Genomic DNA, 55,559 nt, shown 5'->3' with positions numbered 1-55,559 from the left:
CGCCCCCTTCGAACTGGCCCTGCACGGCGGCGGCCAGTTCGGCCACGGCCGCGCGCTGTGGACCGGGGCGTCCGGCGGCGTGGACGCGCTGCGCCTGCTGGCGGACCGGGCGGAGGCGGCGGGGCGCAAGGCGGGGGTACGGATGGAGGAGCACCGCCGCTACCAGGCCCACCTCACGCTGGCGCGCGGCCGGGAGGCGGTGGACGTGCGACCGTACGTGGAGCTGCTCCGTGAGTTCGCGGGCCGGAGCTGGCGGGTGACCGACCTGGCGCTCGTGCGGAGCAACCTGCCGAGGTCGGGGGTGCGTGGGGAGCAGCCGCGGTACGAGGCGGTCGGGCGATGGGAGTGCGCGGCGTCCGGTTAGGCTCGATGCGTGGACCCGAAAACCCGGAACCGGATCATGGCCGGTGCGCTTGTGCTCATGTTGGTCGTCGTCGCCGTGGCGGCGGCGGTCAGGTAGCGGCCGTCCCGTGCGCCCGTGCGTCCGTGCGCCCGAGGGGCGGGGCCGGAAGGCCTCCCGCACCCCGGGCAGCGCACGGCTCGCATGGCTCGTATGACTCATACGGCTCGCGCGGCTCGTACGGCTCTTACCAGGCGAATGCCTCCGGCGACGGCCCCGGACCCGGGAAGATCTCGTCCAGGCCGGTGAGCAGCTCGTCGCCGAGCTCCAGTTCCACGGCCCGCAGCGCCGACTGGAGCTGCTCGGCCGTACGCGGGCCGACGATCGGACCCGTGACGCCGGGGCGGGTGAGGAGCCAGGCCAGGGCGGCCTCGCCGGGTTCCAGGCCGTGCTTGTCGAGCAGGTCCTCGTAGGACTGGATCCGCGCGCGGGCGGCCGGGTCGGCGAGGGTGTCGGCGGCGCGGCCGGAGGCACGGCGTCCGCCCTGCACCTCCTTCTTGATCACACCGCCGAGCAGCCCGCCGTGCAGCGGGGACCAGGGGATGACCCCGAGGCCGTACTCCTGCGCGGCCGGGATGACCTCCATCTCGGCGCGGCGCTCGGCGAGGTTGTACAGGCACTGCTCGCTGACGAGGCCGATGGTGTTGCCGCGGCGGGCGGCGGTCTCGTTGGCCTGGGCGATCTTGTAGCCGGGGAAGTTGGAGGAACCGGCGTAGAGGATCTTGCCCTGCTGGACGAGGGCGTCGATCGCCTGCCAGATCTCCTCGAAGGGGGTGTTCCGGTCGATGTGGTGGAACTGGTAGAGATCGATGTGGTCGGTCTGGAGCCGCTTGAGGCTGGCGTCCACCGCGCGCCGGATGTTCAGCGCGGAGAGCTTGTCGTGGTTCGGCCAGGCCTCGCCGTCGGCGCCCATGTTGCCGTAGACCTTGGTGGCGAGGACGACCTTGTCGCGGCGGTCACCGCCCTTGGCGAACCAGTTCCCGATGATGCTCTCGGTGCGGCCCTTGTTCTCCCCCCACCCGTACACATTGGCGGTGTCGAAGAAGTTGATGCCCGCGTCCAGTGCCGCGTCCATGATCGCGTGGCTGTCGGCTTCGTCCGTCTGCGGTCCGAAGTTCATCGTCCCGAGAACCAGCCGGCTGACCTTGAGTCCCGTGCGTCCGAGCTGCGTGTACTTCATGACCCCTAGCCAACGGCTTGGAGTGGGCTCAAGGCAAGGAGGGGCCGGTCAGTCGCGGGGGAAGTGGGCCGTCTTGAGGATGAGACCGAGGGCGGTGGTGCTCATGTCGACATCGGTCCCGTAGTTCACGCGCAACTCGCAGGCGTAGGAGTCTTCCTTGGGCTCTGTGTACACGTGACACCTTGCCTGGTAGGGATCGGCGATGAGGTAGACGGGGACACCGGCCAGCGCGTAGGCGGCTTTCTTGGGGCCGTAGTCGTTGTGGGCCGTCCCTTTGGAGATGACCTCGGCGACGAAGTCGACGTCCTCGTACTGCCAGCGGCCCCTGTCGTCCTTCGCCGCACCCTCGCGAAACTTGGCCACATCGGGGCAGAAGCCGTTCTGGAACCCGGGAAAGTCGATGCGGACGTCGGTGAAAACCCGCGTGCGGCGCCTGCCGAAGTGGTCTTCGAGCGCCCAGAGGATCTCGCGGATGGTTTCCCAGTGGATGTCCCGCTGCGGCGTCATGAAGACACTGCCCCCAACGATCTCTACCTTGTAACCCTCGGGGACGGGCATCCGCTCAAGGCGCTCGAACCAGTGGTCCAGGCACACGGCGTTCTCGTCGGCCATCTTGATCTCGATCCTGTCTTCCAGGATGGTCATTGTGGCGCTCCTCCCCGGCCGCCTCACGGACGAGGGCGACCGCGCGGTACAACGATACGCACAGTGACGACGAAACGCCGTAATCCAGTCAAACCGTTCCAGTCACGGACGTCTGCCCGATTCCCCACGCCTCCCGCATCGCCCCCGCGAAGGCGCCCGCGATCCGGTGCTCGCCGCTCGCGTTGGGGTGCGTGCCGTCGTACGTGTCGGTGTGGATGTCGTACGACTCGGGCGGCGAGGTCAGCAGGATGGGGGAGCGGGGCTCGTCCAGGTCGGCGACCGCCTTGGCGAGGAGGACGTTGAAGAGGCCGACCTGGTCGGCGAAGGGGGCGTCGGACTCGGCGCGGACGTTGGGGATCACCGGCAGCAGGACCATGCGGATGCCCGGGTCGGCGGCGCGGGCGGCGGCGATGAAGGCGCGGACGTTCTCGGCGGTCTGTTCGGCGTTGGTGTAGAAGCCGAGGTCGATGAGGCCGAGGGAGACGAGCAGGACGTCCGGCCGGCAGTCGCGTATCGCCTCGCCGATCAGCGGGGCCATGTGCAGCCAGCCCTCGCCCCAGCCCGCGAGATGGGCGCGGGGGAAGTCGGGGTCGGCGTAGGCGAGGGACGTCGGGGCGCCGGAGTGCTTGTCGTACAGCGTCTCGCGCGGGCCGACGAGCGTGACGGCGGGGTCGTACGTACCGCGCAGGCGCTGCCACAGCCGGTAACGCCATGTGTGTTCGCCCGCGCTCCCGATGGTCATGGAGTCGCCCACGGGCATGAACCTGAGCATCCGATCATCATGGACGATCGGCGCGGCGGCCGGGGTGTGAGGCCCGCCACGTGGGGGTGCGGGCGCGGTGGCCGGCAGGGTGAACCCCGGGCGGGAATGGCAGGCTTGGGCCATGCGCCGACCGTTCGCCGTCCTTGCCGCCGTCCTGCTCGCCGGCGCCTGCACGCTGCCAGCCGCTGCCGCGGAGGGCGGCGGGAGTGCCGGAAGCTCCGTGAGTTCCGTGACCTCCGGGGACAAGGGGTTCACGATCACGGACCCGCGGATCAAGGAGTCCAGCGGCCTCGCCGCCTCCCGTCTGCACCCCGGTATCTACTGGACGCACAACGACAGCGGCGACGGCCCGTACATCTACGCGGTGGACGGCAGGACGGGGAAGACGGTGGCCCGGGTGACCCTGCGGGGCGTCGGCACCCCGCGCGACGTCGAGGGGATCTCGATCGGGCCGCACAACGAGATCTACGTCGGCGACATCGGCGACAACTACGACGGCCGCTGGCCCTACGTGTGGATCTACCGCCTCCCCGAGCCGAAGGTCCTCCAGGACCAGACGATCACGGCCACCCAGTACGTGGTGAAGTACTCGGACGGCCCCCGCAACGCGGAGTCGCTGCTGGTCCACCCCAAGACCGGCCGGGTCTACATCATCGACAAGAAGGAGGACGGCGGCCACCTCTACGAGGGCCCCGCCACCCTCTCCGCCACCGGCTCCAACGTCTTCCGCCCGATCGCCCCCATCGACCTCTGGGCCACCGACGCCACCTTCTCCCCCGACGGCACCCACCTCGCCGTCCGCGGCTACCTCGGCGGCATCTACTACTCCTGGAACGACGGCCACCCCAAACGCGCCGCCACCCTCGACGTCCCCCTCCAGGGCCAGGGCGAGGGCATCACCTACTCCGCCGACGGCACGAAACTCCTCTACAGCAGCGAGGGCGCCGACAGCGCGGTCGTCCCCAGGGACGCCCCGGACAGCCCGAAGACCTCTCCGACCCCCGGAAACGGCTCCCCGAGCAACCCGGTGACCGGCGGGTCGAGCGTGAAACTGGGCGCGGTGGCTCTGCTCGTCGTGGTGGCGGGGCTGTTCGGGGTGGGGCGGTTGCGGCGGCGGGGGAGGTGACGCGGGCGGGGCGAGCGGGCAGGGGAGTTCGGGCCTCGCGCGGTTCGGCGAGCAGGTGACGAGGGAGAGGGACAGGTACGTGGGCCGTTCGAGGTAGAAGCCGAGCGACACGTCACCGCCGGACCGGAGCCGGGCGGTCGCGGAGGTGACGACGCTGGCGCGATGGTGCCGGTCGCGCTGCACCTCGTCCGCGAACCGGGTCGCGAATTCATCCAGCCTGTGCTGGAGCCACACCGCGGCCTCCTGCGGTGCCTGCCAGGTGCCCCGCACCAGCGAGTCCGGCTTGAGCAGCCAGTACGCCGTCTCCAGCGGAGGCAGGTCGGAGGCCGGGAACTCGGCGGTCACCTCGCGGTAGCGCGCGATCAACTCGGGCCGGCTGCCGGGCGGGGGCGGCTCGGGGTGGGGCGGACGCCGTAATGCCTCCTGGTCGAACCGGGCCTTGGGGCCGGTCCACAGGTAGCCGTGGTGGTGCACGGTTGGTCCTCTGTCCGTGAGGTGTCGGCCGGTCCTGGCGGACTGGTGTGCCGCCAGGACCGGGGGCGTGTCCGGGAGGCTCAGAGGGCGAGCCCGAACCGCGCCGGGTCGATCCCGGCCACGGCCAGCTCCTCCGTGGTGAACCGCAGCGGCGCCATGTCGGGCCGCTTGCTGTCTCCGACGGCCCAGGCGTCCGCACCGATGCGGGCGAGGGTGACGCACCCTTCGGTGCAGGGGCCGCCGCAGGCCTGGACGAAGGCGGCGGAGGTGATGTCGAGCGTGTAGAGGTCGCTTTCGTTCGGCATGAGTGTGCCTTCCTGCTCTGCCTGTTGAGGCTGGTGGTCTGTCTGGGCAGGACCGTAGGCGGGCGCCAGGAAGCAAGGCGGCGAATATTCTCAACCATTCTCGTTTGGTGACTCTGAATGCATGGACATTCACTCAGAGGCACCGACATGCTTGCCCTACCGAGATCGTCAAGCCTCAAGGGGTGGGTCGTAGATGGCACGCAGGTTGCGGTTCAACGGGACGGGGAGTGGTTACAACGGATGCCCTTCGGTGCATGAGGACCTGGACAGCGGAGAAGTGATCGTCCATGGGGCGCCCATCGCCGACCCGGAGGACATCGCGCAGCTCCAGCATCTCTCGGAAGGCGAGGTCGCTGTTGTGGTGCCGCGTGAACTTCTGGTCGATTGGGCGCCGAAGGGGAAGACGCGCCAGGCGGAGACCATCGGGCTCGATGAGTTCGCCGGTCTCTTTGACAGGTTCGAGCACACTGCCTGGCGGCTGGAGACGCGCCGGCGGTATGCGAGTGATGAGGCTGGCGACCGCTGGGCGCAGTTCATCGAGACCGGGAACATTGACGGCGGGGAGGAAGGCAGCCCGGAGGCCAGGCGGTGGGGCGACACGATCCGCGCCCAGGCCGCGTTGGGTAAGCGGATCGAACGCGTGCGCATCGTGGACCGGCCCGCCACCACCGGTCAGCGGTACCTCTTCGAGAGCGCCAAGTGGAACATCGGTCTCGGTGAGGACATCCGTAACATGTGGCGCGCCGACGCGGAGCGACTCCGGCTTCCCGCCGAGGACTTCTGGCTGTTCGACAGCCGCCTCATCGCGCTCCTGCGGTTCGATGACGACGATCGGCTCACGCATGTGGATCTGATCACCGAACCCGCAGAGGTGGTGCGTTGCTCCAGGGTGCGGGATGCTGCATGGCATCACTCCGTATCGCGGGAGCGGTTCGCGGCGGAGATGCACAGCGACGCGTAAGGGCAAGAGCGGATAACCGGTGAGCACGGACTTTCAGAGGGCACGCGAGGAATTGGGCCGCAGGCTCAGGGAATTGCGTGTCGAGAGCCCTGATGGCCGGCTCACCGGCACCGAACTCGCGCAGCGGCTTGGCTGGACGCAGTCGAAGGTCAGCAAGCTGGAGAACGGCCGTCAGACTCCCACGGACGATGACCTCCATGCGTGGGCCGAGGCCACAGGGCAGCCCGACGTCTTCGGTGAACTGCGCGCCCGTCTCAAGGGCTTCGAGAGCCAGATCCGTTCATGGCGACGCCAACTCGCAGCAGGCCACCGTCCCGTCCAGGACTCCTGGAACACGGTCATCGCCAACTCCACAACTGTGCACGAGTGGGAGAACAGCCTCGTTCCCGGACTGCTCCAGACCGCCGACTACGCCCGAAGCGTCTTTTCGGGGCACTCGCGACTCCAGAACTCCCCACGTGACACGGAGGACGCGGTACGCGCTCGCCTGAAGCGGCAGGAATGGCTGTACCGGCCGGGCAAGCGGTTGAATCTGCTGGTATGGGAAGGCGCGCTGTGGGCCCGGGTATGCCCGCCGGACGTTTTGGCGGCGCAACTCGACCGGCTGACAGGCGTGGTGGGGTTGGACACCGTGCGCTTCGGGATCGTGCCGCTGGACGCCGAACTGCACCTGAATCCGGCAAACGCGTTCTGCATCCTGGACGACCGCATGGTCGCGGTGGAGGACTGGCATGCCGAGCTGTGGCTCGACGATGCCGAAACGATCGCCCTGTACCGACGGGTGTGGGCGACTTTCGCCGAAGCCGCTGTGTACGGTCCCCGTGCCCAGCAGGTGATCGCCCGTGTCCGCCGGAGCATCAGCGGCTGAGTGCTGACTGTTCCATCTTCGGCGAGCCGGAAGCGTCAGCGCTTGAGCACGTACGGCCGCACCACGTCGTCGGCTGCTTCCCAAACGGGCGCGTGTTGGCGTCGGGGGCTGTGCCGGCACTCCTCGTCGCGCAGCATCGGCAGCCGGTGGCCGGCCGCGCGGTTGCGTTTGGCCCAGCGGCGCCAGCGGGCGTCGTACGGGGTCGGCAGGCGCCAGACGTACGGGTCCGGTGTGCGGACCTCCCGCGCGATATCCAGGCCCGCGACCTCGTCGGCGCGGCGGCGGGGCCTGGTGAATGGCCGCGCGAGCGCGTCATAAAGCCGTCGGAACACAGGCGTTCTCCGCGAGCGTGAACGTGGCCCAGACGCACTTCGTGTACGGGTCCCGCCGGTATCCCCACGCCTCGGCCAACGCCTCCACGAGCGCCAGTCCGCGTCCGCCCTCCTCGTCCGGCGCGGAGTCGTGAAGCTGGGGGAGGCGGTCGCGATCCGGGTCCGAGACCTCCAGCAGCAGGTTCCGTTCCCGGAGGGTGAGCGAGACCTCGACCAGGGCGTAGGCGACCTGGCAGTGGCGTACCGCGTTGGTGACGAGTTCGCTTGCCGACAGGGTGACCACCTCGGTCAGTTCGCCCGTGATTCCCCACTCTGCGAGGGCCTTGGCGATGAGCTGGCGGGCGGTTGACACGTGTCGCCTGTGCTTGGGGATGCGGAAGGTTGTGGTTGCGGGCATGGGGTGCCGTACCTCCTGACGTGCTTCGTCAAGGTGCTCTCTGCCTTGATGCCGCTGTGAAGGTACGGCCGTCTCTGACGGTCGCGCAATCGACTTGAGTGAATGTATTCACTCGTCCACTCGGTCGAGTGATTCGCTCCCAAAGTGAGTGATCCGTGTGGCATCGTGGCCGAAGAAGAGGGGAGGATCCATGCCCACAGGTGGACGGCCGACGGTGCGCAGCAGGCGCTTGGGGGCGGCGCTGAGGCGGTACCGGCAGGCCGCCAAGCTGGACCAGCCACAGGCCGCCGAGGTAATCGCAGCAAGTCAAGCCAGAGTCAGCCGCCTTGAGAGCGGCCAAGTCTCCGCTCGTGTCATCGAAGTGCGACTGCTGCTGGACGCGTACGGCGTCAAGGACCCGGAAGTGTGCGCGAAGCTTGAGGACTTGGCGAAATTCTCCAAGAAGCGCGGTTGGTGGCATGAGTACGCCGCGCACCTGCGGCCGGGCTACCTCGATCACATCACGCTGGAGGATGACGCGAGTCATATCCGGCAGTGGCATCCGGTCCTGATTCCGGGGCTTCTCCAGACTCGGCCATATGCCCAGGCGGTCATCACCGGCGGACCCAACGCTCTCAGTCCCGAGTACGTGGCGCAGTTGCTGGAGGTGAGGAAGCGTCGGCAAGAGAGGATCGCCGAAGGCGGGGCCAAGTACTCCGCTGTCATCTGGGAAGCGGTCATCGAGCATCCTCTGGCGAGTATCGAAACTCACCGAGGTCAGCTGTCGTCGCTCCTTGAGGCTGGGCAGCGAGAGAACGTCACCGTGCAGGTTCTGCCGTTCCACACGGGTTCGTTGGTGGCTGCTGCGAACCCCTTCTCAGCCTTCAGCTTCGACTCCGAGTCGGTGGTCGAGGCTGTGACCATGGAAGATGTGATGTCTACGTCGATCGTTGAATCTCCGAACGATCTTGAGGTGTATGCCAGTTCGTTCGACCTGCTGAGCTCATCAGCATTGACTTCGGAGGCGAGCGCGAAGCTCATTCGGAGCAAGCTGGAAGCCATTGAGGAAGGCGCGCCATGAACGATGTCGTGGGACCGTTCCGGAGGTCTTCTTACTCGGCGCAGCTAGGCGACTGCGTCGAGGTCGCCGACACGGCCCCCGGCGGCCGAGTCGTCCGCGACAGCAAGCGGTCCGACGGCCCCCTCCTCACCGTCTCCCGCGAGACCTGGCAGGCCTTCCTCCGTCAGTTCTCGTAGGTCACACGACACAGCGAAGGAAGCTGATGGCCGCATACACCCCCCTCTTCCCCGGCAGCAACACCGTGATGGAGGAGGCGTGGCGCGAGGTCCATGCCGACGGTGAGGCCAAGGGTGAGGCCAAGGCCGTCCTCCGGGTTCTTGGTGCGCGGGGCATCGAGGTGTCCGACTCCGTCCGGGAGCGGGTCATGGCCTGTGCCGACCTGGAGGTGCTGGAGAGCTGGCTCGACCGCTCCGTGACCGTGACCAGCGCCGAAGAGCTGTTCGCGGCCGGGGGAGGAGCGTGATGGCCAGATTCGTTCCGAGCGTCCCCGGCGCCGGCAGCCGCGACGCTGCCCGGATACGGCTCACGGAGTGCGAGAACCTGCTTTTCGGCGACTGGGGCGATTCACCCCCGTAGAACGAGGGGCGCCCGGCGGTACCTGCTCCGCCGGGCGCCCCTCACCGTCGTACGGCGGAAGTCAGAGCTTCTCGATGACGTAGTCGATGCACTTCGTCAGCGCCTCGACGTCCGCCGGGTCGATCGCCGGGAACATGGCGACGCGCAGCTGGTTGCGGCCGAGCTTGCGGTAGGGCTCGGTGTCGACGATGCCGTTGGCGCGCAGGGCCTTGGAGATGGCGGTGGCGTCGATGTCGTCGGAGAAGTCGATGGTGCCGATGACCGAGGAGCGCTTCGCCGGGTCGGTGACGAAGGGGCTGGCGAACTTGACGTCCTCGGCCCAGCCGTACAGCGCCCGCGCCGAGGCGGAGGTGCGGCCGACCGCGAAGTCCAGGCCACCCTGGCCGTTGAGCCATTCGAGCTGCTGGTTGAGCAGGAAGAGCGTGGCGAGAGCCGGGGTGTTGTACGTCTGGTTCTTGCGCGAGTTGTCGATCGCCGTGGGCAGCGAGAAGAACTCCGGGATGTGGCGGCCGGACGCGTGGATCCGCTCGGCGCGCTCGATCGCGGCGGGGGAGAAGACGCCGATCCACAGGCCGCCGTCGGAGGCGAAGGACTTCTGCGGGGCGAAGTAGTAGACGTCGGTCTCGGCGATGTCGACCGGCAGACCGCCCGCGCCGGAGGTCGCGTCCACCAGGACGAGGGAACCCTCGTCGGCGCCGGCCACCCGCTTGATGGGCATGGCGACACCGGTGGACGTCTCGTTGTGGGTGAAGGCGTACACGTCGACGCCCGCCTCGGCCCGCGCCTCCGGGTGGGTGCCCGGGTCGGTGGCGATCACCGTCGGCTCGGCCAGCCAGGGCGCGAGCTTGGCGGCCTTGGCGAACTTTGAGGAGAACTCGCCGAAGTTGAGGTGCTGGGACTTGTTCTCGATCAGCCCGTGGGTGGCGATGTCCCAGAAGGCGGTGGAGCCGCCGTTGCCGAGGACGACCTCGTAGCCCTCGGGGAGGGAGAACAGCTCGGAGATCCCCTCGCGGACCTTACCGACCAGGTTCTTGACGGGCGCCTGGCGGTGGGAGGTACCGAGCAGGGAGCTTCCGGTGGCGGCCAGGGCGTCGAGCGCCTCGGTCCGCACCTTGGAGGGGCCCGCGCCGAAACGTCCGTCGGCGGGCTTGATGTCAGCGGGAATCTGGATGTCGGCCACGATCCGGAGCGTATCGGGTGGGCGAAACGGGACGGAACCATGTCCGTCGGATGAGACAAGATTGCCGTCACACGGACTTGTCGTGTCGTACGACGATCATGGGTGGGGTTGTACGACGATCAGGGCGAGGTTGTGGATAACTCGCGGTGACGGTCGGGGATCGGATGCATCCTGGGCCCATGACGGATCAGACGGATCTCTCACGTCTCGAAGCGGAGCTGCGCGCGGGCCTCCGCGGCGAGGTCCGCTTCGACGCCACCGCCCGCGCGCTCATGACCATGGACGCCTCCAACTACCGGCGGGTCCCGGCGGGCGTGGTCGCCCCCCGGGACGCCGAGGACGTGGCGGCGGCGCTGGAGGTGTGCCGGGCGCACGGAGTGCCGGTGGTGCCGCGCGGCGGGGGTACGTCGATCGCCGGGCAGGCCACGGGCACAGGGGTCGTACTGGATTTCACGCGCCACATGGACGCCGTGCTGGAGCTGGATCCGGGCACGCGCACGGCGGTCGTGCAGCCCGGCCTGGTCCTCGACAGCCTCCAGCGCGCCGCCGCCCCGCACGGCCTGCGCTTCGGCCCCGACCCGGCCACACACAGCCGCTGCACCCTCGGCGGCATGATCGGCAACAACTCCTGCGGCTCCCACTCGGTGGCCTGGGGGACGACCGCCGACAACATCGCGGAGCTGGACGTGCTCACCGCGCGCGGCCGGCGGCTGCGGCTCGGCCCGGGGTGGGCCGGCGCGCCCGAGGGCCTGCGGGAGCTGGCGGAGGGCGAGCTGGCCCGGCTGCGCACCGGTTTCCCCGACCTGCCCCGCCGCATCTCCGGGTACGCGCTGGACGCGCTGCTGCCCGAGAAGGGCGCCGACGTGGCCCGCTCCTTCTGCGGCTCCGAGGGCACCCTCGGCGTCCTCACCGAGGCGGTGGTGCGCCTGGTGGAGGCCCCGCCCGCCCGCGCACTGGCCGTGCTGGGGTACGGCGACGAGAGCGCGGCCGCCGAGGCCGCCGTCGGCCTCCTGCCGCACGGACCGCTGACGGTGGAGGGCATGGCCGCCGACCTGGTGCCCCCGGGGGCGGGCCTGCCCAAGGGCGCCGCGTGGCTGTTCGTGGAGACGGGCGGGCGGACGCGGGCGGAGGCACGCGCCCGCGCGGAGACGATCGTGCGGGCCGCCGACGTCGTGGACGCCCTCGTGGTGACCGAGGCCGCCGCCCAGCGTGCCCTGTGGCGCATCCGCGAGGACGCGAGCGGTACGGCGACGCGGATGCCGGACGGCTCCGAGGCCTGGCCCGGTTGGGAGGACTGCGCGGTGCCGCCCGCCCGGCTCGGCGCCTATCTGCGCGACTTCCGCGCCCTGCTGACCGCCCACGGCCTGCGCGGCACTCCGTACGGCCATTTCGGCGACGGCTGTATCCACGTCCGCATCGACTTCGACCTGCTCACCGAGGCCGGCGTCGGCCGCTTCCGGCACTTCTCGGAGGAACTGGCCGACCTGGTGGTGGCACACGGCGGCTCGCTGTCCGGGGAACACGGCGACGGCCAGGCCCGCGCGGAGCTGCTGCCGCGGATGTACGGCGCCGAGACGGTACGGCTGTTCGAGCGCGCCAAGGCCGTCTGGGACCCTGACGACCTGCTCAACCCCGGCATGCTGGTCCGCCCCGCACCGCTCGACGGCAACCTCCGCTTCGCCGTGCTGCCGACCGGTCCCGTGGACGTGGCCTTCGGCTACCCGGCCGACGGCGGCGACTTCCGCGCGGCCGTCCGCCGCTGCGTCGGCGTGGCCAAGTGCCGTACGACCACGGCGGCCGGCCCCGCCGTGATGTGCCCGTCCTTCCGGGCGACCGGGGAGGAGGAGCACTCCACCCGGGGCCGGGCCCGGCTGCTGCACGAGATGCTGGCGGGGGAACTGATCACCGACGGCTGGCGCTCCACCGAGGTCCGCGACGCCCTCGACCTCTGCCTCGCCTGCAAGGGCTGCCGCACGGACTGCCCGGTCGGCGTCGACATGGCCACCTACAAGGCCGAGTTCCTGTACCACCACTACGCGGGCCGACGGCGCCCCGCCGCCCATCACAGCATGGGCGGCCTGCCCGAGTGGCTGCGCTGGACCGCCCGCACGCGTACGGCTCCGCTGCTGAACGCGCTCGCCGCGATCCCGCCCCTGGCGGCCGCCGCGAAACGCCTCGGCGGAATCGCGCCCGAGCGGCGGCTCCCCCGGCTCCCCTCACGGACCTTCACCGGCTGGTGGCGGCGCCGGCGGCCCACTGGGACCCGGCCGCCCGGAGATCTGGTGGTCCTCTGGCCGGACACCTTCACCGAGTACCTGTCCCCCTCGGTCGGCCGCGCGGCGGTCCGCGTCCTGGAGGCCGCCGGCCTGCGGGTGACCCTCCCCCCGACACTCCTGCCACGCCGCCGCGCGACCACGGACGGCGCGACGACGGACGGCGCGACGACGGACGGCGCGACGACGGACGGTGCGACCACGGAAGGCGGGCCCGCCCCCACCCGGTCCACCTCGCCCCCCGCCCGCTTCCCCGCCCCCTTCCCCAACCCCTTCCCCGGCCTCCTCCCCACCCGCCACGCCCGCGTCTGCTGCGGGCTGACCTACATCTCCACCGGCCGGCTCGACCGTGCCCGTGCGGTGCTGCGGCGCACGTTGGACGTGCTGGAGCCGGTGCTGCGCGCGGGCCTCCCGGTCGTCGTGCTGGAGCCGAGCTGCGCGGCGGCCCTGCGCACCGACCTGCCGGAACTCCTGCCCGACGACCCCCGCGCGGCCCGGCTCGCCTCCGCCGTCCTCACCTTCGCCGAGGTCCTGGAGCGGCACGCCCCGCAGTGGAGCCCGCCCGCCGTGGACCGTCCCGTCGCCGGCCAGACCCACTGTCATCAGCACGCGGTCCTCGGCGACGCCCCGGACCGGGGGCTGCGCGAGGCGGCCGGTCTCACCGGGGAACTCTCCGGCGGCTGCTGCGGCCTGGCGGGCAACTTCGGCTTCGAGAAGGGCCACTTCGAGGTCTCCCGGGCCTGCGCGGAGGACCAGCTCCTGCCCTCGGTACGGGAGGCGGCCCCGGACACCGTGATCCTCGCCGACGGCTTCTCCTGCCGTACCCAACTGGAGCAACTGGCCGGGATACGCGGACGGCACCTGGCGGAGGTGCTGGCCGAGGCGCTGGAGCGGGACACGGGGAAGAGGAGGGGAGATGACGGGCCCGGCGCCTGACGACTGTTTCCCTAGGCTGAGGTGATCAGCGCACCGTGAAGGAGTCACGCGTATGAGCCTCACCGTCCGTCCGGTCACGCGGGCCGAGCATCTCGCCTTCGTGGCGGCCCGCCCCTCGGCCAGCCATCTCCAGTTGCCGTCCTGGGGGGACGTGAAGCCGGACTGGCGGGCGGAGAGCCTGGGGTGGTTCGAGGCGGACGGGCGGCTCGTCGGCGTGGGGCTGGTGCTGCTCAGACCGCTGCCCAAGGTGAAGCGGTACCTGGCGTATCTGCCGGAGGGCCCGGTCATCGACTGGGACGCGCCCGACCTGGAGCGCTGGCTGGACCCGATGCTGGCCCACCTCAAGCGCCTGGGCGCCTTCTCGGTGAAGATGGGCCCGCCCGTGGTCGTGCGGCGGTGGAGCTCCGAGGCGGTCAAGGCCGCCATCGCCGACCCGGACGCGCACCGGCTGCGGGACGCGCCGCCGACCTCCGAGGAGCCGGGGGCGCTCGCCCTCGCCGACCGGCTGCGCGGCATGGGCTGGCGGCAGACCGAGCCCGGCGGCGAGGACGGTTTCGCCGCCGGACAGCCCCGGTACGTCTGCCAGGTGCCGTACGCCGGACGGTCGCTGGAGGACATCCACCGCGGGCTCAACCAGCAGTGGCGGCGCAACATCAAGAAGGCCGAGAAGGCGGGGGTGAAGGTCGTACGGGGAGGTCAGGAGGATCTGCCGGCCTTCTACGAGCTGTACGCGGAGACGGCGGAGCGGGACCGTTTCATCCCGCGCCCGTTGTCGTACTTCCAGCGGATGTGGACGGCGCTCACCGCCGAGGACCCCGACCGGATGCGGCTGTACCTCGCGCAGCACGACGGCGAGGTGCTCGCGGCGGCCACGATGCTGATCGTCGGCGGCCATGTCTGGTACTCGTACGGCGCCTCCACCAGCCGCAGGCGCGAGGTGCAGCCCAACAACGCGATGCAGTGGCGCATGATGTGCGACGCCCACGAGCTGGGCGCCCATGTCTACGACTTCCGGGGCATCACCGACACCCTGGAGGAGTCCAACCACCTCCTCGGTCTGCTCCGCTTCAAGGTGGGCGCGGGCGGCGGGGCGGTGGAGTACGTGGGCGAGTGGGACTTCCCGCTGAACCGCCTGCTGCACAAGGCGCTCGACGTGTATATGGCGCGCCGCTGAGGGGGCGGTGTGAGGGGGCGGCGCGGCCGGGCGACCGGAATGCGAGAGGGGCGTATCTCAGCATCCAGGACAGCCGCATCAGAGGTTCACACTCCTGACGTGGTCTATTACCCTGGACCGGGTAGTACAGGGAGCTGTACATGATCTGATCCGAGCACCGGGACCGCCGTGAGCACCGTCAACACCCCCAGCGCCACCTCCGGGCCGTCCGTGACGACGCCCGGGTCCCCGGGCACTCCGGGCCGTTCCGGCTCGCTGGGCCCGGTGGGGCTGGTGCTGGCCGGCGGGGTGTCGGTGCAGTTCGGCGGCGCGCTCGCGGTGACGCTGATGCCGAGGGCCGGCGCGCTCGGCGTGGTGACGCTCCGGCTCGTCGCGGCGGCCGTGATCCTGCTGCTGTTCTGCCGCCCCCGGCTGCGCGGCCACTCGCGCGCCGACTGGGGCACGGTGATCGCCTTCGGCGTCGCCCTCGGCGGCATGAACAGCCTGTTCTACGAGGCCGTGGCCCGCATCCCGCTCGGCCCCGCCGTCACCCTCGAAGTGCTCGGCCCGCTCGCCCTCTCCGTCGTCTCCTCCCGCCGCCTGGTCAACGTCGTGTGGGCGGCGCTCGCCCTGGGGGGCGTGTTCCTGCTCGGCGGCGGGGGCTTCGGCGGGGTGGACCCGGCGGGGGTGGGCTTCGCGCTCGGCGCGGGCGTGATGTGGGCGGCGTACATCGTGTTCAGCGCGCGTACCGGCCGCCGCTTCCCGCAGGCGGACGGGCTGGCGCTGGCCATGTCGGTCGCGGCGCTGCTCGTCCTCCCGCTGGGCATCGCCTCGTCCGGCGGCCGCCTCCTCGACCCCACCACCGCCGGCCTCGGCGCGGGGGTGGCCCTGCTCTCCTCTGTCCTGCCCTACACCCTCGAACTCCTGGCCCTGCGCAACCTCCCCGCCGCCACCTTCGCCATCCTGATGAGCCTGGACCCGGCCCTCGCCGCGACCGCCGGCTTCCTCATCCTCGGCCAGGCCCTCTCCGCCCCGGAGATCGCCGCGATCGCCCTGGTCATCGCGGCGAGCATCGGCGCGGTGCGCACACAGGTGGGCCGGGCGAAGGCACCGGTCCCGGAGGCGTGAGGCGGCGCGGCCCCCTCGGTGCCGGGCCGGTGCCGGTGTGTACGTTGGGGGAGAGGGGCCCGCGCCGTCCGCACAGGCGGCGGTAACAGGCAGGGGAACAGGAACGCATGGCACGTGTCGCCGTCATCACCGCGCCCAACATCGGCTACCGCAACACCGGGATGCTGACCGTCGACCTGGCCTTCGAGGCGATGCGGCGCCGGCTGGGGGACGGCGTCGAGGCGAGCTGGTACACCCTGCACCTGCCGGCGACCGTCCCGCTGCGGCCGCTGCGGGACGGGGTGCGCGGCGCGGAACTCCCCTTCCGGTTCCGGTCGTTGATCGACGAGGCCGACAGCCTGCGCGAGCACGACGCCGTCGTCTTCTGGGGCGACTTCCTGCACACCCGGCACTATCTCGCCCAGGACGCCGCCAACCGGCTCCTCGACTTCGGGCTCGCCGCGGACCGAGGCGCCGCCCGCGCGCTGCTGAACCGCACCCTGCTGCTGGCAGGCCAGCCCGACGAACTCCTCGGCCGCACCCTCAGCTACGGCGGCACGATCCTGCACAACACGCAGTCGGACTACGAGGACAAGGAGTACGGCCCCCTGTTCACGCGTCTGATGACCCGGAGCCACCGGGTCTGGGTGCGTGACCCGCTGTCCGCGGCCAAGCTGGCGCACCTGCGCAAGGACCGGACGACCGACCACTTCGGCTCGGACGCCGCGCTGCTGAACCGCCCCGGCGACCTCGACCGTCTCCCGGTCACGCCCTGGTCCCGGGACCTCCCGGACGGCGGCGCGATCGGGGTGTTCCTCGGTGCCCGCACGAAGATCCCCGAGTGGCTGCCCGGCTTCTGCCGGGGGCTCGCGGAGCGGCTGGGCGCGCCCCTGGAGTGGCTGCCGTGGTTCGAGGGGGACGTCCCGCGGCGGGCCGGCCACCTCGCCGCCCGCCCCGGCGCCCCCACCGTCGGCGACCTGCTCGGCGTGCTGCCCCGCTACCGCCTCGTCATCACCGACACCTACCACCTGTGCGTCAACGCCTGGGGCGCCGGCACCCCGGTGGTCTGCGTCGGCGCGCCCGAACCCGTGCCGACGACCGACCGCGACTACCTGACGCTCAGCGACGTGAAGAAGCACGTGCTGCACATGGCGTACGACGCGGGCGACTTCTACCTGCCCACCGTCCCCGACACCGCCGAGGGCCATGAGCGGCGGGCCGACCGGATCGTCCGGCTCGTCGAGGGCGGGGGCGCGGCCGCGGTGGCCGCGCGGATCCGTGACCACGCCGAGTACTCGGCGAACTCCTTCACCGAGACGCTCACCTCGCTGCTGGCATAAATAATGCAAGCACGCTTGATTGTTTCCGGGCCCGCTGCCATGCTCCCCTCATGGCCGACCCGACGCCCGTCATCGACGACCTGCGTGCCGAGAGCGAAGAACTGGACCGGCTCGTCGCCCGGTTGACGCCCGAGCAGTGGGCGCTCGCCACTCCGGCGCCCGGCTGGACCGTCGCCCACCAGATCGCCCACCTCGCCTGGACCGACCGCGCGGCGCTGGCCGCCGTCACCGACGCGGACGCGTTCCGCGTGCTGGTCGAGAAGGCCCTCGCGAGCCATGACTCGTTCGTGGACGAGGGCGCGGAGGAGAGCGCGGGGCTGCCGCCCGCGGAACTCCTCGCGGCCTGGCGTACCGGGCGCGACGCCCTCGACCGGGCCCTGCGCTCGGCCGCCCCCGGCGCCCGCTTCCCCTGGTTCGGGCCGCCCATGGCCGTCGCCTCCATGGCCACCGCCCGCCTCATGGAGACCTGGGCCCACAGCCTGGACGTCGCCGACGCGCTCGGCGTCACCCGCGCCCCCACCGACCGCCTGCGCCACATCGCCCGGCTCGGCGTCCGCACACGGGACTTCGCCTACGGCGTCCACGGGCTCACCCCGCCCGCCGAGGAGTTCCGCGTCCGGCTCATCGCGCCGAGCGGTGACATGTGGGAATTCGGCCCCGAAGACGCACCCCAAAGCGTCACCGGGCCGGCCCTCGACTTCTGCCGCCTCGTCACCCAGCGCGCGCACCGCGACGACCTCGCCCTGACCGCCGTCGGCCCGGACGCGGACCGCTGGCTGGACATCGCCCAGGCCTTCGCGGGACCGCCGGGCAGCGGCCGGGCGCCGGGGAACACGGGAGGCCCGGCGGCGGGATCCGGCCGGTGACCCCCCTGCGCATAGGCAACTTCTCCGGCTTCTACGGCGACCGCTTCGACGCCCTGCGCGAGATGCTCACCGGCGGCGAGCTCGACGTCCTCACCGGCGACTACCTCGCCGAACTCACCATGCTGATCCTCGCCCGCGACCGGCTGAAGGACCCCGGCGCCGGGTACGCCCGCACCTTCCTGCGCCAGTTGGAGGACTGCCTCGGCCTCGTGCGGGAGCGCGGGGTGCGGATCGTCACCAACGCGGGCGGCCTCAACCCCGCCGGACTGGCCGCGCGCATCGGCGAGTTGACCGACCGGCTCGGCGTCCCCCTGCGGATCGCCCACGTCGAGGGCGACGACCTGACCGCGGCCCACCCCGGCACCCTCGCCGCCCACGCCTACCTCGGCGGGTTCGGCATCGCCGAGTGCCTGCGGGCCGGCGCGGACATCGTCGTCACCGGACGGGTGACCGACGCGGCCCTCGTCACCGGACCCGCCGCCGCCCGCTTCGGCTGGGGGCCCAGGGACTTCGACAAGCTCGCCGGGGCCGTCGTCGCCGGGCATGTCCTGGAGTGCGGGACGCAGGCCACCGGCGGCAACTACGCGTTCTTCCAGGAGGGGGACGTACGGCGGCCCGGATTCCCGCTCGCCGAGATCCACGCCGACGGCAGCAGCGTCATCACCAAGCACCCCGGCACCGGCGGCTTCGTGGACGTCGGCACGGTCACCGCGCAACTGCTGTACGAGACCGGGGGCGCCCGGTACGCCGGGCCCGACGTCACCGCCCGCCTGGACAGCGTCCGGCTGAGCCAGGAGGGGCCGGACCGGGTGCGGATCGAAGGGGTGCGCGGGGAGGCGCCCCCGCCGACCCTCAAGGTCGGGCTCAACCGGCTCGGCGGCTTCCGCAACGAGGTCGTCTTCGTGCTCACGGGACTCGACATCGAGGCCAAGGCCGCGCTGGTGCGGGAGCAGTTGACCGGGCATCTCGCCATGTCGCCGCCCCAGGAGGTGCGGTGGGAACTCGTCCGCACCGACCGGCCCGACGCCGGCACCGAGGAGACCGCCGGCGCCCTGCTGCGTCTGGTCGTACGGGATCCGGACCAGCGGGTCGTGGGGCGGGCGCTGAGCGGGGCGGCCGTCGAGCTGGCGCTGGCCAGTTACCCCGGGTTCCATGTGTCGGCCCCGCCCGGCAAGGGCGACCCCTACGGGATCTTCGAGGACGCGTACGTGCCCCAGGAGGAGGTGGCGCACACGGCCGTGCTCCCCGACGGGCGCCCCGTACGGGTCCCCCCGCCCCCGGACACCCGGCCCCTGGCGGAGGCGCCGGCCGGGGAACTCCCCGCGCCCCCGCCGCCCGGTGCCACCCGCCGCGCCCCCCTCGGCCTCGTAGCCGGCGCCCGCAGCGGGGACAAGGGCGGGAACGCCAACGTGGGGGTGTGGGCCCGTACCGACGAGGCGTGGCGGTGGCTCGCGCACGAGCTGACGGCCGAGCGGTTCCGGGAGCTGATCCCCGAAAGCCGCGACCTGCCCGTCACCCGCCACGTCCTGCCCCATCTGCGCGCCCTGAACTTCGTCGTCGTCGGCATCCTCGGCGCCGGCGTCGCCTCCCGCCACCGCTTCGACCCGCAGGCCAAGGCCCTCGGTGAATGGCTGCGCTCCCGCCACCTGGACATCCCGGAGGCCCTCCTGTGACCGTCCTCGACACGGCCCTGGACACCCACCACCCCGACTACGCGGCCCACCGCGAGGCCATGCTCGCCAAGCTCGACGGGCTTGCGGCGGAGCACGCCAAGGCGCTCGCGGGCGGCGGCGAGAAGTACGTCCGACGGCACCGCGACCGCGGCAAGCTGCTCGCCCGCGAGCGCATCGAGCTGCTGCTGGACGAGGACACTCCGTTCCTGGAGCTGTCCCCGCTCGCCGCCTGGGGCAGCGAGTACACCGTCGGCGCCGCCCTCGTCACCGGCATCGGCGTGGTCGAGGGCGTGGAGTGCCTGATCACCGCCAACGACCCGACCGTGCGCGGCGGTGCCAGCAACCCCTGGACCCTGAAGAAGGCCCTGCGGGCCAACGACATCGCCCTCGCCAACCGGCTGCCCTGCATCAGCCTGGTGGAGTCCGGGGGTGCCGACCTGCCCTCGCAGAAGGAGATCTTCATCCCCGGCGGCGCCCTGTTCCGGGACCTCACCCGGCTGTCCGCCGCCGGGATCCCGACCGTGGCCGTCGTCTTCGGCAACTCCACGGCAGGCGGCGCCTACATCCCCGGCATGTCCGACCACGTGATCATGGTCAAGGAGCGGGCGAAGGTGTTCCTCGGCGGGCCGCCGCTGGTGAAGATGGCCACGGGCGAGGAGAGCGACGACGAGTCCCTGGGCGGCGCCGAGATGCACGCCCGGGTCTCCGGGCTCGCCGACTACTTCGCCATGGACGAGCGGGACGCCCTGCGGCAGGCGCGGCGGGTGGTCGCGCGGCTCAACCACCGCAAGGCGGGCGCCGATCCGGGCCCGGCCGAGCCGCCCGCCCACGACCCGGAGGAACTGCTGGGCATCGTCCCCGGCGACCTCAGGACCCCCTTCGACCCGCGCGAGGTCATCGCCCGGATCGTGGACGCCTCCGACTTCGACGAGTTCAAGCCGCTGTACGGCACCAGCCTGGTGACCGGCTGGGCGGCCCTGCACGGCTATCCCGTCGGCATCCTCGCCAACGCCCAGGGGGTGCTGTTCAGCGAGGAGTCGCAGAAGGCCGCCCAGTTCATCCAGCTCGCCAACCAGCGCGACATCCCGCTGCTCTTCCTGCACAACACCACCGGCTACATGGTCGGCAGGGAGTACGAGCAGGGCGGGATCATCAAGCACGGCGCGATGATGATCAACGCCGTCAGCAACAGCCGTGTCCCGCACCTGTCCGTGCTGATGGGCGCGTCGTACGGCGCCGGGCACTACGGCATGTGCGGTCGCGCCTACGACCCCCGCTTCCTGTTCGCCTGGCCCAGCGCCAAGTCCGCCGTCATGGGCCCGCAGCAGCTCGCGGGCGTGCTGTCGATCGTCGCGCGGCAGTCGGCGGCGGCGAAGGGACAGCCGTACGACGAGGACGCGGACGCCGCCCTGCGCGCCATGGTCGAGCAGCAGATCGAGTCCGAGTCGCTGCCCCTGTTCCTGTCCGGGCGGCTGTACGACGACGGCGTCATCGACCCGCGCGACACCCGTACCGTCCTCGGCCTGTGCCTCTCCGCGATCCACACCGCCCCCTACGAGGGCGCGCGCGGCGGCTTCGGCGTCTTCCGGATGTGAGGTCCATGATCCAGACTCTGCTGGTCGCCAACCGGGGCGAGATCGCCTGCCGGATCTTCCGCACCTGCCGCGACCTGGGCATCCGCACGGTCGCCGTGCACTCGGACCCCGACGAGCACGCGCTCCACACCCGCCTCGCGGACGCGGCGGTACGACTGCCGGGCGCGGCGCCCGCCGACACCTATCTGCGCGGCGACCTGATCGTGAAGGCGGCCCTGGCCGCCGGCGCGGACGCCGTGCACCCCGGCTACGGCTTCCTCTCCGAGAACCCCGGCTTCGCCCGCGAGGTCCGCGACGCCGGCCTGACCTGGATCGGGCCCGCCCCCGAGGCCATCGAGGCCATGGCCTCCAAGACGCGCGCCAAGCGGCTGATGGGCCTGGAGCCCCTGACGGAGGTCACCGAGGGCGATCTGCCGGTGCTGGTGAAGGCGGCGGCGGGCGGCGGGGGGCGCGGGATGCGGATCGTGCGCCGCCTGGACGACCTCCAGGCCGCCCTGGAGGGCGCGCGCGCCGAGGCCGCGAGCGCCTTCGGGGACGGCGAGGTCTTCGTGGAGCCGTACCTCGAACACGGCCGCCACGTCGAGGTGCAGATCCTCGCCGACACCCACGGCACCGTGTGGCCGCTCGGCACCCGCGACTGTTCCCTCCAGCGCCGCCACCAGAAGGTCGTCGAGGAGGCCCCGGCGCCCGCCCTGCCCGAACGGCTCGCGGAGGAGCTGCGCACGCTGGCGGTACGCGCCGCCCGTGCCGTCTCCTACGTCGGCGCGGGGACCGTCGAGTTCCTGGTCGCCGAGGGCCGCGCGCACTTCCTGGAGATGAACACCCGCCTCCAGGTCGAACACCCGGTGACCGAGGCGGTGTTCGGGCTCGACCTGGTCGCCGAGCAGATCCGCGTCGCCGAGGGCCACGCCCTCGACAAGGAGCCGCCGCGCCCGCGCGGGCACGCGATCGAGGTCCGCCTCTACGCCGAGGACCCCGCCCGCGACTGGGCCCCGCAAACCGGCACCCTGCACCGGCTCGCCCTGCCGTCCGGCGTCCGCCTCGACACCGGCTACGGCGACGGCGACCCCATCGGCGTCCACTACGACCCGATGCTCGCCAAGGTCGTCGCCCACGCCCCGACCAGGGCGGAGGCGATCCGGCGGCTCGTGGGCGCCCTGGAGGCGGCGGTGATCCACGGCCCGGTCACCAACCGCGACCTGCTCGTCCGCTCGCTGCGGCACGAGGAGTTCACGAGCGGCCGCATGGACACCGGTTTCTACGACCGCCACCTGCCCGCCCTCACCGCCCCCGCCCCCGATCCCCTCGCCCCGCTCGCCGCCGCCCTCGCCGGTGCCCACGGCCGCTCCCGCTTCGGCGGCTGGCGCAACCTGCCGTCGCAGGACCAGCTCAAGCGGTACGAGGCGGCGGGGGAGGAGACCGAGGTCCGCTACCGGCACACGCGCGAGGGCCTCGCCGCCGACGGGGTGCGGGTCGTGCACGCCGACGCGCGGACCGTCGTACTCGAAGTGGCCGGGGTGCGCCGGAGCTTCGAGGTGGCGCGGTACGGCGACGAGGTGTACGTCAACGCCGATCGCCTCCGCGCGCTGCCGCGATTCCCGCGTCCGGAGGCGCAGTTGGCGCCGGGGTCCCTGGTGGCGCCCATGCCGGGCACGGTCGTCAGGGTCGCCGACGGGCTGCGGGTCGGGGACGCCGTGCGGGCGGGCGATCCGGTCGTGTGGCTGGAGGCGATGAAGATGCAGCACCGCATCACGGCCCCGGCCGCCGGCACGCTGACCGCCCTCCCGGTGACCCCGGGACAGCAGGTGGAACTGGGCGCGCTCCTGGCCGTGGTCGAGACCGGCCCCTCGTAGGCCCGCGCGGAGCACCGCGCGGGCAACCACATCGAAGCCGTACTCGGAGGACTCGCATGACCACGCACATCGAATCCGAAGAACACAAGGCCCTGCGCGCCGCGGTCGCCGCCCTCGGCGGCCGCTACGGCCGGGACTACCTCACCCGCACCCTCGCCGAGGGCAAACCCCTCACCGAACTCTGGTCCGAGGCCGGCAAGCTCGGCTACCTCGGCGTCAACCTCCCCGAGGAGTACGGCGGCGGGGGCGGCGGCATCACCGAACTCTCCATTGTCCTGGAGGAGTTGGGGGCGGCGGGTTCGCCCCTGCTCATGCTCGTCGTGTCCCCCGCCATCTGCGGCACCGTGATCTCCCGTTTCGGCACCGAGGCGCAGAAACGGGAATGGCTCCCCGGCCTCGCCGACGGCACCCGCCTCATGGCCTTCGGCATCACCGAACCCGACGCCGGCTCCAACAGCCACCGCATCACCACCACGGCCCGCCGCGACGGCACGGACTGGCTGCTCACCGGCCGCAAGGTCTTCATCTCCGGCGTGGACATGGCCGACGCGGTGCTGATCGTCGGCCGCACCGAGGACGCCCGCACCGGACGCCTCAAGCCCTGCCTCTTCATCGTGCCGACGGACGCGCCCGGCTTCCAGAAGCGGCCGATCGACATGGAACTCAAGGCGGCCGAGAAGCAGTTCGAGCTGGTCCTGGACGACGTACGGCTGCCCGCGGAGGCGCTGGTCGGCGACGAGGACGCGGGACTGCTCCAACTGTTCGCGGGGCTCAACCCGGAGCGGATCATGACGGCCGCGTTCGCCGTCGGGATGGGCCGGTACGCGCTCGGCAGGGCCGTCGAGTACGCCCGCGACCGTACCGTCTGGAAGACGCCCATCGGCGCCCATCAGGCGATCGCGCACCCCCTGGCGCAGGCGCACATCGACCTGGAGCTGGCCCGGCTGATGATGCAGAAGGCGGCCCGTCTCTACGACGCGGGCGACGACATCGGCGCGGGCGAGGCCGCCAACATGGCCAAGTACGCGGCCGGGGAGGCCTGTGTGAAGGCCGTCGACCAGGCGGTGCACACCCTCGGCGGCAACGGGCTCACCCGCGAGTACGGACTCGCCTCGCTGATAACGGCCGCGCGCGTGGCTCGTATCGCCCCGGTGAGCCGGGAGATGATTCTCAACTACGTCTCCCACCAGTCCCTGGGCCTGCCCAAGTCGTACTGAGCCGCCGCCGCTTGGAGGAACCGTGTTCCACAGCGAGTACGCAGACGTCCCGCCCGTCGAACTCCCCATCCACGAAGCCGTGCTGGGCCACGCGGCCCGATTCGGCGAGCGGCCCGCCCTCGTCGACGGCACGGACGGGACCACGCTCACGTACGAGCAGGTGGACCGGTTCCACCGGCGGCTGTCCGCCGCGTTCGCCGACGCGGGCGTCCGCAAGGGCGATGTCCTCGCCCTGCACAGCCCCAACACGATCGCGTTCCCGACCGCCTTCTACGCCGCCACCCGCGCGGGCGCCACCGTGACCACGGTCCACCCGCAGTCCACCCCCCAGGAGCTGGCCAAGCAGCTACGGGACAGCGCGGCCCGCTGGCTCGTCACCGTCTCCCCGCTGCTGGCCACCGCCCGCCGCGCCGCCGAACTCGCGGGCGGCGTACGGGAGATCTTCGTGTGCGACAGCGCCTCCGGGCACCGTTCGCTGATCGACATGCTCGGCACGACGGCACCCGAGCCGGAGATCTGCTTCGACCCGGCACAGGACGTCGCGGCGCTGCCGTACTCCTCCGGCACCACCGGGGTGCCCAAGGGCGTGATGCTCACCCACCGGCAGATCGCCACCAACCTCGCCCAGCTGGAGTCGGTCGCGCCCACGGCGCCCGGCGAACGCATCCTCGCCATCCTGCCGTTCTTCCACATCTATGGTCTGACCGCCCTCATGAACGCGCCCCTGCGCCTGGGCGCCACGGTCGTGGTGCTGCCCCGCTTCGAGCTGGAGACCTTCCTCGGCGCGATCGAGAAGCACCGCATCACTGGCCTCTACGTCGCCCCGCCGGTCGTCCTCGCCCTCGCCAAGCACCCGGCGGTCACCCGCTACGACCTCTCCAGCCTGAAGTACGTCCTGTGCGCCGCCGCCCCGCTGGACGCCGGGCTCGCCCGTGCCTGCGCGCACCGCCTCGGCCTGCCCCCGATCGGCCAGGCCTACGGCATGACGGAACTCTCCCCGGGCACCCATGTCGTCCCCCTCGACCGGCTGCACGAGGCGCCCGCCGGGACGGTCGGCAAGCTGATCGCGGGCACCGAGATGCGGATCGTCTCCCTGGACGACCCGGACCGGGACCTCGGCGCGGGCGAGGCCGGGGAGATCCTGATCCGGGGGCCGCAGGTGATGAAGGGATACCTCGGCCGGCCGGAGGCCACCGCCGCGCTGATCGACGCGGACGGCTGGCTGCACACCGGGGACGTGGGCCGAGTCGACGCCGAGGGCTGGCTGTTCGTCGTGGACCGGGTGAAGGAGCTCATCAAGTACAAGGGCTTCCAGGTGGCCCCCGCCGAACTGGAGGCCCTGCTGCTCACCCATCCCGGCATCGCCGACGCGGCCGTCATCGGCACCCGCGACGAGGACGGCAACGAGGTGCCGCACGCCTTCGTCGTCCGCCGGTCCGATGGCGACGAGCCGACCGAGAACGACGTGCTGCTCCATGTCGCCGAGCGCGTCGCACCGTACAAACGCGTCCGCAAGGTCACCTTCACCGACAGCGTGCCGCGCGCCGCCTCCGGGAAGATCCTGCGGCGACAGCTCAGGGAGCGCACATGACCACCGCCATAGGACGCTCGCGCACCCGCGGCGTCGAGACCCTCAGCCTGGACGCCACCGGCACGCGCAACGCGCTGTCCGCGAGCCTCGTCGCCGGCCTCGCCGACGCGCTGGCAGAGTGCGGCGAGGACCCGGACGTACGGGCCGTCGTCCTCACCCACACCGGCAACACGTTCTCGGCCGGCGCCGACCTGCGCGAACCGCCGCGCCCGGACGCGCTGGTCGGGCTGCTGCGGCAACTCGTCGAACTGCCCAGACCGGTGGTCGCCCGGGTCACCGGACACGTCCGCGCGGGCGGCCTCGGGCTGCTCGCCGCGTGCGACCTGGCCTTCTCCTCCGCCGCGGCCACCTTCGCCTTCACCGAGGTCCGCATCGGGGTGGCCCCCGCGGTGATCTCGCTGCCGCTGCTGCCGCGCACCGACCCGCGCGCCCTGGCCCGCTACTACCTCACCGGCGAACGCTTCGGCCCCGACGAGGCCGTCCGCACCGGTCTGCTCACGGCCGCCGCCGAGGACGTGGACGAGGCGTTGGCGCCCGTCCTGGACGGGCTGCGCCGGTCCGCGCCCGAGGCCCTGACGGAGACGAAACGGCTGCTCACGGCTAGGGTGCTGGAGACGTTCGACCGGGACGCGGCCGCCCTGACCGCGCTCTCGGCCCGGCTGTTCGCCTCCGACCAGGCCCGGGAGGGGATGACGGCCTTCCTGGAGAAACGGGATCCGGCATGGGTGGTGTGACCAGATGAGGACCACGGCGGACCGCGACCGGCGGCCCAAGCAGGACCGCAGCCGGGCCACCCGGCAGCGGCTCCTGGAGGCCGCCGTCGCCTGCCTCGCCGAACACGGCTGGGCGGGCTCCACCGTCTCCGTCGTCGCCGAGCGCGCCGGGGTCTCCCGGGGCGCCGCCCAGCACCACTTCCCGACCCGCGAGGACCTGTTCACCGCGGCCGTCGAGTACGTCGCCGAAGAGCGCTCCACCGCCCTGCGCGCACTGTTCCCGGACGGCGCGGCGGGCGACCGCCGGGCCGTCGTCGGCGCCCTGGTCGACCTCTACACCGGCCCCCTCTTCCGGGCCGCCCTGCAACTGTGGGTGGCCGCCTCCAACGAGGAGCAACTGCGCGGCCAGGTCACCGAACTGGAGGCCCGCGTCGGCCGCGAGACCCATCGCATCGCCGTCGACCTCCTCGGCGCCGACGAGTCCCGGCCCGGCGCCCGCGAGACCGTCCAGGGACTGCTCGACATGGCCCGCGGCCTCGGCCTCGCCAACGTCCTCACGGACGACACGGCCCGGCGGGAACGGGTCGTGGCGCAGTGGGCGAAGCTCGTGGAGGCGTCGCTCGCCTGAGCCGCCGGCCCGTTGTTGTCGACCCATCGCCGACGGGCCCATCTCCGGCGGGCCCGTTGTCGGTGGGGCCCGTTAACGTGGCGGGCATGGGGGACCACTTCCAGACGATCGTCGATCTCGACGCGACCGCGGCCGACGCGCGGCACCTGACCGAGCGGGTGCTCGGCCTGCTCGTGACCGAGGGCATCGTGCTGCCCGAGCGCACCGGCCGCCCCTTCGGACAGCACCTGCCCGGCCCGCACTGGCACAAGGCGACCGGCCCGGAAGACCCCGACTGGACGCCGACCGACGGCCTGACCCCGCACACCGGGCGCACGGTCTTCCACGGCGGCCAGGGCGAGGCCGAGTGGGTGCGCTGCCCGCGCTGCGCGGCCACCACCCGGCTGCTCACCGACGAGTACGACTGGATCGACGCGGCCTGGGAGCCGTACGCGCGGGCGATCGGCCGCTGGCAGGAGACCGGCGAGGCGGCCGTCGCGTGCCCCGGCTGCGCCGCCACCGTGCCGCTGCCCGAGTGGATCTGGGCCGGCGACTACTACGCCTTCGGGTACCTGGGCCTGGAGTTCTGGAACTGGCCGGAACTGGGGGCGGCGTTCCGCGGGCTGGTCACCGAGGCGCTGGGCGGGCACCGCACCACGCTGGTGTGGGGCAAGTTCTGAAAGCGGCCTCGCGACCGGCGCTCCGGCAGTGAGGCGGACCACATCCCGATCCGGTCGCGCGCAGTACTCTGGGCGCATGCTTCCGATGCTCGTCCGACGCCGCCACGTGGACTACGTGCGCGTCACGAGCATGGGCTGTCGGCGCCGCGCCGCCTGATCCAGCCCCCAACTCGCTCTGCATTCTTCCTTGTTCGGCACCTGGGGGCCGCGTACCCCTTGCGGCCGCCCGTGCCCCGTACACCCTGCGGACACACCATGACCTCGCACACCGCGACGACCACGTCGTACGCCCAGCTGCCCGTCATCGACCTCTCGGCCGCCGACCGCGGCCCCCGCAGCCGTGCCCTGCTCCACGCCCAGCTGCACAGCGCCGCGCACGACGTCGGCTTCTTCCAGTTGGTCGGGCACGGCGTCACCGCCGCCGAGACCGAGGCGCTGCTCACCGCCATGCGTGCCTTCTTCGACCTCCCCGAGGCGGACCGGCTGGCGCTGGACAACGTCAACTCCCCGCATTTCCGCGGCTACACGCGCACCGGCGACGAGCGCACCGGCGGCGCCCGCGACTGGCGCGACCAGCTCGACATCGGCGCCGAGCGCCCCGCCCGTGTGCCCGGCCCCGACGAGCCGTCGTACTGGTGGCTCCAGGGCCCCAACCAGTGGCCGGCCGCCCTGCCCGAGCTGCGCACCGCGGCCCTGACCTGGATCGACCGGCTCAGCGCGGTCGCCCAGCGCCTGCTGCACGAACTGCTGACCGCCATCGGCGCGCCCGCCGGCTTCTACGACCCGATCTTCGGCGACCGGGCCCACCCGCAGCTCAAGCTGGTCCGCTACCCCGGCAGCGCGGGCGACGGCGCCGACCAGGGCGTCGGCGCCCACAAGGACTACGGCTTCCTCACCCTGCTCCTCCAGGACACCGTCGGCGGCCTCCAGGTCCAGCGCGAGGACGGCCGCTTCCACGACGTGCCGCCGCTGGAGAACGCCTTCGTCGTCAACCTCGGCGAACTGCTGGAGGTGGCCACCAACGGCTACCTCCTCGCCACCAACCACCGCGTGGTCAGCCCGCCCGGGGCGACGGAGCGGTTCTCGGTGCCGTTCTTCTACAACCCCCGCCTGGACGGGCGGGTCGCCCCGCTCCCCTTCCCGCACGCCGCCCAGGCCCCGGGCGTCACGACCGACCCGACGAACCCCCTGTTCGCCGAGTACGGCTACAACGAGCTGAAGGGCAAGCTGAGGGCCCATCCGCTGGTGGCGGAACGGCATCACGGCGCCCTGCTGACGCCCGCCTAGGCGTCTACCGGGCGGCGCCCCGGCCGCCCCGCTACCCGGCGATGTCCGCGTACCCCTCGATGTCCTGCGGTCCCCGCGGTCCCGGTCCCACATACCGGGCCGTGGGCCGCACCAGCCGTCCCGTGCGCCGCTGTTCGAGGATGTGCGCGGACCACCCGGCGGTCCGGGCGCACGTGAACATGGACGTGAACATGTGGGCCGGCACCTCGGCGAAGTCCAGCATGATCGCCGCCCAGAACTCCACGTTCGTGGCCAGCACCCGGTCCGGCCGGCGGTTGTGCAGCTCCTCCAGCGCCGCCTTCTCCAGCGCCTCGGCGACCTCGAACCGCGGCGCCCCCAGCTTCCGCGCCGTGCGCCGCAGCACCCGTGCCCGCGGATCCTCGGCCCGGTACACCCGGTGGCCGAACCCCATGAGCCGTTCCCCCCGGTCGAGGGCCCGTTTGACGTAGCCCTCCGCGTCCCCGGTGCGCTCGATCTCCTCGATCATCCCGAGCACCCGGGAGGGCGCGCCGCCGTGCAGCGGCCCGGACATCGCGCCGACGGCACCGGAGAGCGCCGCGGCGACGTCGGCGCCGGTGGAGGCGATGACCCGCGCGGTGAACGTGGACGCGTTCATGCCGTGTTCCGCGGCCGACGTCCAGTACGCGTCGACCGCCGCGACATGCCGGGGGTCCGGCTCCCCGCGCCAGCGGATCATGAACCGCTCCACGACCGAGCCGGCCTTGTCGATCTCCCGCTGCGGCACCATCGCCAGGCCCTGCCCGCGCGCGGACTGGGCGACGTACGACAGGGCCATGACGGCGGCCCGCGCCAGGTCCTCGCGGGCCCGTGCCTCGTCGATGTCGAGCAGCGGCCTGAGCCCCCAGACGGGGGCGAGCATGGCGAGCGCGGACTGCACGTCCACGCGGATGTCGCCGGAGTGGACCGGGATGGGGAAGGGCTCGGCGGGCGGCAGTCCGGGGTTGAAGGAGCCGTCGACCAGCAGGCCCCACACGTTGCCGAAGGAGACGTGCCCGACCAGGTCCTCGATGTCGACGCCCCGGTAGCGCAGGGCACCGCCTTCCTTGTCCGGTTCGGCGATCTCCGTCTCGAACGCTACGACTCCTTCGAGCCCGGGTACGAAGTCGGACATCAGGCGGCTCCTCGTGCTGGGCGGCGCGGCTCTGGACGGGCCTGGAATCAGCACGATAACCCCGTATGTCTCGCTTGGAGAGACTTGACGACACTGAGTGCCAGACACAGTAGATACGGCAAGATGACCGCGTGACCGACCGCGAACCGCTCCTGGATCCCGTCCTCGACCCCGCCGCCATGCGCAAGCAGTACCGGGCCGACGGACTCGCCGAACAGGACCTCGCCACGCACCCCATGGACCAGTTCGCACGCTGGTTCGAGGACGCGGCCCGGGCGGCCCTGCACGGCACGCTCTACGAGCCGAACGCCATGGTCGTCGCCACCGCGGACGCCGAGGGGCGGCCCAGCTCGCGCACGGTCCTGATGAAGCAGTTCGACACCGAGGGCTTCGTCTTCTACACGAACTACGAGTCCCGCAAGGGCCGGGACCTCGCCGCGAACCCGCACGTCTCGCTGCTCTTCCCCTGGCATCCGCTGGCCCGCCAGGTCATCGTCACGGGCGGCGTCCGGCGCACCGGCCGGGACGAGACCGCGGCCTACTTCCGCACCCGGCCGCACGGCTCCCAGCTCGGCGCCTGGGCCAGCGCGCAGTCCACGGTGCTCGGCTCGCGCGCCGAACTGGACGCCGCCTACGCCGGTCTGGAGTCCCGCTACCCCGAGGGCGAGCAGGTCCCGGTGCCCCCGCACTGGGGCGGGTTCCGGGTCGCACCCGACACCGTGGAGTTCTGGCAGGGCCGGGAGAACCGGCTCCACGACCGCCTGCGCTACACGGCCCGCCCGGACGGCACCTGGCAGGTCGACCGGCTCAGCCCCTGAGGGGCCCGGAGAGCGCAGACGACCCGCGGGCTGGGTTCCTCCGAGGAGGAGCCGGCCGGACGTACCGGCAGCCCGCGGGTCGGGTGACTGCTTGGGATTGGGCCGGCTGCACGCATCCCTCACGTGCTGGTCCGGCACCGCATCGAGCGTGGTGACGAGCCGCTAGCCCGCAGCCACCTCACGCGTCCGGTGTGCATACATTTGCCGAACCACCTCCCTTCCGTGTGCCTACAGCCTAGGAACCGGCGGGGAAGCGCTCAACTGTTTTTTTCGGGGAACCGGCCGGGGGGTTACGGATCGCCCGAACGGGTGAGTAGTGCCGGTGGCGGTCCGGCAGGTGGACCCGGGGTTGATTCGGTCCGTCTTGAGGGAACAGGATGTGGGCTGCGTCACGTTCGAGTTGAATAAGGGGCAGTGAGCGGAACGGGCGCCTTACATGCGCCGACGCAGCGTGCAGGGGGTCCAGGTGAGTGCTTCCCGGCGGAGTGGGGCCACCGACGAACTGGGGCCCGACGAGCCCGGTGCGTCGGGGGAGCCCGGCGGGGCCGATCTGCTGGCCGCGCTGCTGGACGGCATGGACGCGGCGCTGTGCGCCTTCGACGCGGACGGGGTCGTCACCCACTGGAACCGCGAGGCCGCGCGGATCCTCGGCTGGAGCGCCGAGGAGGCGGTGGGGCGGCACGGGTTCGCCGGATGGGCCGTGCGCAGCGCCGACGCGGAGGACGTCCAGGCCCGCCTGCTGTCGGCGATGCGGGCACAGGGCCGGCAGGTGCACGAGTTCGCGCTGCTGACCAAGGACGGCGGCCGGGTTCTCGTGCGCACCCAGTCCGCCGCCGTCCGGGGGCCCGGCGGGGAGCCCGCCGGGGTGTACTGCGCCTTCAGCGAGGTGCACGCGCAGATCGACCTGGAGCGCTCGATCGCGCTGAGCGAGGCGCTGTTCGAGGACGCCGAGTGGGGGGTCGTGCTCGTCGACGCGGACCTGCGCCCCGCCGTCGTCAACGCGCACGCGGCGCGGGCCCTCGGCACCGGGCGCTCGGCCGCGCTGGGACGGCCGCTCGGCGAGCTGCTCACGCAGGGCGTGGAGGAGCTGGAGGCCGCGCTGACCCATGTGCTCGCCGAGGGCGCGCCGCCCGCGCCCGCCGAGGTGTGGGTGACCGTGCGCACCCCCGCCGAGGGCGAGCAGCGCCGGTGCTGGCGCAACGCCTTCCTGCCGCTCGCCTCACCGCTCGCCGAGGAGCCCGTGCCGCTCGGGGTCGGCTGGCTCTTCTGGGACGTCACCGAGGCCAGACGGAGCGAGCAGGAGGCCGCGCTGCTGCGCTTCCGCACCAAGCAGCTGCACCGCGCGGCCCGCGCCGCCGCCGAGTGCGAGGACCCGCGGGAGGCGGCCACCGTCCATCTCGACTACGCCCTCGCCGGGTTCGCCGACCACGCCCTGATCGACCGGCTCGCGGACGCGCCGCGCGCACCGGGTCCCGGGGGAGCGGGGGCGGTACGGCTCGTACGGCTCGCCGCCACGCCCGCCGGGGCGCCGGGGCCGAGCGTGCTCACCGGGGCCGCCGGGCTGCCGGTGCGCTACGAGCCGGGGCACCCGGCGCTGAGCTGCGTGGAGCGCACCGGGTGTGTACGCGCGGACGCCGGGTCGGTGCCGCCCGAGCTGGCCCGGGAGTGGGCGCTGCGCCGGCAGTGGCCCGGCGACGCGGTGCACGCCCTGTGCGCGGTGCTGCGCAGCCGGGGCCGCACGCTCGGCGTCGTGACCTTCCTGCGCGGCGCCGCGCGCACCCCCTTCGAACGCTCCGACGCGTCGTACGCCGAGGACGTGGCGCTGCGGATAGCGGCGGCCCTGGACCTCGCCGGGCCGACGCGGTAGCCCCTGCGGGCCGCGGCGGGACCTTCAGCGGCGGTAGAAGATGCGGTCGCCGTACTCGTCCATCACACGGGTGTTCCAGTCGTGGCCGCCGTCCACGTTCCCGGAGCGCAGCAGCGGGGGCTCGATGCCGCGGTCGGCGAGGGCGGCGGCCGCGGTGGCCATGACGGCCTGCATCAGCGCCGTGGTGACCACGGTGGAGGCGGGGGCGAAGGGGGCCGGGATGGTGTCGAGGGTGAGTTCCGCGTCGCCGACCGCGATCTTCGAGTCGAGGACGAGGTCGCAGTGGTCCTTGAGGAAAGTGCCCGAGGCGTGCCGGGAGGTCGTCTGCGCCGCGTACGCCACCGAGGTCACGCCGATCACCTTGATGCCGAGGGCGCGGGCGCGCTGGGCCATCTCCACGGGCAGGGCGTTGCGGCCCGACAGGGAGATGATCACGAGGGCGTCGCCGGGGCGCAGCGGCGAGGTGTCGAGCACGGCGCTCGCCAGGCCGTCGACGCGTTCGAGGGCGGAGCCGAGGGTGGCGGGGGTGACGTCCACGCCCACGACGCCGGGCACGGCGAGCAGGTTCATCAGGGCGAGGCCGCCGGCCCGGTAGACGACGTCCTGGGCGGCGAGGGAGGAGTGACCGGCGCCGAAGGCGAACAGGCGGCCGCCGGACGCGACGGTGTCGGCGAGGAGGGCGGCGGCGGACTCGATCGCCTCGGCCTCCTCCTCCCGGAGCCGTTGCAGGAGGTTGATGGCGGCGTCGAAGAACAGGTCGGCAGGCGTGCCGTCGCTCATGCGGTGCCCCTTCGCAGCGTCTGTGTCGCGGATCACGGTGCGGTCTGGACCACTGCGGTGTCAATACGGCCGCCGCCTGATCGGGTTCGCGGCCGCGCCCGGCGCCCGGACCCGCCCCCGTTCCCCCGGTGCCGCCCGCTTGTCTGCCGGATCCGGCAGAATTGGAAATCGAGGCCAGCGCACGCGCCGGGTGCCGGCAGAGGTAATCGAGGGGCACGTATGTCCGGACTGATCGACACCACGGAGATGTATCTCCGCACCATCCTCGAACTGGAGGAGGAAGGCGTCGTCCCCATGCGCGCCCGGATCGCGGAGCGGCTGGACCAGAGCGGGCCGACGGTGAGCCAGACAGTGGCGCGCATGGAGCGCGACGGACTGGTCTCGGTGGCCAGCGACCGCCATCTGGAGCTGACCGGCGAGGGCCGCAGGCTCGCCACCCGCGTGATGCGCAAGCACCGCCTCGCCGAGTGCCTGCTGGTCGACGTGATCGGCCTGGAGTGGGAGCAGGTGCACGCCGAGGCCTGCCGCTGGGAGCACGTGATGAGCGAGGCCGTCGAGCGCCGCGTCATGGAGCTGCTGCGGCACCCGACCGAGTCGCCGTACGGCAACCCGATCCCCGGCCTCGAAGAGCTGGGCGAGAAGGACGGCGCCGACCCGTTCCTGGACGAGGGCATGGTCTCGCTCGCCGACCTGGACACGGGCACGGACGGCAAGACGGTCGTCGTGCGCCGGATCGGCGAGCCCATCCAGATGGACGCGCAGCTGATGTACACCCTGCGCCGGGCCGGGGTGCAGCCCGGCTCGGTGGTGAGCGTGACCGAGTCGCCCGGCGGAGTGCTGGTCGGCAGCGGCGGCGAGGCGGCCGAGCTGGAGGCCGACATCGCCTCCCACGTGTTCGTCGCCAAGCGCTGAGCCGCACCGGGTCCCCGGGACGACAGAGGGCCCCGGCGCCTTTCGGCGCCGGGGCCTGTCCTCCCCTGTGCTGACCCGGAGCCCCGAGCTCTCAGGGTCAGTCCCCCTCGGACCGCTTTTCCCCGAGCGGTCCGCCTCCCGCCAGAAAGATCCCCTCGCACGCGGCGATCATTCCTGACCGGCTGTCACTCGAACGAGGGGTGTTGCCCGCGGGGGCGGTATTTCCGAACGCCGGTTCCCCTCGGGTGGCGCGTCCGTCACGCGTACATCCGCAGCTCCGGCCAGATCTCCCCCCACGCCCGCCGGGGCCCGGTGCACACGTACACGTGCCCGCCCCGCTCGATGTTGGGCACGTCCCCGCCGGTCAGCGTCGCCGCCACCCGCACCCGGCGGAAGTACCGGCGCAGCCTGGCCTCGTACCCCGGGAGGTGTCCGGGGCCGGGCGCGATCGCCACCACCGTCGTGGCGTGCGCGTCGCCGGGCCCCCACCACCAGTCGCTGTTCTGCGCCCCCACGGCCGTCGGCAGCCCGGCGCCGCGCCCCAGCTCGCTGACGGCGCCGGCCTCGCCGTAGTCCGCCGCGAAGATCACCGCGTGCGCGCGCCGCTCGGCGGGGAGCCCGCTCCACACCTGCCGTACGGTGCCGACCAGCCGGGGCCAGCCCTGGCTCTCCGCGGAGTTCGTGCTGACGCCGTACGTCCAGGCCACGTCGGACGGCGGCAGCACCGGCAGCACGATCACGGCGGCCAGCGCGGTCGAGACGGCGGTGCCGGCCACCAGGCCGCGCAGCCGCTTCCGGTCGGCGTACAGCGTCCCGTCGCGGGCCACCGCACCGGCCGCCAGCAGGCACACGTACAGCCCGCCCAGGTAGTACACCTGCGCCCCGGTCGTCACCGCGAACAGCACGAACAGCACGCCGTACGCGATCACCAGGCACTGCCACAGCGGCCGTCCGGACCGCCACAGGTACCGCAGTCCGGTGATCCACAGCGCCGCCAGCGCCAGGCAGGACATGCCGAACTGGCCCACGATCCAGGTGACGATGTTCCCCGGACCGCCGTGCTCGGCGTTCAGCGCCCGCGTCATCTCGAACATGGCCCAGCCGTGCCGCGACTGCCACCACAGATCGGGCAGCACCGGCAGCACGGCGAGCAGCGCGCCCGCGAGCAGCCGGCGGTCGGCCGTGGTCCGCCGGGCCGGGCCGAGCAGCGCCGCCGCCAGCAGGACGGCCCCGAAGACCGCCGCGAGGTGGTTGAACTCGGCGCCGACGCCGACCAGCGCCCCCGCGGCGAGCCACCAGCGCGTGTCGCCGGTCCGCCCGATGCGTACGACCGCCAGCGCGATCGCCGCCCACGCCAGCATCTCGTACGACGTGGTGTTGGCGATGTGCGCGCTGCCCAGCAGCACCGGCATGGTGCCGGTCGCGACCGCCGCGAGCAGTTGTGGCCGCCGTGCGCCGCCGAACTCCCGCGCGGTCAGGGCGCCCACGAGCACCGTGCCCGCCGCGGCCAGCGCGGGGAACAGCCGCAGGCCCGTCGCCGAGACCCCGAACAGCTCCAGCGAGAGGCGGGCCAGCAGCGGCGCCAGCGCGGGCTGGTCCACGTAACCCGCCTGGAGATGCCGGGCGCAGTCGAGGAAGTACAGCTCGTCGCGGTGGAAGCCGTAGCGCGAGGACAACGCCATCAGCAGGGCGAACACCGCCCCCGCGACGGCGAACGCCCGCCGGTCCAACGGCGCGAGCCGTCCGCCGCCGACGCCTTCGGCTTCCCCCGCGGGTCTCACGGCCGTCGCGTCCGCCATCCCCCGACACCCCCGTCCCGGCCCCCCGGCCACACCGGTCGCGCGGTCCCTGGGTGGCACGTACCCTACGCATCCCGCCGGTGCCCGGTGAAGGCCGGCGCGGACCGGGCTCAGCGGCGGGCCAGCGCCAGCACGCTGAGCCCGAACATCAGGACGCCCAGGGGGAGATGGACCGCCGGGACGTGCGCGATGCCGAGCACCACCTGGACCGAGGCGAGGACGAGGAATCCGGTCGCCTGCCAGACGGGCCGGAGCGAGCCGCCGCCCGGCTTCCACGCCAGCACCGCCGCGAGCACGTAGAGCATCGACGCGCCGTACATCACGCGGGCGCCGACGCTGTGCAGCGTCTCCCCGTAGGACGCCGTCAACAGCAGTCCGGCGGAGACCGCCTGGAGGAAGATGGTCAGGGTCTGCAGGGCTATCGAGACCCGCAGAAACGAGAATCCGCGCTGTGCTGCCGGCTGGTCGGCCATGTCACGCCCCCCTTTTCCGCCCGCAGGCGGTGGATCGGATCGGTAAGGTCCAACCAGCCCGACGACACGGGCCCGCGAAAGGTAAGGCGAGGAGGCGGCCGGGGGTATGGGGACCGCGGGGGCGAGCATCGAGGAGACGGCCGGCGAGCGGCGCCAACTGATCAACGTGGCCTATCGGTTGCTGGGTTCACTGGCCGAGGCCGAGGACGCCGTCCAGGAGGCCTACGCGCGCTGGTACGCGCTGCCGGGGGCCCGCCGGGCGGAGATCGTGAACCCCGGCGCCTGGCTGACGACGGTGACCGGCCGCGTCTGCCTGGACGTGCTCGGCTCGGCACGGGCCCGGCGGGAACGCTACGTCGGCGCGTGGCTGCCCGACCCGCTGCCCGACCGCGACGAGCACGGCGTCCGCCGGGGCACCGATCCCGCCGACCAGATCGTCCTGGACGAGTCGGTGACCATGGCCTTCCTGGTCATCCTGGAGTCGATGACGCCCGCCGAGCGGGTGGCGTTCGTCCTGCACGACGTCTTCCGGTACCCCTTCGCCGACATCGCCGGCGTCCTCGGCCGCACCCCCGCGGCCTGCAAACAGCTCGCCACCTCCGCCCGGCGGCGGGTGGACGCCACCCGGACCCCGGCGCCGGCCGCCGGGCACGCCGAGGCGGTACGCCGGGTCAAGGAGGCGTGGGAGGCCAGGAACGTCGCGGCGCTCGTCGGCATCCTCGATCCCGCCGCCGTGATGACCGCCGACGGCGGCGGCGTCGCCGGTGCCGCCCTGCGCCCGGTCGAGGGCGGGGCGCGCATCGCCCAGTACATGGTCGCGATCGCCGACCGGGCCCCCGGGCTGGAACTCCTGGAGCGGTCGGTCAACGGCACGCCCGGCCTGGTGGCCCGGCGTGCCGGGGTCGTCCTGACCGTCGCCTCGTTCGAGGTCGCCGACGGCCGCGTGTCCCGGCTCTGGGTCGTCCGGAACCCGGAGAAACTGCGGCCCTGGACGGCGGACGGCAGGCCCTAGGAGGTACCCGGTCGCCCCCCGGTGGGTCCCTCAGCGGTCCCGGCCGCAGGCGTACGCCAACGCCGAGATCAGCTCCTCCGCGTCCGGCAGCCACCGGTTCGCGGGCGTGGGCCGCCGGGCCCACTGCACCGCCCCCCGGGTCCCGAACCGCGTGGGCGGCGCCGCCACGTACGCCCCCTCGCCCAGGGCCACCAGATCGAGCGAGTCCGGCATCCAGCCCTGGTTCCGCACCAGATCCGGCACCTTCACCGAAGCCCCAGGCAACACGAAGAACCGCATGCGCCGGTCGGGAGAGAGCGAGACCGGCCCCAGCGTCAGCGACATCCGCTCCAGCCGGGCCAGCGCCAGGAAGCCCGCGCTCTCCGGGACGGACAGCGCGTCGAACGTGCGCCCCGTGGGCAACAGCACCGACGCCGTCGGCTGCTTCTGCCACAGCCGCCGCACCACCGTCGCGCTCCCCGTCGCCTGGCTCGCCCAGTCGGGGCGCGCGGGGTGCGCACCCGGCGCAGGGCAGGACGCGTCGCCGCACGAGCAGCGCGGCATGCCGGAGACGGGTTCCAGCCAGGTGCCCGGGAACACGTCCCAGTGCCGTTCCTCGGCGTAGCGTACGGCGGTTTCCTGCGGCGACTCCCCGCGTTGCTGCGGGATCCGCCCGGCGGTCTGACTGTCTTCGGCGGCCGCGATCGTCTCTTCCACGTCCCACTCAACTCCCGCACCCACCTGGAGTTACGGCCCCTGCCCGGCCCGGGGAGGAGCATCGCCGACCGTCCGGGGCGCATGGGTGCACCTGCGGGGGCGCGTGGGAGGAGGCAGGGCGTGAGTTGGGTAGCCAGGAAGGGGATTGGCATCAGCCGGTACCCGGCAAACCGCACATGTCACGCATTGACGGTATGTCGGCTGGGCAGTGATCTTTCCGAAAGGTCACGCTCCAGGGGTTCGCAGGGGGTAGCACATGGCCGCAAGGCCTCTCGTGGCGAGGCAGCCGAACGAACGGCTGCAGGCACTCATCCAGGAAGCGGGGTGCTCCAACGCCGGGTTGGCCCGGCGGGTCAACATGTGCGGCGCCGAACACGGCCTCGATCTGCGCTACGACAAGACGTCCGTGGCCCGCTGGCTGCGCGGCCAGCAGCCACGGGGCCGGGCCCCCGCGATCATCGCGGAGGCGCTCGGCCGCAAGCTGGGCCGCCCGGTCACGATCGACGAGATCGGCATGGCCAACGGCAAGAACCTCGCCTCCGGGGTCGGTCTCCAGTTCTCGCCCACGGTGCTGGGGGCCATCGAGCAGGTCTGCGAGCTGTGGCGCAGCGACGTGGGGCGCCGGGACTTCCTCTCCGGCTCCTCGGTCGCCGCGTCCGCGCTGGTCGAGCCCAGCCGCGACTGGCTGATCTCCGCGCCGGACGCCCAGGTGGCCCGGCAGGCGGGCCCGCGCGTGGGCCAGGCCGACGTGGCCGCCGTGCGGTCCATGACCCAGGCGCTCACCGACCTGGACCACCAGTACGGCAGCGGACATGTGCGCCCGGTCCTGGTGCACTACCTCAACAGTGTCGTCTCCGGACTCCTCGCGGGCTCCTACCGGGAGTCGACCGGGCGCGAACTCTTCGGCGCCGTCGCCCGGTTGACGGAACTCGCCGGATACATGGCGGTGGACACCGGCCAACCCGGCCTGGCCCAGCGGTACTACATCCAGTCGCTGCGCCTCGCCCAGGCCGCCGGGGACCGCGGTTACGGCGGCTATGTCCTCGCCGCGTCCATGAGCCATCTCGCCGCCCAGCTCGGAAACCCGCGCGAGATCGCCCAGTTGGCGCGCGCCGCGCAGGAGGGCGCACGCGGGCATGCGACCCCCCGGGCGGAGGCGATGTTCCACGCGGCCGAGGCGCGCGGGCACGCGCTGCTCGGCGACGGGCGCGCGGCGGGCGGCGCGATCGCGCGGGCGGTCTCCGCGATGGAGCAGTGCGACGACGACTCCGGGGACGACCCGGTGTGGATCCGGCACTTCGACGAGGCCTATCTCGCCGACGAGTTGGCGCACTGCCACCGCGATCTCGGGCAGCCCGAGCAGTCGGCGCGCTACGCCGAGCAGTCCCTCGCCGGGCATCCCGGCTCCCGGGCCCGCCGGCGCGCGATCGGCTATGTGCTGCTCGCCACCGCCCAGGTCCAGCAGCGCGAGGTGGAACAGGCCTGCGCCACCGGCATGAAGGCGGTGGAACTGCTGGAGACGCTGCGCTCCAACCGGGGCGCGGAGTACCTGGACGACCTGCAACAACGGCTCGAACCCTTCCGGGACGAGGCGGTCGTACGGGAGTTCGGGGCCCGCCTCGACCTCCAGCAGGCCGCGTGAACACCGGCCCCGCGCCCATCTGAACATGTGGCGAACGCCACCCGGATGGGCTCCGGGTGCCGTATACAGCGTCGCGCGGGGCCGTTCTGTTACTGCCGTCACAGGTGGGGAGGCCGTGGACTGAGCTGCGTGGCAACCGGCTCGGGGGACCCGGTAGCGTGAGCCGACGATTCACAAGGTCCCCCATTGGTAGGAGTCCCGGTGACGCAGAGTGGACAGGGCGAGGAGTTTTCGGCGCAGCCCGCGCACGAAGGCGTCGTGCTGCCCTCCGACGGAGGAGAGCCCCTGCGGCCGGGCATGAACACGCCCGCCGGCGGTCAGGCCTGGGGCGGATCCTGGGGGCCCGAGCAGCAGGCGCCCCAGGCCGGAGCGCAGGGCCAGGGCTGGCCCCCGGCGGCCGCCCAGCAGTGGGGCGACCACGGTGGGCCGGGTGCCCAGCCCCCGTCCGGCGCGGGCCCGCTGCCCCCCGAGGGCGCCCCGGCCCCGTCGTACGGCGGCGGGCAGCAGGCGTCGTACGGCGGCCCGCAGCCGGGGTACGGGACGCAGGACCCCTACCAGCAGCAGGGGCACCACCAGCCGCACCAGCCCCAGCAGCCGCAGTACCCGGCCCCCGGTCAGGCGGCCGCTCCGCTTCCCCCGGCCGTGGACAACGCGACCCACTACCTGCCGCCGGTGTCCGCCGCCCCCGCCGACGAGGGCGCCACGCAGTACATACCGCCGGTGGCCGCCGGGTCGCTGCCCCCCGAGTCGGCCGGTGAGGAGACCCGTTACCTCGGGCTCAACAAGCAGCCGGCGCCGCCCGCGTCGCCCGACGCCGAGGCCACCCAGTACATCCCGCCGTACCAGGCGCAGGGCCAGGACCCGGCGCAGGGGCAGGGCGGGGACCGGCAGCCGCCCGCCGAGTTCGACAACCTCTTCCGCAACGGCCCGGCCGGCGGCGACGCCCCGGCCGGCGCCACCCAGCAGCTCCCGCGCGTCGAGCACGCGGACGCCCACCAGCCGCCGTACGACTCCCCCCGGTCGCCGTACACGCGCTACGACGACGGGCAGGACGAGCGGCCGCGGCGCCGCCCGTCGAAGGTGCCCCTGATCGCGGCCATCGGCGTCGGCATCGTCGTGGTCGGCGTCGGCGCGGGCGCGCTGCTCAGCAAGAGCGGCGGCTCGTCGGGCGACACCGCCGACAACAAGACGGTGGCCGCCACCTCCGCGGCGCCGCAGAGTTCCGCGCCCGCCGTCGACCCGGCGCGCGCGCAGGCGGTCGAGCTGGACAAGCTGCTCGCCGACAGCGGCAGCAGCCGGGCCTCGGTGATCAAGTCGGTGGCCGACGTCAAGCAGTGCGCGAGCCTCGACGGCGCCGCCTCCAGCCTGCGCAGCGCGGCCGGGCAGCGCAGCCAGCTGGTCACCCGGCTCGGCAAGCTCGGCGTGGACAAGCTGCCGAACAACGCCGCCCTGACGGCCGCCCTGACCAAGGCCTGGCAGGCCTCGGCCGCGGCCGACAACCACTACGCGGCCTGGGCCGACCAGGTCAAGAACGGCGGCAAGAAGACCTGCCACAAGGGGCACGCCAAGACCACCAGCGAGACGCAGGCCGCCACCCGCGAGAGCGGCACCGCGAGCCAGCAGAAGGTGAAGGCGGCGGCGCTGTGGAACACCATCGCCGCGAAGTACGGCCTGACCCAGCGCCAGCCCACCCAGCTCTGACCGGCGGGCCTTTGGGGCGCGGGCGTGGGCCTACTGCACGTCCGCGTTCTCCAGGGTCCCGGTCATGTCGGTGGCGCCGTCGATCCCGCCGAGGCCCCTGCGGGCCGCGACCAGCCGGCCGTCCCGCACCACCTGGAGGGTGACGTCGGCGTTCACCATCCGCGGGAAGCCGACCGAGGCCAGCTTGCCCTCGTAGGACCACCGGAGGGCGGGGGTGAGGCCCCCGGTGGAGACGCGCAGGCCGCCGTCCAGGGTCCGGCGCACGGAGCCCGCGCTCACCTCGCCGTCGCCGATCCTCTCCAGGACGGCCTTCAGCACGGTGTAGGCGATCCAGGTGGTCTGCACCCCGGCGTCCGCGGGGTCGATGCGGTTGTCGCCGAAGGCCTCCCTGTCGATCACCTGCTTCATCGGCTGCCAGCGCGCGTCGCTCGCGGGCGGGTACCAGCCGCTGACGTACGCCCCCTCGTACGGCCCCGACGATCCGCCCGTCGCGTTGACCACCGTCTGGTCGACGTTGCCCAGCACCGTGCCCAGCCGGATCGCCGGGTGGTCCGCGCGCTCCCGCCGGAAGGAGTCCATGAAGGTGTCCGTGCGGTCGCCGAGCGCGGGCACCACGCACCCCTGCTTCAGCGCGTCGCCAGCCGCGTACCGCAGCGCCTCGCGGGACTGGTCGCCGTACTCGGTGAGGTCCTCCGCGGCGAGCTGGTCACGCGCCTTGGAGTGCCCGCCCGCCTTCAGGCCGGAGTCGAGCAGGGCGGGCAGCTCGTCGCCCGCGATGCTGTCCGGGCGGACGAGGGAGACCGGGCCGCAGCTCGCCGCGAGCGCCCTGCCGAGACCGGCGAGCAGCACCGGCTGGCCGCCGTTGACCGGGTACGACATCGTTCCGGTGAACTCGTCGGTGGTGACGCCGTAGCCCCCGATGTAGGGGATGCCGGCGCTCTCCAGCGGGGCGAGGAAGGAGTCGCCGAACTGGCTGTAGGAGCCGACGACGGCGACCACGCCCTCGGCGGCCGCGCGCCGGGCGCACTGGGCGGCCGCGACGCTGTCGTTGTGGTCGTTGCAGGTCAGGACCTGGAGCCGGCGGCCGTTTACACCGCCCTGGGAGTTGATCCACTTCGCGTAGGCGAGGGCCATCGCCGGCATGCCCGGCTTGTTGGTGGCGCCGGTGTCCTGCGGCGCCCAGGTCATGACCTTGACGGGGTCCGGGGAGCCCGCGAGTGAGGGAAGGTTTCCGCATCCGGCCGTCAGCGAAGCGCACAGGGCCATCGCACCCAGGGCGGCCGTCCTGCGGCGGGCGGAAGGTGCCGCGGACGGGACGGACGGGACGGACGGGACGGACGGGACGGGGAGAAGGGGGGACGTGCGGGTGGTGCGGGGCCTGCCGGTCATGAATCCGTACGATTCCCGCACATCGCTAACCCGTGAGTGATCCATGGTCAACGGACGGTGACCCCTGGGTGAATTGCGGGGGCCGCTGCGACGCCCGGACCGATGAACGTACGATCGGTGACCGTGCAAGGTTCGGAGAACTCTTCCCGTCGCGGCCGTCGCTCCTCCACCATGGGCGGCATGCCTCTGAACGACATGCCGTGGTGGCGCTGGCGCACACATGTGCGTTCGGCGCTGCACATGCTCTCCGATCCCGTCTTCCAGCGGGAGGTCTGGCTGGCCGGCGTCGACGGCTACGGCGACGTCACCGACGCGGTGTACCGGCTGGTGGAGGACACCTGGCTGGACAACTGGTCCGCGGAGAAGTACGTCGGCACCATCTTCCGCGACTCGCAGGAGGCGGCGCTCGTCGACACCGCCGTACTGCGGGTGTTGCGGATAGTGCACCAGGTCGGTCCGGACGCGCCGGTCTCCGCCTACGTCGATCATCCGGGCTGGCCGGAGGCCGTGCGCGCGGCGCGGGACGCGCACGTGCGGATGGCGGCGAGCGACGGGGAGGACGCGGACGCGCCGCCGAAGAGCCTGGAAGTGCTGCGGATTCTGACCCGGTCCGCGTAGCGGACGCCGACCCGTCGCGGGGGGTCCGTGTGGGACCCTGAGTTGCATGAACGAGCAGCCCGCGCCCGCCGCCGCACCGGCCGACCAGTACGTCCTCACGCTGTCCTGCCCGGACAAGAAGGGGATCGTGCACGCCGTGTCCAGCTATCTGTTCATGACCGGCTGCAACATCGAGGACAGCCAGCAGTTCGGCGACCATGACACGGGCCTGTTCTTCATGCGCGTCCACTTCACGGCCGAGGCGCCGGTCACCGTGGACAAGCTGCGCGCGAGCTTCGCCGCGATCGGCGACTCCTTCCGCATGGAGTGGCAGATCCACCGGGCCGACGCGAAGATGCGCGTCCTGCTGATGGTCAGCAAGTTCGGGCACTGCCTGAACGACCTGCTGTTCCGGGCCCGGACCGGCGCGTTGCCGGTGGAGATCGTCGGCGTGGTCTCCAACCACACCGAGTTCGAGGAGCTGGTCGGCTCCTACAACATCCCGTTCCACCACATTCCGGTCACCAAGGACACCAAGGCGGAGGGCGAGGGCCGGCTGCTCGACATCGTCCGCGAGGAGCGGGTCGAACTGGTCGTGCTCGCGCGCTACATGCAGGTGCTCTCGGACGACCTGTGCAAGCAGCTCAGTGGCCGGATCATCAACATCCACCACTCCTTCCTGCCGAGCTTCAAGGGCGCCAAGCCGTACCACCAGGCGCACGCCCGCGGCGTCAAGGTGATCGGCGCCACGGCGCACTACGTGACGGCCGACCTCGACGAGGGGCCGATCATCGAGCAGGAGGTCGAGCGGGTCAGGCACGACGTGACCCCGGACCAGTTGGTGGCGATCGGCCGGGACGTGGAGTGCCAGGCGCTCGCGCGCGCGGTGAAGTGGCACGCGGAGCGCCGGATCCTGCTGAACGGGCGCCGCACGGTGGTCTTCGCCTGACCTCCCGCCGCGCCCGGCCGCCGTCCTACTGCTCGGCGATGGTGAAGTAGCGCGCGAACGCGGGCACGATGTCCCGCTCGTCGATCTCCCCGTCGCCGTCGGCGTCCAGCGCGGCGGCGACGGGCCCGGCGATCTCCTGCGGCACCTGGCACGCCCGCAGCAGCCGCGCGGTGTCCGCGACGGTGACCCGGCCGTCGCCGTCGACGTCCGCGACGGCCAGCGCCGCGTGCAGGAAGGGGCGGGCGATCTCGGCGAACCGCTCGGGGTTGTCCCGCAGCCGCTTGACCGCGCCGCCCACGAACTCCTCGCGGGTGATGCGCTGATCACCGTCGCGGTCCGCGATCCCGGCCATGCCCTGCCAGAACGCCTCGGCGCCGGCGTAGAGCGCCTGTCCCTTGTCGGAGCGGGCGGCCACGGCGAACTCGGCGAGCAGCGCCTTGGCCACCGAGTTGAAGTCCTCACGGGCGATGAACCCGTTGCCGTCCTGGTCGAAGGTGGCGAACCGGGCGGCGATCCTGCGCTCGTACTCGGTGCTGACCATGTCTGTTCGGGCCGCCTTACGTGTGCGTGGGGGTGATCTCGCACGGAGCGTACGGCGTGGGTGACGGCAAAGTGACGGAAAACCGATGGTTGTGCCAAGACTGGGGCAATTTCGCGACAAGGGCGTGCTCCTGCCGCAAAACCCCCGTGCGTGTGGATCTCAGGCTGAAAGGGGCCCCGCCTCCTCGGTGGTGGCGGAGCCGAGGTCCGGATGGCAGTCGAAGAGGCGGCGCACCCCGAGCGCGCCGAGGACCCGGTTGACGTGCGAGCCGTCGTCGGCGCCCCGGTCGGGCAGGATCAGCCGCAGCCGGCCCTGGCAGGAGCGGATCAGCCGGCGGGCGGCGACGAGCACGCCGACGCCGCTGGAGTCGCAGAAGAAGACGTCGGAGAGGTCCACGACCAGGCTGTGGTGGCCCTCGGCCACGACGTCGTGCACGCGTTGGCGCAGCACCGGCGAGGTCATGAGGTCCAGTTCGCCGCGTACTTGGAGCACGGCCCACTCGCCTCTCTCGACGCCGGTCACATTGAAAGCCACGGCCCAGCCCCTCCGCTCGCGGGTTCTCCCGGAACCGCCCGGAACCGGAAGCAGTTCCTACGTTTCATTCCGCGCGGCTGCCCAGCCGCGTTTCCCTGAAACTCGATGCGGCAAACAGCACATGATCGTTTAGGGGTTTGTTTCAGTCATTACCGATCCTCTTCGATCGGATATGCGCGTGCGGTGCGTGGAGAAAGTGTGAAGGGGGCACTATCAGCTGCGGCGTTCCCATGGTGCGCTTTGCCACAAAGAGGCGTGCGCTGTCGGCCGTGCCGACTACATTCGGGACAACGTCGCACGACGGGCGAGGGGAGGGGACCCCATGGCCGAGAAGGACGCACCACCACGCTGGGACCGCAAGATGCAGCAGCGGCTCGCCCGTGGTGAGGCCGCCGCCCTGGGCGAGGCGTACGACCGCTTCGCCTCACTGGTGCACAGTTTGGCCCACCGCGTCCTCGGCGAGGAGAAGGCCGCCGACGCCGTCACCCGCGAGGTCTTCGCACACGTCTGGGAACACCCCGAGACGTACGACCCGAAGCAGGGCCCGCTGCGCACCTGGATCGCGGCCGTCACCCACCGCCTCGCCGTCCAGCGGCTGCGGGACCGGGAGGAACTGCGCCGCGGCGGGTGGCCGGGCGGCCCGGCGGGCGCCGGCGGGCCGGACGACGTGGAGGAACTGGTGAGCGGCGAGGACCTGGAGAGCAAGGTGCGCCGCGCCTCCGTGGCCGCCCGCGCCGACTACATCGTGCACTCCATGCCCCTCCCGCTGCGCCGCGCCCTCGAACTGGCCTATTTCCAGCGCCGCGACTACCGCCAGACGGCCGCCGATCTGGGCGTCACCGAGGACGAGGCCCGGCGCCGGCTCCGCCTGGGACTCCAACTCCTGTCCACCGCGCACGACGCGGGGACTCCTCCGGGCTACGGCGGTGCGGCATGAGCGGGGCGGAGGAGTTCCGGGCGGGATACGGAAGGCCCCACGGGCGGCGGATACCGACGCCCCGTACCTTCGCGGAGGACGGCGCACCCCCACTGCCCGACCCCGGCGGCCGGGGCGAGGAGCCGTCCGTGCCGCCCGACCTGTCGCACGACGTCTTGAAGTCGCTGCTCGGCGCGTGGGCGCTGGCCGCCTGCTCGGCGGCGGAGACGGCGGCCGTGGAGCTGCACCTGGGCGACTGCGGCGGCTGCGCCGACGAGGCCCGCCGGCTGCGCGAGGCGGTCGGCCTGCTGCACCAGCCCGAGACCCTCGACCTCGACCCGGCGCTGCGCACCCGCGTCCTGGACGCCTGCCTCGACCGCAGGCCGCCGCGCATCCCGGTACCCGAGTGGGCCACGCCGTACGACGCGGAGACCGCCCGCCTGGACGCGCTGCTCCAGGACTTCGGGGACGCGGAGTGGCACGCGCCGGTGCTGCTGCGGTGGTTCGAGCACGACGTGCAGACGAGCCGTCGTACGACCGTCGCCGGAGTGATCGCGCACCTGCTGGCCGTGGACGGCATGATCGCCACGGCGCTCGGCCTGGACGACCCGGCGGCGGACCCGGCGGGAGCGACCGGCCCGGCGGCCCGCACGGAGGCGCTGTGGCGGTCCACCCCCTTCCCGGGGACCCGCGCGGTCCGCGTCCCCTGGCGCGAGCAGAGCCACAGCCTGGTGCGGACGGTGTCCTTCACGGGCGGCAGCGCGCGCGGACTCCCCGTCTCCTGCGGCGACTTCCGCCTCCCGCTGCACGACGCCATGCTGGACCGCGCCTTCGGCTGCTGGGTGCACGCGGAGGACATCGCGGACGCCGTGGACTACCCGTACCGCCCGCCGGCCCCGCGCCACCTCAACAAGATGATCGACCTCACCGTCCGCCTCCTCCCCGGCGCCCTGGCCGCCCGCCGCCGCTCCGGCCGCTCCACCCCGCCGCGCACCGCCCGCCACCTGACCCCGGCCGGCCACCCCGGCCGCACCCTCCGCCTGGAGATCGAGGGCCCCGCGGGCGGCAACTGGCTGATCCCCCTCGACTCCCCCGCCGCCACCCCCTCCACCGACCTCGAAGTAGCCCATGTCGCCCTCGACTCCCTGGAGTTCTGCCACCTGGCCGCGGGCCACCTCCTCCCGGAGGAAGCAGCCGCGGGCCAACTCGGCGACAGGACGGCGATCAGGGACGTGCTGTACGCGACGGCGTCGTTGAGCAGGATGTGACGCGTCCGGTCCGCTGAGCCTGGTCAGCCACGGGCACCGCCCGCGCGGGCGCGGCGCCACGTGCCGTCCGTCAGCAGGCGCAGGCCGTTGAGGCCGACGATGACGGTGGAGCCCTCGTGGCCCGCGACGCCGAGGGGGAGCGGCAGGGTGCCGGCCAGGTCCCAGACGACCAGGGCCGTGATGAACAGGGCGGCGACGCACAGGTTCTGGACCACCAGGCGGCGCGCCTGGCGGGAGAGGCGTACGACGGCGGGGATGGTGGCCAGTTCGTCGCGGACCACGACCGCGTCGGCCGTCTCCAGGGCGAGGTCGGAGCCGGCGCGGCCCATGGCGACGCCGGTGTGGGCGGCGGCCAGGGCGGGGGCGTCGTTGACGCCGTCGCCGACCACGAGCACCTTGCGGCCCGCCCGCTCCAGCTCCTGTACGACGGCGACCTTGTCCTGCGGGAGCAGGCCCGCGCGGACGTCGGTGATGCCGGTCTCGGCGGCGAGCCGGGCCGCCGCGCGCGGGTTGTCGCCGGTCACCAGCACCGCGCCGGTGCCGGTCAGCCCGGTCAGGGCGGCGACCGTGGCGGCGCCCTCCGCGCGCAGCCGGTCGGCGATGCCCAGCACCCCGGCCGGCGTGCCGTCGAGGGTGACCAGCACGGCCGTACGGCCCTCCTGCTCCAGCTCGGCGACGGCCGGCGGGGCGCTGTGGTCGCCCCCGAGCCGGGCCGGGCTGCCGACCGCGACGGTACGGCCCGCCACCCTGGCCCGCACGCCCGCGCCCGGCGTCGAGGCGAAGTCCTCGGCCGGCGGCAGGTCCAGGCCCCGGACGCGGGCGGCGTCCACGATCGCGCGGGCCAGCGGGTGTTCGCTGGGGTGCTCGGCCGCGGCCGCCAGCCGCAGCAGCTCGTCCCCGGTCAGGCCGGCGGCGGCCGACGGGCGGACGTCGGTGACGCGCGGCATGCCCTCGGTCAGGGTGCCGGTCTTGTCCAGGGCGACCGCGTCGACCTGCCCGAGGCGTTCCATGACCACCGCCGACTTCACCAGCACACCGTGCCGCCCGGCGTTCGCGATCGCCGACAGCAGCGGCGGCATGGTGGCCAGCACCACCGCGCACGGAGACGCCACGATCATGAACGTCATCGCGCGCAGCAGCGTGGCGCGCAGTTCGGCGCCGAACAGCAGCGGCAGCGCGAACAGCGCCACCGTCGCCGCGACCATGCCGAGCGAGTAGCGCTGTTCGACCTTCTCGATGAAGAGCTGGGTCGGCGCCTTGGTCTCGGAGGCCTCCTCGACCATGGCCACGATCCGCGCGATCACCGAGTCGGACGGATCCCGCTCGACCTTCACCCGCAGCGCGCCGGTGCCGTTCAGCGTGCCGGCGAACACCTCGTCCCCGGCCTCCTTGACCACGGGCAGCGGTTCGCCCGTGATGGTGGCCTGGTCGACCTCGCTCGCCCCGTCCAGCACCCGCCCGTCGGCGCCGATCCGCTCACCCGGCCGCACCAGGATCGTGTCGCCCGTCCGCAGCTCCTCGGTGGGCACCCGCGACTCCCCGCCCGCGTCGGTCAGCCGCGTGGCCGTGGCGGGGGCGAGATCGAGCAGGCCGCGCACCGAGTCCGCGGTCCGGGCCGTGGCGATCGCCTCCAGCGCGCCGGAGGTGGCGAAGATGACGATCAGCAGCGCGCCGTCCAGCACCTGCCCGATCGCCGCCGCCCCGAGCGCGGCGACGACCATGAGCAGATCCACGTCCAGGGTGCGGTCCTTCAGCGCCCGCAGACCGGCCCAACCGGGCTCCCAGCCGCCGGTGACGTAGACCGCCGCGAACAGCGGCCCCCACGTCCACGCGGGCGCCGCGGTCAGGTACAGCGGCAACGCGACCAGGAACAGCACCAGCGCGGCCGCCGCCCAACGGGCCTCGGGCAGCGCGAAGACGCGGGTGCGCCGCCGGGGCGCCACCGTCTCGCGGGCGGCACCGGCCTCGGCCGGAGGGCGGGTGAGGGTGGAGGACATGGGAGCGGGGCCCTTCTCCGGTCGGGGACGTGACGACGGGCTGTCCCCACCGTAGCAGGAATGAATGAAGAGGCATTCATGTGTTCATGTGTGGTGTCGTAGCATGAACCCATGGGTCACGGAGCCGCAGAGTCAGCCACGAGCGTCCCCCGCGCGCGGCTGGACGCCGCGAACGCCGCCAGGGTCGCGAACACCCTCCAGGCGCTGGCGACCCCGTCCCGGCTGCTCATCCTCGCCCGCCTGCGCGAGGGCCCGCTGCCCGCGACCGAACTGGCCGCCGAGGTCGGCATGGAGCAGTCCGCCTGCTCCCATCAACTGCGCCTGCTGCGCAACCTGGGGCTCGTCGTCGGCACCCGCAAGGGCCGCTCGGTCGTGTACTCGCTCTACGACAACCACGTCGCCGAACTCCTGGACCAGGCCATCTACCACGTGGAACACCTGCGGCTCGGCCTCAGCGACACCTCCGACGCGGCGCCCCGGGAGCCGGGGACGACGGCCGTCACGCCCGCCTGATCCCACCGGGCGGGAGGGCGGGGCCGCGCGTGCCGACCGCGCAACACGCCCGGACGCGCGAGCAGTTCGGGCGGCCCGGCGGGGCGTTCCGGGACCGTCTGGCACCCTCGCGGAGACCCGGCGGCGTGCGCCGGTGGCGCGCGGACCGTCGTCCGCGCGGCCGCCGTCACCGGGGCCCGGCCGGCCCCGCCGCCGCGCGGTCGCCCGCGGACGAGGCCGCCGCGCGCGCCGCCTCCGGATGTCCGGCGGCATGGCCGCCACCTGGGACGCGGGCGTCCAGCCGCGTCCGAGGCGGGCGCGCAGGCGGGCGCGACGGGCGGGCGAAATTACGGAGAGTGAGGAAATCCTCGGCGCCGAGCCGCACACCCGCGTGCCGTTGCCCTGCGCCGAGACCGAAGCCATGGCCCAAGATGTCGCGGATCGTGGCGGCCGAAACTACGAAGCGTTGAGACCGGGTTGTGCCCTTCACGGGGGCTCGTCACGGCCCGCAGTCGGGCGGTGCTCCGGTACCTTGTGTGGGATGCGAGTGGCTGCGAGCGCGGGCGGTGCCGGCGGTGCCCCTGGGGCGGCGCCGGGACATGCCGTGCGCGCCACTGCTCGCGGGGCGGACCGGGCGGGAGCCCCCGCCTGTTCGACTCCCCGGCGCAAGCGTCGCACAGTATGCCCTACGCGTACTCCTTCGCGAGGGAATATGCCCGAAGCGCTTGTTGGGGTGACTGTACGTCAACCATGCTGTGAGGCAAGGAGATCACGTTCCGTGACCCTTGCTCTGGCTGTTGTCCAGGCCATGCAGGAAATGGCTACGATCGTGGCCCTCGTGATCGTCGTCACGGCTCGCGCCGGGGCGGTTCGGTGGCGTGGGGTCGCGGTCCCGCCGGTTCGGATGGTGTGAGCGGTGCAGGTGCTTCAAGTGCAGCTGGAGATCCGGCCCGACCCCGCGGAGGTGGGGCGCGCCAGGAAGTGGGCCCGCTCGCGGCTCGACGGGCTGGGCATAGCGGCCGACGAGCCGGTGGCCGAGACGCTGGTCCTGCTCGTCTCCGAGCTGGTGACCAACGCCGTGGTGCACACCGGCCGTCCGGCGGTCCTGCGCCTCTCCCTGCCGGGCACCCAGGCCACCGCCCCCGCGCCCACGGTGCGCGTGGAGGTGACCGACACCTGCTCCCGCGCCCCGGTGCCGCGCTGCGTCGGCGGTGACGCCACCGGCGGCCGGGGCCTCGCCCTCGTGGACTGCCTCGCCGACCGCTGGGGCTGGAGCCGCGAGGGGACCGGCAAGAGCATCTGGTGCGAGGTGGACCGCAGCGCGCGCAGGGAGGGGAGCGCGGCGGTGGCGTGCGGGGGCGATCCGTCCGCGTATGACGACTTCGCCTTCGAAGCGGTGTAGCCCCGGCGCGTCATGATGCGCCGGGGTGCCCGCGTGGTGGACCCCGCGGTCGCGGGAAGGCGCGGCACGCCCGCACTGTCCACAGGCTGTGGACAAGTCCCCCCGCCGGTCGCCTTCCGCGTCACTGCTCCACGGTGAGCGGCCGGAACGTCCGCCGGTAGGCCGTCGGCGTCACCCCCAGTGCCTGCTGGAGGTGCTGCCGCATCGACTGGGCCGTGCCGAAGCCCGCCGCGCGGGCCACCTGGTCCATGGAGAGGTCGGTCGACTCCAGCAACTGCCGGGCCCGCTCGACCCGTTGCTGGATGAGCCACTGCCCGGGACTGACGCCGACCTCCTCGCGGAAGCGGCGGGTGAAGGTGCGCACCGACATGGCCTCCTGCTCGGCCAGGTCGCGTAGCTGGATCGGCTCGTGCAGCCGGGCCAGCGCCCAGGCGCGGGCGGCGGTGGTGGTCGCGAGCTGCGGGTCGGGCACCGGGCGCGCTATGTACTGGGCCTGGCCGCCGTCGCGGTGCGGGGGGACGACCATGCGCCGGGCCACGTCGTTGGCGACGGCCGCGCCGAAGTCGCGGCGCACCATGTGCAGGCACAGGTCGATCCCGGCGGCCACCCCGGCCGAGGTCAGCACGTCCCCGTCGTCGATGAACAGCACGTCCGCGTCCACCCGGATCCTCGGGAACAGCCGCTGGAAGTGCTCCGCCTCGGCCCAGTGGGTGGTCGCCGGGCGGCCGTCGAGGCGGCCGGCGGCGGCGAGGACGTACACCCCGGTGCAGATGGAGGCGAGCCGGGTGCCGGGCCGGATCAGGGCGAACGCGGCGGCCAGTTCCCCGGTCAGCCGGCCCTCCTCGAAGACCGGGCCTAGCTCGTAGGACGCCGGGACGATCACCGTGTCGGCGCGGGCCAGGGCCTCCGGGCCGTGCGGCACGTGGATGGCGAAGTCGGCGTCCGTCTCGACCGGGCCCGGGGGCCGTACCGAGCAGGTGAAGACGTCGTACAGATGCCGTCCCCGCGCGTCCCTGGGGCGGCCGAAGACGCGGTGCGGGATGCCCAGTTCGAAGGGGAGCAGCCCGTCGAGGGCGAGGACGGCGACCCGGTGCGGACGGAACTCCTCGGCGACACTCATGGCCGGATCCTAGCGAATGCTGTCCGTCGGGCCACTCGATGCGCGGGAAAGAAAAACCGAGGCTGGACGCCGTGACCCAGACACACCCCGCCGCAGACCCCGCCCAGGCCACCCCGCCCGGTCCGCGCCCCCGGACGCGCCCGCGCGTGCACCGCGCCTGGTTCGTCGCCGCCGTCACCTTCGTCACGATCACCGGCGCGGCCGCCTTCCGCTCCCTGCCCGGCCTGCTGATCGACCCGCTGCACCAGGAGTTCGGCTGGTCGCACGGCACCATCGGCGCGGCCGTCTCCCTCAACCTCGCGCTCTACGGCCTGACCGCGCCGTTCGCCGCCGCGCTGATGGACCGTTTCGGCATCCGGCGCGTGGTCGCGGTGGCGCTGACCGTGATCTCGGTCGGCTCCGGGCTGACCGTGTGGATGACGGCGGCGTGGCAGCTGTGGCTGTGCTGGGGCCTGATGGTCGGGCTCGGCACCGGCGCGATGGCGCTGGCCTTCGCGGCGACGGTCACCAACCGCTGGTTCACCTCGCGGCGGGGACTGGTCAGCGGCATCCTGACCGCCGCGTCCGCCTCCGGCCAACTGGTCTTCCTGCCGCTGCTGTCCTGGATGGTCGAACACCACGGCTGGCGGCCCGCCGCCGTGACCGTCGCCCTCGCCGCCCTCGCCGTCGTCCCCTTCGTCTGGCTCCTGCTCCACGACCACCCGGCCGACGTCGGCCTGAATCCCCACGGCTCGACGGAGTTCATACCGAAGCCGCCCCCGGCCAAGGGCGCCGCCCGCCGCACCCTCACGGTCCTGTCGGCCGCCGTCCGCACCGGCACCTTCTGGCTCCTCGCCGGCACCTTCGCGATCTGCGGCGCCTCCACCAACGGCCTGGTCCAGACCCACTTCGTGCCCGCCGAGCACGACCACGGCATGCCGGTGACGACCGCGGCCTCGCTGCTCGCGGTGATCGGCCTGTTCGACGTCGTCGGCACCATCGCCTCCGGCTGGTTCACCGACCGCTTCGAACCCCGCCGCCTGCTGGCGCTCTACTACGCCCTGCGCGGCCTGTCCCTGGTCTTCCTCCCCATGCTCCTGGCCCCCTCGGTCCACCCCCCGATGCTCTTCTTCATCGTCTTCTACGGCCTCGACTGGGTGGCCACGGTTCCCCCCACCCTCGCCCTGTGCCGGGAGCAGTACGGCGACGACAGCGCCATCGTCTTCGGCTGGGTCCTCGCCTCCCACCAGGTCGGCGCCGCCCTCGTCGCCTACCTCGGCGGCGTCGCCCGCGACGTCTTCGGCTCCTACGACCTCGTCTGGTACGCCTCGGGCACCCTGTGCGCGGCGGCGGCGCTGATGTCCCTGCTGATCCGCAGGACGCGTACGCCCGCTCCGGCCGTCGCCGCCTGACGCGGGCGCGGGGCCGGCCCGGTCAGGCCGTGTGCACCAGGACGGCGTATGTCCGCGCGTAGGCGCCGCCCGACCGCGGGCGCGGCCAGTCGGCGGTGAGCAGCGCCGCCGAGGCCGGGTCGCTCGTACGGCCGTTGATCCGGACCTCGGCGGTGTCCTTGCCGTGGAAGGTGCCGAAGAAGAACTTGATGCCGACCAGTTCCCGGCGGGCCAGGCCCTGCGCGGTCACGGCGGGGGCGATCAGGGGCAGCAGCGCCTGTTCGGCGGCCCACCGCTGTACCGAGCCGTGCTCGGGCCCGGCTCCCCAGCCGACGATGCCGCCCTGGATCGCGTGCCAGCCGGGGAAGCCGTCCGGGTCCTGCGGGGAGAAGTGGGCGCCGTACCGCCCCCGTTGCTCCAGCATCTCGAGTACGGCCGTGCCGGTGGTCGTCGCCCACATCTGCACGGCCCGCTCCAGCTTCGCCTCGGGCGTGGCCCCGGGACCGGAGACGCAGTCGGGGAGCGAGGTGTGCTCAGGGCGGTCGGTGTCCAGCACGAAGGTGAGGTCCACATGCCCCTCGGACCCCTCGTGGTCGTGCCCGAGTACGACGGCCACCCGGCCCGGCCCGCGCACCCGGTCGCCGACGACCTCCCACTCCGCCCCGCTGAGCCCACCGAGCCGCTCCGCCACCAGCCCCAGCACCAGCGACTCCTTCGGCCCGACCGGCCCGACCGGCCCGACCGGTTCGCCGGCGGCCGGCCCGTCCTTCTTGCGCCAAGGTCCCCATCCCATGGCGCGACACCCTAGGGCAGGGATCTGTGAACCCCCGCCCGGCCTCGACTCCCCGGACCTTCAGGCCCTTTCACGTGCGGGAAGACCCGCGGCCGCGCCCCGCCGCCCTAGGGGGTGTCCGGCGGATCTTGGCGCAGACGCGGGGTCCGGCACGCCGATCTGCGGCGTTGTCGTCGGTCGCCGACTCCCCCACGCTCGGCT

At 72.8% G+C, this 55,559-nt stretch carries 52 protein-coding genes and 1 pseudogene (1 of these 53 running past the window's edge); 34 read left to right on the top strand and 19 right to left on the bottom strand.

Going from position 1 to position 55,559, the window contains the following annotated elements; translation table 11 throughout:
• Window positions 1-364, top strand: partial view of an RNA 2',3'-cyclic phosphodiesterase gene (gene thpR / locus AB0927_RS32780; protein WP_366671429.1) — the 3' portion only. The gene continues 209 nt to the left of window position 1, outside the view; the window shows 364 of its 573 coding nt (coding positions 210-573); its start codon lies beyond the left edge, outside the window; the stop codon is at window positions 362-364.
• Between the two features lie 223 nt (window positions 365-587).
• Here thpR and AB0927_RS32775 read toward each other — a convergent pair whose 3' ends face one another.
• From AB0927_RS32775 to AB0927_RS32765, 3 genes are all read right to left on the bottom strand, one after another.
• Window positions 588-1,580, bottom strand: coding sequence for an aldo/keto reductase (locus AB0927_RS32775; protein WP_366671428.1), 993 nt, complete (start codon window positions 1,578-1,580; stop codon window positions 588-590).
• Between the two features lie 48 nt (window positions 1,581-1,628).
• Complete coding sequence (locus AB0927_RS32770; protein ID WP_366671427.1) at window positions 1,629-2,225, bottom strand: Uma2 family endonuclease; 597 nt, start codon at window positions 2,223-2,225, stop codon at window positions 1,629-1,631.
• A gap of 88 nt (window positions 2,226-2,313) precedes the next feature.
• On the bottom strand, window positions 2,314-2,997 hold the full coding sequence (locus AB0927_RS32765) for a GDSL-type esterase/lipase family protein (protein ID WP_366671426.1): 684 nt from the start codon (window positions 2,995-2,997) through the stop codon (window positions 2,314-2,316).
• Between the two features lie 112 nt (window positions 2,998-3,109).
• Here AB0927_RS32765 and AB0927_RS32760 point away from each other — a divergent pair, with 112 nt between their 5' ends.
• A complete protein-coding gene (locus tag AB0927_RS32760) occupies window positions 3,110-4,114 on the top strand; it encodes a WD40 repeat domain-containing protein (protein WP_366671425.1) in 1,005 nt (334 codons plus the stop codon).
• A gap of 9 nt (window positions 4,115-4,123) precedes the next feature.
• Here AB0927_RS32760 and AB0927_RS32755 read toward each other — a convergent pair.
• A pseudogene (locus tag AB0927_RS32755) lies at window positions 4,124-4,588 on the bottom strand (hypothetical protein); the annotation flags it as partial.
• Between the two features lie 80 nt (window positions 4,589-4,668).
• Window positions 4,669-4,893: a DUF397 domain-containing protein gene (locus AB0927_RS32750; protein ID WP_366671424.1), complete on the bottom strand. Its 225-nt coding sequence runs from the start codon at window positions 4,891-4,893 to the stop codon at window positions 4,669-4,671.
• Window positions 4,894-5,086: 193 nt separating this feature from the next.
• Here AB0927_RS32750 and AB0927_RS32745 point away from each other — a divergent pair, with 193 nt between their 5' ends.
• Both AB0927_RS32745 and AB0927_RS32740 read left to right on the top strand, forming a co-directional pair.
• Window positions 5,087-5,854 carry a DUF6879 family protein gene (locus tag AB0927_RS32745; protein WP_366671423.1) on the top strand — a complete coding sequence of 256 codons (768 nt, stop codon included), beginning with the start codon at window positions 5,087-5,089 and terminating at the stop codon, window positions 5,852-5,854.
• Between the two features lie 19 nt (window positions 5,855-5,873).
• Entirely contained in the window at window positions 5,874-6,722 is an 849-nt protein-coding gene (locus AB0927_RS32740; protein ID WP_366671422.1) for a helix-turn-helix transcriptional regulator, read from the top strand.
• A 35-nt stretch (window positions 6,723-6,757) separates the two neighbouring features.
• Here the strand turns inward: AB0927_RS32740 and AB0927_RS32735 are convergent, their stop codons facing one another.
• Together AB0927_RS32735 and AB0927_RS32730 are read right to left on the bottom strand one after the other, a co-directional pair.
• Window positions 6,758-7,054, bottom strand: a complete 297-nt coding sequence (locus AB0927_RS32735; protein WP_366671421.1) for a hypothetical protein — start codon at window positions 7,052-7,054, stop codon at window positions 6,758-6,760.
• The gene (locus tag AB0927_RS32730; RefSeq protein ID WP_366671420.1) at window positions 7,035-7,451 is read right to left on the bottom strand and encodes an ATP-binding protein; all 417 of its coding nucleotides are present in this window, start codon (window positions 7,449-7,451) and stop codon (window positions 7,035-7,037) included. Before AB0927_RS32730 ends, AB0927_RS32735 begins: the two co-directional genes overlap by 20 nt.
• Before the next feature lie 190 nt (window positions 7,452-7,641).
• On the opposite strand from AB0927_RS32730, the gene AB0927_RS32725 reads away from it, so the two are divergent.
• From AB0927_RS32725 to AB0927_RS32715, 3 genes are read left to right on the top strand one after another with little or no spacing between them, the layout of a single operon-like run.
• Window positions 7,642-8,511 (top strand): helix-turn-helix transcriptional regulator, encoded by an 870-nt coding sequence (locus AB0927_RS32725; protein WP_366671419.1) that lies wholly within the window; start codon window positions 7,642-7,644, stop codon window positions 8,509-8,511.
• Window positions 8,508-8,687 (top strand): DUF397 domain-containing protein, encoded by a 180-nt coding sequence (locus AB0927_RS32720; protein WP_366671418.1) that lies wholly within the window; start codon window positions 8,508-8,510, stop codon window positions 8,685-8,687. Before AB0927_RS32725 ends, AB0927_RS32720 begins: the two co-directional genes overlap by 4 nt.
• Window positions 8,688-8,713: 26 nt before the next feature.
• Window positions 8,714-8,974, top strand: coding sequence for a hypothetical protein (locus AB0927_RS32715; protein WP_366671417.1), 261 nt, complete (start codon window positions 8,714-8,716; stop codon window positions 8,972-8,974).
• 174 nt (window positions 8,975-9,148) lie between these two features.
• On the opposite strand, the gene serC is transcribed toward AB0927_RS32715, so the two are convergent.
• Window positions 9,149-10,267: a phosphoserine transaminase gene (gene serC, locus AB0927_RS32710; RefSeq protein WP_366671416.1), complete on the bottom strand. Its 1,119-nt coding sequence runs from the start codon at window positions 10,265-10,267 to the stop codon at window positions 9,149-9,151.
• Between the two features lie 179 nt (window positions 10,268-10,446).
• On the opposite strand from serC, the gene AB0927_RS32705 reads away from it, so the two are divergent.
• The 14 genes from AB0927_RS32705 to AB0927_RS32640 all read left to right on the top strand — a co-directional run bounded on the left by AB0927_RS32705 (window position 10,447) and on the right by AB0927_RS32640 (window position 29,158).
• The gene (locus tag AB0927_RS32705; protein ID WP_366671415.1) at window positions 10,447-13,476 is read left to right on the top strand and encodes an FAD-binding and (Fe-S)-binding domain-containing protein; all 3,030 of its coding nucleotides are present in this window, start codon (window positions 10,447-10,449) and stop codon (window positions 13,474-13,476) included.
• Window positions 13,477-13,528: 52 nt separating this feature from the next.
• Entirely contained in the window at window positions 13,529-14,650 is a 1,122-nt protein-coding gene (locus AB0927_RS32700; RefSeq protein ID WP_366671414.1) for a peptidoglycan bridge formation glycyltransferase FemA/FemB family protein, read from the top strand.
• A 168-nt stretch (window positions 14,651-14,818) separates the two neighbouring features.
• The gene (locus tag AB0927_RS32695; protein ID WP_366671413.1) at window positions 14,819-15,757 is read left to right on the top strand and encodes an EamA family transporter; all 939 of its coding nucleotides are present in this window, start codon (window positions 14,819-14,821) and stop codon (window positions 15,755-15,757) included.
• 107 nt (window positions 15,758-15,864) lie between these two features.
• On the top strand, window positions 15,865-17,076 hold the full coding sequence (locus AB0927_RS32690) for a polysaccharide pyruvyl transferase family protein (protein ID WP_366671412.1): 1,212 nt from the start codon (window positions 15,865-15,867) through the stop codon (window positions 17,074-17,076).
• A 50-nt stretch (window positions 17,077-17,126) separates the two neighbouring features.
• Window positions 17,127-17,942: a TIGR03084 family metal-binding protein gene (locus AB0927_RS32685; RefSeq protein ID WP_366671411.1), complete on the top strand. Its 816-nt coding sequence runs from the start codon at window positions 17,127-17,129 to the stop codon at window positions 17,940-17,942.
• Entirely contained in the window at window positions 17,939-19,615 is a 1,677-nt protein-coding gene (locus AB0927_RS32680) for an acyclic terpene utilization AtuA family protein (RefSeq protein ID WP_366671410.1), read from the top strand. The genes AB0927_RS32685 and AB0927_RS32680 overlap by 4 nt, the downstream gene beginning before the upstream one ends.
• On the top strand, window positions 19,612-21,210 hold the full coding sequence (locus AB0927_RS32675; protein ID WP_366671409.1) for a carboxyl transferase domain-containing protein: 1,599 nt from the start codon (window positions 19,612-19,614) through the stop codon (window positions 21,208-21,210). Before AB0927_RS32680 ends, AB0927_RS32675 begins: the two co-directional genes overlap by 4 nt.
• 5 nt (window positions 21,211-21,215) lie before the next feature.
• Complete coding sequence (locus tag AB0927_RS32670; protein WP_366671408.1) at window positions 21,216-23,063, top strand: biotin carboxylase N-terminal domain-containing protein; 1,848 nt, start codon at window positions 21,216-21,218, stop codon at window positions 23,061-23,063.
• A 56-nt stretch (window positions 23,064-23,119) separates the two neighbouring features.
• Entirely contained in the window at window positions 23,120-24,280 is a 1,161-nt protein-coding gene (locus AB0927_RS32665; protein WP_366671407.1) for an acyl-CoA dehydrogenase family protein, read from the top strand.
• Window positions 24,281-24,302: 22 nt separating this feature from the next.
• Window positions 24,303-25,871, top strand: a complete 1,569-nt coding sequence (locus AB0927_RS32660) for a 4-coumarate--CoA ligase family protein (protein WP_366671406.1) — start codon at window positions 24,303-24,305, stop codon at window positions 25,869-25,871.
• Window positions 25,868-26,605 carry an enoyl-CoA hydratase family protein gene (locus tag AB0927_RS32655; RefSeq protein WP_366671405.1) on the top strand — a complete coding sequence of 246 codons (738 nt, stop codon included), beginning with the start codon at window positions 25,868-25,870 and terminating at the stop codon, window positions 26,603-26,605. Before AB0927_RS32660 ends, AB0927_RS32655 begins: the two co-directional genes overlap by 4 nt.
• Window positions 26,606-26,609: 4 nt before the next feature.
• Window positions 26,610-27,212: a TetR/AcrR family transcriptional regulator gene (locus AB0927_RS32650; RefSeq protein ID WP_366671404.1), complete on the top strand. Its 603-nt coding sequence runs from the start codon at window positions 26,610-26,612 to the stop codon at window positions 27,210-27,212.
• 86 nt (window positions 27,213-27,298) lie between these two features.
• Entirely contained in the window at window positions 27,299-27,871 is a 573-nt protein-coding gene (locus tag AB0927_RS32645; RefSeq protein ID WP_366671403.1) for a hypothetical protein, read from the top strand.
• Window positions 27,872-28,126: 255 nt separating this feature from the next.
• Entirely contained in the window at window positions 28,127-29,158 is a 1,032-nt protein-coding gene (locus AB0927_RS32640) for a 2-oxoglutarate and iron-dependent oxygenase domain-containing protein (RefSeq protein WP_366671402.1), read from the top strand.
• A gap of 31 nt (window positions 29,159-29,189) precedes the next feature.
• Here the strand turns inward: AB0927_RS32640 and AB0927_RS32635 are convergent, their stop codons facing one another.
• Complete coding sequence (locus AB0927_RS32635) at window positions 29,190-30,290, bottom strand: citrate synthase 2 (protein WP_366671401.1); 1,101 nt, start codon at window positions 30,288-30,290, stop codon at window positions 29,190-29,192.
• 131 nt (window positions 30,291-30,421) lie between these two features.
• Between AB0927_RS32635 and pdxH the strand changes: the two genes are divergently transcribed.
• Both pdxH and AB0927_RS32625 read left to right on the top strand, forming a co-directional pair.
• Complete coding sequence (gene pdxH / locus AB0927_RS32630; protein ID WP_366671400.1) at window positions 30,422-31,108, top strand: pyridoxamine 5'-phosphate oxidase; 687 nt, start codon at window positions 30,422-30,424, stop codon at window positions 31,106-31,108.
• A 466-nt stretch (window positions 31,109-31,574) separates the two neighbouring features.
• Complete coding sequence (locus AB0927_RS32625; protein WP_366671399.1) at window positions 31,575-32,975, top strand: PAS domain-containing protein; 1,401 nt, start codon at window positions 31,575-31,577, stop codon at window positions 32,973-32,975.
• 24 nt (window positions 32,976-32,999) lie between these two features.
• Here the strand turns inward: AB0927_RS32625 and AB0927_RS32620 are convergent, their stop codons facing one another.
• Window positions 33,000-33,755: an SIS domain-containing protein gene (locus tag AB0927_RS32620; RefSeq protein ID WP_366671398.1), complete on the bottom strand. Its 756-nt coding sequence runs from the start codon at window positions 33,753-33,755 to the stop codon at window positions 33,000-33,002.
• A gap of 219 nt (window positions 33,756-33,974) precedes the next feature.
• Between AB0927_RS32620 and AB0927_RS32615 the strand changes: the two genes are divergently transcribed.
• Window positions 33,975-34,667 carry a metal-dependent transcriptional regulator gene (locus tag AB0927_RS32615; protein WP_366671397.1) on the top strand — a complete coding sequence of 231 codons (693 nt, stop codon included), beginning with the start codon at window positions 33,975-33,977 and terminating at the stop codon, window positions 34,665-34,667.
• 257 nt (window positions 34,668-34,924) lie between these two features.
• On the opposite strand, the gene AB0927_RS32610 is transcribed toward AB0927_RS32615, so the two are convergent.
• Both AB0927_RS32610 and AB0927_RS32605 read right to left on the bottom strand, forming a co-directional pair.
• The gene (locus tag AB0927_RS32610; RefSeq protein WP_366671396.1) at window positions 34,925-36,466 is read right to left on the bottom strand and encodes a glycosyltransferase family 39 protein; all 1,542 of its coding nucleotides are present in this window, start codon (window positions 36,464-36,466) and stop codon (window positions 34,925-34,927) included.
• A 110-nt stretch (window positions 36,467-36,576) separates the two neighbouring features.
• Entirely contained in the window at window positions 36,577-36,939 is a 363-nt protein-coding gene (locus tag AB0927_RS32605) for a hypothetical protein (RefSeq protein WP_366671395.1), read from the bottom strand.
• A 106-nt stretch (window positions 36,940-37,045) separates the two neighbouring features.
• Between AB0927_RS32605 and sigJ the strand changes: the two genes are divergently transcribed.
• Complete coding sequence (gene sigJ, locus AB0927_RS32600) at window positions 37,046-37,951, top strand: RNA polymerase sigma factor SigJ (protein ID WP_366671394.1); 906 nt, start codon at window positions 37,046-37,048, stop codon at window positions 37,949-37,951.
• A 30-nt stretch (window positions 37,952-37,981) separates the two neighbouring features.
• Here sigJ and AB0927_RS32595 read toward each other — a convergent pair whose 3' ends face one another.
• Complete coding sequence (locus AB0927_RS32595) at window positions 37,982-38,647, bottom strand: bifunctional DNA primase/polymerase (protein ID WP_366671393.1); 666 nt, start codon at window positions 38,645-38,647, stop codon at window positions 37,982-37,984.
• Between the two features lie 256 nt (window positions 38,648-38,903).
• Here AB0927_RS32595 and AB0927_RS32590 point away from each other — a divergent pair, with 256 nt between their 5' ends.
• Both AB0927_RS32590 and AB0927_RS32585 read left to right on the top strand, forming a co-directional pair.
• The gene (locus tag AB0927_RS32590) at window positions 38,904-40,289 is read left to right on the top strand and encodes a transcriptional regulator (protein ID WP_366671392.1); all 1,386 of its coding nucleotides are present in this window, start codon (window positions 38,904-38,906) and stop codon (window positions 40,287-40,289) included.
• A gap of 201 nt (window positions 40,290-40,490) precedes the next feature.
• Window positions 40,491-41,990 carry a hypothetical protein gene (locus AB0927_RS32585; RefSeq protein WP_366671391.1) on the top strand — a complete coding sequence of 500 codons (1,500 nt, stop codon included), beginning with the start codon at window positions 40,491-40,493 and terminating at the stop codon, window positions 41,988-41,990.
• A 30-nt stretch (window positions 41,991-42,020) separates the two neighbouring features.
• Here AB0927_RS32585 and AB0927_RS32580 read toward each other — a convergent pair whose 3' ends face one another.
• Window positions 42,021-43,379, bottom strand: coding sequence for an ABC transporter substrate-binding protein (locus AB0927_RS32580; RefSeq protein ID WP_366671390.1), 1,359 nt, complete (start codon window positions 43,377-43,379; stop codon window positions 42,021-42,023).
• A 117-nt stretch (window positions 43,380-43,496) separates the two neighbouring features.
• On the opposite strand from AB0927_RS32580, the gene AB0927_RS32575 reads away from it, so the two are divergent.
• Window positions 43,497-43,997, top strand: coding sequence for a hypothetical protein (locus AB0927_RS32575; protein ID WP_366671389.1), 501 nt, complete (start codon window positions 43,497-43,499; stop codon window positions 43,995-43,997).
• A gap of 46 nt (window positions 43,998-44,043) precedes the next feature.
• Window positions 44,044-44,925 carry a formyltetrahydrofolate deformylase gene (gene purU / locus AB0927_RS32570; protein WP_366671388.1) on the top strand — a complete coding sequence of 294 codons (882 nt, stop codon included), beginning with the start codon at window positions 44,044-44,046 and terminating at the stop codon, window positions 44,923-44,925.
• A gap of 25 nt (window positions 44,926-44,950) precedes the next feature.
• Here the strand turns inward: purU and AB0927_RS32565 are convergent, their stop codons facing one another.
• Complete coding sequence (locus tag AB0927_RS32565; protein ID WP_366671387.1) at window positions 44,951-45,466, bottom strand: EF-hand domain-containing protein; 516 nt, start codon at window positions 45,464-45,466, stop codon at window positions 44,951-44,953.
• 159 nt (window positions 45,467-45,625) lie between these two features.
• Window positions 45,626-46,000, bottom strand: a complete 375-nt coding sequence (locus AB0927_RS32560; protein WP_366671386.1) for an STAS domain-containing protein — start codon at window positions 45,998-46,000, stop codon at window positions 45,626-45,628.
• A gap of 322 nt (window positions 46,001-46,322) precedes the next feature.
• On the opposite strand from AB0927_RS32560, the gene AB0927_RS32555 reads away from it, so the two are divergent.
• Both AB0927_RS32555 and AB0927_RS32550 read left to right on the top strand, forming a co-directional pair.
• Window positions 46,323-46,937: a sigma-70 family RNA polymerase sigma factor gene (locus AB0927_RS32555; RefSeq protein WP_366671385.1), complete on the top strand. Its 615-nt coding sequence runs from the start codon at window positions 46,323-46,325 to the stop codon at window positions 46,935-46,937.
• Window positions 46,934-48,184: an MDMPI N domain containing protein gene (locus tag AB0927_RS32550; protein WP_366671384.1), complete on the top strand. Its 1,251-nt coding sequence runs from the start codon at window positions 46,934-46,936 to the stop codon at window positions 48,182-48,184. Before AB0927_RS32555 ends, AB0927_RS32550 begins: the two co-directional genes overlap by 4 nt.
• Before the next feature lie 23 nt (window positions 48,185-48,207).
• On the opposite strand, the gene AB0927_RS32545 is transcribed toward AB0927_RS32550, so the two are convergent.
• Complete coding sequence (locus tag AB0927_RS32545) at window positions 48,208-50,181, bottom strand: heavy metal translocating P-type ATPase (RefSeq protein WP_366671383.1); 1,974 nt, start codon at window positions 50,179-50,181, stop codon at window positions 48,208-48,210.
• A 111-nt stretch (window positions 50,182-50,292) separates the two neighbouring features.
• Between AB0927_RS32545 and AB0927_RS32540 the strand changes: the two genes are divergently transcribed.
• Together AB0927_RS32540 and AB0927_RS32535 are read left to right on the top strand one after the other, a co-directional pair.
• Window positions 50,293-50,694, top strand: a complete 402-nt coding sequence (locus AB0927_RS32540) for a metalloregulator ArsR/SmtB family transcription factor (RefSeq protein ID WP_366671382.1) — start codon at window positions 50,293-50,295, stop codon at window positions 50,692-50,694.
• A gap of 910 nt (window positions 50,695-51,604) precedes the next feature.
• A complete protein-coding gene (locus AB0927_RS32535; RefSeq protein WP_366671451.1) occupies window positions 51,605-52,075 on the top strand; it encodes an ATP-binding protein in 471 nt (156 codons plus the stop codon).
• Between the two features lie 121 nt (window positions 52,076-52,196).
• Here the strand turns inward: AB0927_RS32535 and AB0927_RS32530 are convergent, their stop codons facing one another.
• The gene (locus AB0927_RS32530; RefSeq protein WP_366671380.1) at window positions 52,197-53,195 is read right to left on the bottom strand and encodes a helix-turn-helix domain-containing protein; all 999 of its coding nucleotides are present in this window, start codon (window positions 53,193-53,195) and stop codon (window positions 52,197-52,199) included.
• Window positions 53,196-53,266: 71 nt separating this feature from the next.
• Here AB0927_RS32530 and AB0927_RS32525 point away from each other — a divergent pair, with 71 nt between their 5' ends.
• Window positions 53,267-54,586 carry an MFS transporter gene (locus tag AB0927_RS32525; RefSeq protein ID WP_366671379.1) on the top strand — a complete coding sequence of 440 codons (1,320 nt, stop codon included), beginning with the start codon at window positions 53,267-53,269 and terminating at the stop codon, window positions 54,584-54,586.
• A 22-nt stretch (window positions 54,587-54,608) separates the two neighbouring features.
• Here the strand turns inward: AB0927_RS32525 and AB0927_RS32520 are convergent, their stop codons facing one another.
• Window positions 54,609-55,358 (bottom strand): DUF6348 family protein, encoded by a 750-nt coding sequence (locus AB0927_RS32520; RefSeq protein WP_366671378.1) that lies wholly within the window; start codon window positions 55,356-55,358, stop codon window positions 54,609-54,611.
• Between the last annotated feature and the right edge of the window lie 201 nt (window positions 55,359-55,559).

Origin of the sequence: Streptomyces sp. NPDC048106 (assembly GCF_040706415.1) — a bacterium.
GTDB lineage: Bacteria > Actinomycetota > Actinomycetes > Streptomycetales > Streptomycetaceae > Streptomyces.
This window is presented reverse-complemented; position numbering and strand designations above follow the sequence as displayed.

Bases quoted from the DNA above. Each gene is read 5' to 3' on its own strand.
- AB0927_RS32540 (WP_366671382.1), top strand. From the start codon at position 50,293: ATGGGTCACGGAGCCGCAGAGTCAGCCACGAGCGTCCCCCGCGCGCGG.
- AB0927_RS32730 (WP_366671420.1), bottom strand. From the start codon at position 7,451: ATGCCCGCAACCACAACCTTCCGCATCCCCAAGCACAGGCGACACGTG.
- AB0927_RS32550 (WP_366671384.1), top strand. From the start codon at position 46,934: ATGAGCGGGGCGGAGGAGTTCCGGGCGGGATACGGAAGGCCCCACGGG.
- AB0927_RS32590 (WP_366671392.1), top strand. From the start codon at position 38,904: ATGGCCGCAAGGCCTCTCGTGGCGAGGCAGCCGAACGAACGGCTGCAG.
- AB0927_RS32530 (WP_366671380.1), bottom strand. From the start codon at position 53,195: ATGAGTGTCGCCGAGGAGTTCCGTCCGCACCGGGTCGCCGTCCTCGCC.
- purU (WP_366671388.1), top strand. From the start codon at position 44,044: ATGAACGAGCAGCCCGCGCCCGCCGCCGCACCGGCCGACCAGTACGTC.
- AB0927_RS32580 (WP_366671390.1), bottom strand. From the start codon at position 43,379: ATGACCGGCAGGCCCCGCACCACCCGCACGTCCCCCCTTCTCCCCGTC.
- AB0927_RS32545 (WP_366671383.1), bottom strand. From the start codon at position 50,181: ATGTCCTCCACCCTCACCCGCCCTCCGGCCGAGGCCGGTGCCGCCCGC.
- AB0927_RS32665 (WP_366671407.1), top strand. From the start codon at position 23,120: ATGACCACGCACATCGAATCCGAAGAACACAAGGCCCTGCGCGCCGCG.
- AB0927_RS32565 (WP_366671387.1), bottom strand. From the start codon at position 45,466: ATGGTCAGCACCGAGTACGAGCGCAGGATCGCCGCCCGGTTCGCCACC.
- AB0927_RS32620 (WP_366671398.1), bottom strand. From the start codon at position 33,755: ATGAGCGACGGCACGCCTGCCGACCTGTTCTTCGACGCCGCCATCAAC.
- AB0927_RS32615 (WP_366671397.1), top strand. From the start codon at position 33,975: ATGTCCGGACTGATCGACACCACGGAGATGTATCTCCGCACCATCCTC.
- AB0927_RS32700 (WP_366671414.1), top strand. From the start codon at position 13,529: ATGAGCCTCACCGTCCGTCCGGTCACGCGGGCCGAGCATCTCGCCTTC.
- AB0927_RS32635 (WP_366671401.1), bottom strand. From the start codon at position 30,290: ATGTCCGACTTCGTACCCGGGCTCGAAGGAGTCGTAGCGTTCGAGACG.
- AB0927_RS32775 (WP_366671428.1), bottom strand. From the start codon at position 1,580: ATGAAGTACACGCAGCTCGGACGCACGGGACTCAAGGTCAGCCGGCTG.
- AB0927_RS32520 (WP_366671378.1), bottom strand. From the start codon at position 55,358: ATGGGATGGGGACCTTGGCGCAAGAAGGACGGGCCGGCCGCCGGCGAA.
- AB0927_RS32640 (WP_366671402.1), top strand. From the start codon at position 28,127: ATGACCTCGCACACCGCGACGACCACGTCGTACGCCCAGCTGCCCGTC.
- AB0927_RS32645 (WP_366671403.1), top strand. From the start codon at position 27,299: ATGGGGGACCACTTCCAGACGATCGTCGATCTCGACGCGACCGCGGCC.
- AB0927_RS32745 (WP_366671423.1), top strand. From the start codon at position 5,087: ATGGCACGCAGGTTGCGGTTCAACGGGACGGGGAGTGGTTACAACGGA.
- AB0927_RS32760 (WP_366671425.1), top strand. From the start codon at position 3,110: ATGCGCCGACCGTTCGCCGTCCTTGCCGCCGTCCTGCTCGCCGGCGCC.
- AB0927_RS32705 (WP_366671415.1), top strand. From the start codon at position 10,447: ATGACGGATCAGACGGATCTCTCACGTCTCGAAGCGGAGCTGCGCGCG.
- AB0927_RS32725 (WP_366671419.1), top strand. From the start codon at position 7,642: ATGCCCACAGGTGGACGGCCGACGGTGCGCAGCAGGCGCTTGGGGGCG.
- AB0927_RS32655 (WP_366671405.1), top strand. From the start codon at position 25,868: ATGACCACCGCCATAGGACGCTCGCGCACCCGCGGCGTCGAGACCCTC.
- AB0927_RS32555 (WP_366671385.1), top strand. From the start codon at position 46,323: ATGGCCGAGAAGGACGCACCACCACGCTGGGACCGCAAGATGCAGCAG.
- AB0927_RS32765 (WP_366671426.1), bottom strand. From the start codon at position 2,997: ATGCTCAGGTTCATGCCCGTGGGCGACTCCATGACCATCGGGAGCGCG.
- AB0927_RS32715 (WP_366671417.1), top strand. From the start codon at position 8,714: ATGGCCGCATACACCCCCCTCTTCCCCGGCAGCAACACCGTGATGGAG.
- AB0927_RS32690 (WP_366671412.1), top strand. From the start codon at position 15,865: ATGGCACGTGTCGCCGTCATCACCGCGCCCAACATCGGCTACCGCAAC.
- AB0927_RS32750 (WP_366671424.1), bottom strand. From the start codon at position 4,893: ATGCCGAACGAAAGCGACCTCTACACGCTCGACATCACCTCCGCCGCC.
- AB0927_RS32610 (WP_366671396.1), bottom strand. From the start codon at position 36,466: ATGGCGGACGCGACGGCCGTGAGACCCGCGGGGGAAGCCGAAGGCGTC.
- AB0927_RS32685 (WP_366671411.1), top strand. From the start codon at position 17,127: ATGGCCGACCCGACGCCCGTCATCGACGACCTGCGTGCCGAGAGCGAA.
- AB0927_RS32650 (WP_366671404.1), top strand. From the start codon at position 26,610: ATGAGGACCACGGCGGACCGCGACCGGCGGCCCAAGCAGGACCGCAGC.
- AB0927_RS32605 (WP_366671395.1), bottom strand. From the start codon at position 36,939: ATGGCCGACCAGCCGGCAGCACAGCGCGGATTCTCGTTTCTGCGGGTC.
- AB0927_RS32670 (WP_366671408.1), top strand. From the start codon at position 21,216: ATGATCCAGACTCTGCTGGTCGCCAACCGGGGCGAGATCGCCTGCCGG.
- AB0927_RS32720 (WP_366671418.1), top strand. From the start codon at position 8,508: ATGAACGATGTCGTGGGACCGTTCCGGAGGTCTTCTTACTCGGCGCAG.
- AB0927_RS32770 (WP_366671427.1), bottom strand. From the start codon at position 2,225: ATGACCATCCTGGAAGACAGGATCGAGATCAAGATGGCCGACGAGAAC.
- sigJ (WP_366671394.1), top strand. From the start codon at position 37,046: ATGGGGACCGCGGGGGCGAGCATCGAGGAGACGGCCGGCGAGCGGCGC.